Source organism: Enterococcus sp. DIV0574, assembly GCF_051711125.1.
Taxonomy (GTDB): Bacteria; Bacillota; Bacilli; order Lactobacillales; family Enterococcaceae; genus Enterococcus_D; species Enterococcus_D gallinarum.
The window spans coordinates 1-54,974 of record NZ_JBIOMA010000002.1 but is presented as its reverse complement, the minus strand read 5'-3'; the positions used below and the strand labels follow the sequence as shown (position 1 = coordinate 54,974).

Sequence of the window (54,974 nt, the reverse complement as noted above, 5' to 3'; positions counted from 1 at the left end):
ACGACTAAATAACCCATCGTTTTATTTCCTGCATCAATAGAACGAACAACTAGATTTTCTTCTGTATACTTTTTACCATCAATCGCTAAGCAATCAACGTCCTTTGAATACGTTTCCGAATTTGCTGAAATAGACTTTAAAAACCTTTTTTCAAAAATTTCAAACGATTCTGGATTGTTTTTAAAGGAGCTCTCCACAATCTTCAGCTGATCACTGACTACGAGAATATCCATATGAGTCAGCCGAGAAACATAAGACACTAAATCTTTAATATCCGCCCCACTAAGCAGTAAGTTCTGAAGTTTATTGGATATAGTTTCTCTGAATTCCAGTTCTTTCGTTTTCATTCCAAGCAGCTTAGTCAAAATTTCATTGGTCAACAAAGAAAAGTTTGCAGTCGTTGGCAGAAGTAATATCGGAAAGGATAATTCTTCAGCTTGATCAATCATATAACGCGGTATGCTATCTATATATCTTCCCAATTTAATCGCTACACCCGCTAGCCCATTTTTACTTAATTCTGGTATGAAATTTTTCATTGCTTCCTTATTGTCTATGATCGGAAAAAGAGTAGTAAACAGGAGTCCGTCTCTATCGATATAAGAGGCAATATCAGGTACTTCCATTACATAGATATTTTCGACAGCTTTTGATAATCCCTTTGATCCAGCAACTACATCAACTTCATGAAAACTGTCTAATTCTAATACTTCAAATAATTTTACTTTCATCTTCTACCTTCTTTCTTTGAATTTTTTTGAGAATTTATTGATTATACTATAGCCTGAATAATTCATAGTTTTTCAAAAACGCTTCAAAAACCTTGTTATAACAGTCTATTTTATTTCGTTTATTCGCACCCTTTGGGTGTACAAAAAGAACCCCAATCTGCTATGGTTAAAGTGACTAAACCGGTTCTGTTGCGAAGTTTGAAAATCAAACGCGCCCTCTCTGAACTCCAAATATCTTAGGCTGTTATTCCCATTAATACCTTGATTTCAGTAGACACCGAAAAGCCGAAGAGCGTTCCATTTCTTCGGTTCTTTTTATATATTCCTCGAATGGTCTCCATGCCCTTAATCGTGGAAGAGGCTGTACGGAGACTTTGATAAAATTTATTCCGTCGTTTAATAGGTCGATGGTCTTGTTCTATTAAATTGTTAAGATACTTCACAGTTCGGTGCTCTGTCTTAGTATATAAACCCACACTCTGTAACTTTCTAAAGGCGGAGCCAAGAGAAGGTGCTTTATCGGTCACAATTGCTTTCGGCTCACCAAACTGTTTATGGAGTCGTTTTAAGAAAGCATAGGCTGCTTGCGTATCCCGTTTCTTTCGTAACCAGATATCTAAGGTTAAGCCGTCCGCATCAATTGCACGATAAAGATAATGCCAACGTCCCTTAATTTTGATATAGGTTTCGTCCATTTTCCATGAATAGAAGGATTGTCTATTTTTCTTCTTCCAAAGATAATAGAGGACTTTGCTGTACTCTTGCACCCAACGATAAATCGTAGTATGACAAACATTTATTCCACGATCATATAACAATTCCTGAACTTCACGATAGCTTAGATTGTAACGCAGGTAGTAACCAACAGCGACAATAATGACGTCTTTTTTGAATTGTTTGCCTTTAAAATGATTCATTACTCTGTCCTCTCTGTTTTTTTTCTCAATTTTACACTAAAATAGATTTTTTGGAAAACTTTGCAACAGAACCGCTGATTTCAAACATACTGATTATTTCAATTATTTTGGTAATTAAAGTACGCTCACGAAGTAAAGAAATGCTGCTGAATTAATAAAAAACCATAGAAAAAGTCGGACTAAATTATTGTCCGACTTTTTTTTATGAAATTATACTTCTACAACGCTCAATTCTGTCATATCTTCAGATAGATATTTACGAGCGAACTCAAGATCCGTTATCCAGTCTTTTATATGGCTACTGGGAATAATCAGTGGCATACGATCATGTATTGGTGCTACTGTTTCGTTGGGTTTTGTTGTCATAATGATTGATTCTGTTTCAAATCCGGCGCCAGTTTTATGGATTCTGTAAAAGCCGGCAACATACAAGGTTTTACTGTCTTCAGGTGAGAATAATAGCTTTTGCTTATTCTGATCCCACTCATAGAATCCGGTCATTGGAAAGACACAGCGAGTTTCTCTGAAGGCTTTTGAGAAAGTTTTCTTTTCTTCTACTGTCTCCGCACGTGCATTGATCATGAGCTGTCCTTTTTTAAAGCCTTGGAATCCCCACTTGGTAACGCCAGGGACAATTTCCGATTCCTGATTAACTGCTAGGGTTACAACATGATTGGAAGGGAAAATTTCGTTGTATCCAACTCGAATTTGCTTGCTTGCAGCGTTTGGAATTACTTGATCATAATAGTTTTTCAGTTCTGAGGATGCTATATCAAAAAAATATCGGCCACACATGTTCTTTCCTCCTAATTGAATAATTCTTGAAAAAAATAGGTGATCAGAGAGCAATTCTAAGGCGATTTTGGACTGGTTCAATGCATAGTTACCTTGAATCGTCCTCTAGAAACGGCTGGTAATATTCATTTTTGACCATTTCTATCTCATTTTCTATTTTACTCTCTTTTTGAATCTTGCTGTTGTTTGAAGAATCTGAATTGGAAAAGTAATCGATATTAAACCACTTTTTTTCCTTTTTAATTTCGATATGTCGGACGTCCGGCCAAAATATTTGTTGATCATTCAGTACAAAATAATCTTCATAGGCTTCTCCAACAAACTGTCCTTCGATAGGATCTAAAAAGCGGCCAAATTCGTCTTTAGTGTTTAGTTGGATAGAAACCGGCTTGTGGTAAAGAAATGATTCTGAGAGAATAACGTCAATTTCTTCTCGATTCATTAACTCGAGTGCAGCGACTTCTTTCGTTGCCCAGGCTTCATTTTCTCTGATTCCTTTGACCAACTATACCGATAGGTAAGCCTTTGAAGTTATCTCTAGCTTTTCCCCCGGTCCACACCGTACGTGCAACTTTCATTGCATACGGCGTTCCAACTTATTCTTAACTCAGTGAATAGCAGTCAAATTACAGTGTTGTCGGTACTGATTTAGCTTCTCCAACTGTTTTCCATCTAATTGAAGAATAGTTAAATACTCTTTAATCGTTTTTTCTTTTGTTGCATGGATTAGAAGATGTACCCATTCGTGAATGATAACCAAGTTATCAAAAGAATCAGATCCACCTAGTTCTTTGGGGATGATATGGTGGCAGTGTGCAAATTCCGATTTTAAAAATTCTTTGGTAATCGCACATTTCCCATGCTGCATTGAGTACTTGGAAATGCGATTGTCAGAAAATTCTAGGTTTCCTCTTATGTTTTCTGACAAACACATTTTCCTTATTTCTGAAGAAATATCAGGCTTTAATCGCTTGAATTTGCATGAACGACCTTCTTCAGTATAGTCATTGATTTTAGGGTTATAGAATTCTAACTTTTTCCACTTCACATCTTGCAATGGATAAAGGTAAATTCCTTTAACTTTAAAAGTACGTTGTGTTGTACTATAGAAATGCTTATATCCTATAGGTGGACTTCTGGGTACTTCATACCTGGCAATATTCTTTAGACGATTATAAAAGGTTGGTAAACATGAGGAATATAAGTCTCCGAAGTCAAGACTGACTCTGGTAGCCTTTTGGTAGTAATTATGGATCCCACGGATGTAAAGATTATAATGAGTGATATTCTTTATTGTTGGGGCTTCCCTAATCTTTTTGATTTTCTTCCTAATTTCTTGTTTTATTTTGACTTTAGCCTTACTAGATACTCTAGAAATGGTTATAAACTCGTTTTTCTTTTGTTTTTCGACCTTAAGGTCGAACCCAAGAAACTCTGAATAATTTCTTCTAAGATTTGTAATTTTGGATTTTTCAGTAGATATTTCGAGTCCTAATTGATTTTCGATAAATCCTTTAGTAGCGTGGAGTAGTTTACTTGCTTCCTGATATGATTTTGTAAATAGCTTGAAATCATCTGCGTAGCGTATAATGTGTACTTCTTTTAAGTTTGTTTTCTTAAGAGCTCGGTACTTATCATAATCATTTTGATAGTTATGCCTGCTTGGAAAGGTCTCCCATTGGTTGGCAATCCACCAATCTAGATCATTTAGAACGATATTCGAAAGGATAGGGGATAAGATTCCTCCTTGAGGAACCCCAGATTTAGGAACTCCTTCTCCACGAATTGGTGCCTTTATCATTTTAGAAAGAATAGCTAGAACCCTTTTGTCTTTAATACCAATATTATATGCTTGCTTAATCAGTTTTCCATGATGAACATTATCGAAAAACCCCTTTATATCTACGTCCACAACATAGTGACATTTAGAAGTGTAGGCCATTCTTTTACATCTTGATAGAGCATGTTCTGCAGAACGGTTTGGCCGAAATCCATAGGAATGTTTGAAGAATCGCGCCTCACATATAGGTTCTAAGACTTGTTTAAACATTTGCTGAATTAGTCTATCTCGCATAGTAGGAATGCCTAGAGGACGTTTTTCTCCGTTTGGTTTTGGGATTAATATCCGTCTAACTGGTTGTGGAACGTAGTTTTCTAAAGTTTTTTGTATTTCTTCAATGAAATTATCTTGAGATTTTATCTTGAAATCTTTGATTGTTAGGTTATCTGTTCCAGCTGTGTTTGATCCAGTGTTAGATTTTATTATCCTATATGCCAAAAGAATATTTTGCTTGGAAGTAATTATTTCATACAGGTTAATTCCTTTAGTACACTGATTAAAACTTCTTTCATATAACCAGTCAAAGCTTTCTTGCATATTGTAATACTCGTTGTATCGCAATTCTGTACTCATTGATGGATTGTTTCTCCTAATTGATTATTAGTCCCATCATCTTACTCGACCTGATGAGTTTCATTTGACTGTATTCACTTTTCAAAGAACAAGTCTTGGGACTATCCCTCCACGTTGATTAGACGCTTCATTGGTACTGTGTCCCTACTCTCACGAGAATTAAGGAATTTCGATTTTAATATCTTATATCCAACACTCCGATTGCAGTCGTTATTAAGTGTTTCTCGCTTTCCACGTTCCGATTATTTTAGCTTTACATCTATCTTTAGGTGCTTACTATAAGCCTGAACATTTATAAGGTCTTTGTTCCTTATCCCGAATTTCATATGGACGACTTTTACTTTTCGGTAATGTTCGTTGCATATTGCAACCCGATTATCTTTCAATAACGTCGCTATCTAGACCCGTACATTCGCAAGTTCGTCAGTTTCTATTGAAACATTCTCACCATAGATAGTTTATAGCGTCCCGGCATATCCGCAACCATATCAATATGAATTGACTTAGGTATTGTTCTGCCGACTTCACCTGGCTATCAAACGATTAAACTCTGCATTGTTTAATCGCATGCAGGAGTATCAGACCAGCTGTTTCAGCCAACATGACGGCTTTCATTCCAACTGTCAAATAATCAGTTATTGCTATCTTATTTTAGATAGCATTCCTATTTCGTGCTAAAGCACTTGTAAGGAAACGTGTCACACCGTCCATAGCGTAAGCCGTTCCCCACTTTAAGCCGAACGGGCGATCACGAAATTCGTTATAGTCTAAAAAGGTTTTTTTAGTTCGCTTTACCATGGCTTCCACCTTCGAGACCGGCCATACCACCAGCATGGCCACCAACTAATGATGATCGAGCAATTGCACGTCCGCCTTCCAGGAGACTATTCGCATGAACAATTGATTTAAAACCATACTTCTTCCTGATAGTGTCAACCACATAATCAATTTTCAAGTCTTTCACTTGCTCGTCAGGATCAGCAAAGAGGTCTAATTGTAAAGCGTTCGAAAAAACTAATTTGGAACAGTTAACACCAACATGCCTAATATCTTGGTACTTGTAGTGACGATTAAATATCTGAAGTAGATAGCTAGCGATTTGCTTACTGCTGTTGGTAGCAGGAACCTTCATTTGCTGACTGAAGCCACGGTTGCCGCCACGATCGACGTATCCCAGGGAAAAACCGATCCAAAGTGACACAACTTCAGTTTTAGCTCCTGATCGACGTAACCTGGTGGCTACTTGATCGGCCATTTCCTTTATCACTATTTCGATTTCATTTCTCCTAGTATAATCTCGGTTTAGAACTTGACTGTTGCCTATCGATTTGGATTTAGGTGAATATTTTTGTCCCAGAAAGGAGCGATCAATTCCCCATGAATTCGCAAATAATTGCGTACCTAAAACGCCAAACTTTTCCTTGAGCTTGTAGTAATTCGCATGAGCAAGATCATACATGTTGAAAATACCCATACGATATAGTTTGACAGCTGTCTTGCGTCCTATTCCCCAAACGTCGGTTAAATTGTCAATTGCCCAAAGCTTTTCACGGACGTCCTCATAACGCCACTCTGCTCTCATGTGAGGATTTTTTTTACTTTCGAGATCCAGAGCAAACTTGGCTAATAAAGGGTTGTCTCCTATTCCGACTGTCGTATAGATTCCAGTACGCTGATAAACGTCAATTTGGATCATTCTAGCCAGCTCATTTGCGTCTTTAGCACCAAACAATCGTAATGAATCTGTTACGTCTAAAAAGCTCTCGTCGATACTATAGACCGCATGATTTTGTTCGTCTGCATACTCTTTATAGATATTGTTGATTTCCATATTTTTACGCATGTACAACGCCATTCTAGGTGGAGCGATTATTAAATCTTCCGGATACGGAAACGGTAAATCCCTTGCCCTACTCACGTTAGAAATGCGGTAGGCTGCCTTTGCAGCCGGAGTTGCAGCCAGGATTAAACCACTCCCCCTTAAGAGCGGATCGTCTGATGGATAGGACATGACAACTAGCTTTGCTTGTAATGGATTGAGTCCACGCTCAACACATTCAACCGAGCCATAAAAACTTTTGCAGTCGATACAAAGAATATCGCGTGAGGGTTCCTTCGAATAGTCGAAGGTAGGATTCACACCAAACTGCATGACCATAATAAATCCCCTTTTCAAAATAACGATACGTTTTATATACATATTAGAACACGTGTTCGCTTTTGGTGTCAAGAGAACTACTCGGTCTTTTTATTTATAGTATTATTAAATTATAGGGTTTTCAGTAAAAATGTAGTTATAAAGCACAGCACGTAGATAGTAATATATAAAGTAATATAATATATTACTTTATGAAAGGTGATTGTATAAGCGCTTATAGTATGAATATTATTTGTAATATAGATAGTAATATTTAAAGTAATATAAATAGTAATATTATGGTAATACACATAGTAATATATATCGTAATATTGTGGTAATACAAATAGTGATATAAAAATTTCGCCCTATAAAAAAAGAAATAGCGATAAGCTACTTCTTTTCATAATTATCGAAGTTAAGTGGATACTTACTATAGCTGTTTAGATGTTTTTGAACTTCTTCTTCAGTGGCAAGTCCCAGCTGTAATAAATGTTGCCAAATTGCATTGTCCATAAAATCTGAAATAAATCCCTTAGTCCCAGGAATTTTTTTAGAATGTCTTTGGTCTTTGTACACTAAACTTTCAACTCGCTGTATAGTTTCTTTTTTATATTTAAATGTACGTGCAACTAGTTCAGAACTTGTAGATTTCGAAGTTTTGCTTAAGCCAAATCTGTTTGCTTCATTAAAGTTTTCGGTAATTGTTTCTTTATCTGAGGGAAAACTATTGCTAACAGTTACCTCAGTCTCAGGTATGCTATCGATAGTGTCATTAGGTGTTTCTAGTTCTTCCAGCTCCTCATCGAATACAGACTCAAAATCTCCTGTTGGTTTTTTTCTGTTTATTCTTGGCATTATTCTTCACCGTCACTTTCAACATATAACTTATGAGGAATTTCTAGTTCTTTACCATTTTTAGAAAGTAAACCTAACTTGTTCATTTCGATAATCAGCTTATAAAAATGCTGAGCAAATTTGTTTTCAGGTGAACTCATTGTTATCGGCATTCCGTTTCGAACTAATTTATCAGCAAAGGTAATTGATCTTGGGAGTTCAGAATCAAAATAATGATAATTGTTTCTATTAGTATATTTCATCATTGCGTTAATCATTTTTGCATGTAGATTTGTATTATAGACTTTGTTGGCAAGTACGCCTCCAATGCGTAAATTTGGATTGTATTTTTCTTTCAATGTGTTCACACGAGATATTAAGTGTGTAACTCCATCAACCCCATTTAAATCAGGTTCATAAGGGACGATAACTACGTCTGCAATTGAAAGAACAGATGAGGTAACTTGTTTTAACTCTGGTGGTGTATCGAAAATGATGTAATCGTATTTATCACTCACATTATCAAATTTACCATCAAGAGCATTAAAATAGTTCGCGCTGGGATCAATAATATTATTCATTTTTTTCTTTAATCCTGAAACAGTCATGATTTCAGTTAAGTTATCCTTAAATTTTTTAAGTAAAGATACAAACCATTCTAATATGGTATCACGAAATTGTTCCATTTTATCAAACTCTAAATAGTTGTTATCAGAATTCGCAGGAAGAACGTCTATATGATCGTCATATGTTTGAACAATAGTTTCTTCAACTGTTGCATTATCCATGAAGACATCATAAATCGTATTTTGATCCTTAGCTACTTTCACACGAAAAGACTTTGTACTATTTCCTTGAGCGTCAGTATCAACGACAAGAATTTTTGCTTCAGGAAAACTCCTACGGATAGCTCCTGCGAGATTGATTGTAATAAGAGTTTTACCAACGCCACCCTTGTTTGCTGCAACAGTCAAAACTACTGCCATTTTTCAATTCCTCCCTAAATAATATAATAGTAATATTTTTGGTAATAGATAAGTAATATAGATAGTAATATATAAAGTAATATTTTGTTAATCGTAACAATATGAGAAAGTAATATACTATATTACTTTCTTATATTAGCATAATACGTTGTCGAAATCAACAATAAATCAAAAAATAAAACAGCAGATTTTATATTATGTTACTATTGATAATAGTAACATAATAGTAAGGTAATATATTATATTACTATTATGTTACCTTTTAAACACTGATAGATAGGGAATTTGAAGAATTATATTAAAAAAAGGATTGTATATAAATTTTTTTGATGGTAATATTATAAACGAGGATGTTGCTATAATTAACAACGAAGAGGTAAGATTTCATGAAAAAAAACTCTAAAGAGTTTAGAAACGAATATGACAGATTCGTTCTTAAGTTTTTGATTGATAATTATTATATAAGCCGAATTGATCTATCTAAAGCTATTGGATTAGCTCCTAGTTATGTGCGAGAATTTTATAATGGATCTCGTAGCTTTGGAAATGAGGCATTAGAAAAACTAGAATCAACAATTTTTAACTTATATAAACCTTTGCTAGAGAATCATTCATTTGAATTAAATCAAGTACAGGAAATGATAGAATCAATTGATTCTGAAGAGGAACTTGAGTTGTTCAGACTTAAGGGAGCTAACGTATTAGACATTTAGATAATTTCTACTTGATTTGGTAAATTATATTTACAACTTTCAACAGATTCGGTAAGATAAAAAAAATATATAAAAAAGAGACGGATAAACAAGTGAATTGGACCTCACTCATTTATCTGAATCACATAAAGCAACTATGTGTTCTCGCTCGTCTCAAGGAAATTATGTAAGTGGTAGCCAACCACTTATGTGATTTGAATAAATCTGTTCGGACTACCAATCCGAACCTGTAGGTTTATTTTACCATTTTTAGACGGGCAACTCAATAGATAAACGCTTATTTGTCATGCTTTCTTTAGATTGTTTTGATATTTCTAGCGATTGAGAGAACACAGATCGAACGATTATTTGTGTTCTCTTTTTGTTTAGAAAGGATAAGTAGGCATGACAGCTTCTTTAGACGTCGTTTATTCAACGATCTTACAAAATGGTATCCGTAAATTTAAATATAAAAATAGCCGCCTTAAACCGGTCTCTTTTAGCGAACAGACGGGGAAAGGGGCTATTTTTGCGTACCGTTCAAAAGAGCATATGGTTGAGGGAATAGGCTTAGTGATCACGTCTGAAGAGGGCATTATCGAGAATAACAATGCGTTTAGTCACTGGACCCCAAACGTCTACCGCTATGGCACGTATACTGATGAAGGCAGAATGTTTACAAAAGGGCATTCTGAGGACAATTTACGGCAAATCAACACTTTCTTTGTTGATTTTGACACCTTAGACCCAAATTTTGATTATGGAGAGATTTTGTTGGCAAGCCATGAGCTAGGATTTATGCCAACAATGGTTTTGCGGACTCCCCATGGTTACCAAGCGTTTTATGTACTGGATCAGCCAGCTTTTGTGACAAAGAAATCCAATTTTAAAGTGATCAATGTGGCCAAAATGATTTCTAACAACTTGCGAAAGACATTAGCCAAAGATTTTCCTGTAGACGTCAATGCCAATCATTTTGGAATCACTCGTATGCCAAATGAAGACAATACCTTATTCTTTGAGCCCCAATATCGTTATAGCTTTGCGGACTGGATCAACTGGTCAATGCGTGTCGATGCGGATAAAGCAGTAACCTACAGAAACGTTTTTGAATTACCGTCAAATCAGGATTTTCGCCAAGTGGACGAACCCTGGTTCCGTCTATTGATGCGTAGTGAAAAGATTAAGGGAGAGAAGGGAAGATATGGTCGAAATAACGTCATATTTACCCTGTCTTTAGCATACTTTTCTTCCGGATACGAAATCGAAGAGTGCGAGTTGGCCATGTTAGAGTTCAACGATCGATTAGCCTATCCTCTTACTGATCGGGAACTGACACGAATTATCCGATCGGCTTATTCAGGAAAGTACCAGGCAGCGCACAGAGAAAAAATTATTCTATTATGCCAGGAATGGATCGATGAAAATTTATCTGAAGAACAGCTGTTTAATAAGAAAAAAGGCTGGTGGAAATTCAAAAAAGAGCGTAAAGTGCGCAAGTATTCGCACAGCCATGAGTGGGCGCAAGATCTCTTAGCTTATTTGAACCAACAATCATACACTTATAAACCTTATATCGTTTCAACCAAGAAAGAGTTAAGAGAAGAGCTTAAAATTCCTGAACGCTCCTTGGATAAAGTATTGAAACAGCTGAAAAATGAAAATAAGATCTACTATCGTGTTCGTTCCGGTCGCAATGGGGGGATAACTTTGGCTTCAGTGCATGGCTTGATGCGATCGATCATTCGAGTGAAGAAGGAAGTCCAAGAGGCGTATTTTAGTGCTATTTCAGAGGCTTTTGGATTGGCACGTACATTTATCTACTCAACGCTGGAACAACTCATAGAGGCACCTAAAAAGGCTGAACAAATGGAATTGTTTGAAGTGGATACCGGATAAAAATAAAACCCGCAAATTGCCTTTTACATTATATCTTTGATACGCTCTCCGAGTCAGAGGTTTTACAGGTCTTAGGGAATTCCCTTGATTGCAATGTTTGGATAAGTGAGGTACTATTATCGCATATGTGATTATATTTCTTAGGGGGTTACCGTCCATGGGAGTGAATACTTTTGTTTATCCTTATCCTGTCAGTGTTTTCATTATCCAGCGTTTAGGTATGACTGTGGAGGAATTTTGTGAGTTACATGGTTATAGGCAAAGTACCGTAGCAACTTGGGCTTATCGGAATAGGCCTGTAAAAGTCTTACCCTGTGATTTTCTGTATTGTTTGAGCTTGGCTTCTGGTTTGTCAATGGATAAGGTTTATCAGGATTTATTACTGTTGGAGGAGAAATTTTTACAAAGTTTGGATCCTAAAAAGGAGAAAAAATCGATTTAAAGTTTAGTAAGTTTGAAAGGAAGAGGGGGATAAGGTTCTGTTGCAAAGTTCCATAATGAACAATACTAGTCTAACACTAGCTATAGTTTATGCAGGTATTCCTAATAATATCTTCATTTCCGTGCAGACTGAAAACCTGAAGAGAGTGCCTTCTTTTCGGTTCTTCTTATATAATCCTCGAATGGCTTCCATGCCTTTAATCGTGGTTGAGGCTGTTCGTAAGCTTCGATAAAATTTGTTTCGTCTCTTGATGGGACGATGATCTTGTTCAATGAGGTTATTTAGATATTTCACCGTGCGATGTTCTGTTCGCTGGTAAAACCCGTGTGCCTGTAATTTTTTGAAGGCACTGGCAATAGAGGGAGCTTTATTGGTCACCAGAACCCTTGGTTCATCGAACTGTTTAACTAATCTCTTGAGAAAGGCGTAAGCTGCTTGTGTATCTCGCTTTTTCCGTAACCATATATCCAGAGTGAGACCATCTGCATCAATGGCGCGATAAAGATAATGCCATTTTCCTTTGATTTTAATATAGGTCTCGTCCATTTTCCACGAATAAATGGACTGTTTGTTTTTCCTCTTCCAAATGTTGTAAAGTAGTTTCCCATATTCCTGTACCCAACGATAGACAGTGGTGTGAGACACGTTAATACCACGGTTGTACAGAATTTCTTGGACGTCACGATAACTCAGGTTGTACCGAAGATAGTAGCCTACAGCGACAATAATCACATCTTTCTGAAATTGTTTGCCTTTAAAATGGTTCATCTTCGTTACTCCTCCTAGTTCCTATTAAACTCAGTTTACCCTATAATGGATCTGAGGGGAAACTTTGCAACAGAACCCTTTGCAAAGCTTGGGTATCAAGTGATTTAACCAGTAAAGATTTATTTGTCCGTCAAGGGTGGTTTAAATTCAAGAAAAAAAGAAGTGAACGTCAACGTGTTCATTTGTCAGAATGGAAAGAAGATTTAATGGCTTATATTAGCGAAAAAAGCGATGTATACAACCCTTATTTAGTGACGACTAAAAAAGAGATTAGAGAAGCGCTAGGCATTCCTGAACGGACATTAGATAAATTGCTGAAGGTACTGAAGGCGAACCAGGAAATTTTCTTTAAGATTAAATCAGGAAGAAATGGTGGTATTCAACTTGCTAGTGTAAAATCATTGTTGCTATCGATCATTAAAGAAAAAAAAGAAGAAAAAGAAAGCTACATAAAGGCGCTGACAGAGTCTTTTGACTTAGAGCATACATTCATTCAAGAAACTTTAAACAAGCTAGCAGAACGCCCAAAAACAGACACACAACTCGATTTGTTTAGCTATGATACAGGCTGAAAATAAAACCCGCACTATGCCCTTACATTTATATCTATGATACGTATTTATTTTTTTGTGCTTTCTAGTGAGTGATTAGTAGAAAGATAACTAATTATAAATATTATTTAGTAATTTTGTGTGATAATAAATTCATCTTAGATCAACGAGAGTGTAAAATATTTTGTGTAAATAGAAAAAAGGAAGTCCCTTCTGTAGAATAGAGTTACCACAACACATTCACAGAAGAGAGGACTTCCCTATGAACGATTTTACTACAGAAATTCTAAAGACTCTAGCGAACAAAGGCGATTTGAATGAATTATTCCGTGTCCATTTGGAGAAAGCAGTCAATACGCTTCTCAAAACGGAGTTAACGGCTTTCCTAGATTACGAAAAGTATGATCGCATTGGTTTTAACACGGGTAATTCTCGTAACGGCTCCTATGACCGTACGGTCAAGACCGAGTATGGGGAACTTCATCTCCAGATTCCGCGCGACCGCAATGGTGAGTTCAAGCAACAGACTGTTCCTGCTTATAGACGGACGAATGACACGTTAGAGGAGACCGTCATTCACCTCTTCCGAAAAGGTATTACCATGTCGGAAATCGCAGACTTGATTGAGAAAATGTATGGGCATCACTACACGCCCCAAACCATGTCCAATATAACAAAATCATTTACAGAAGAGGTAACGGCGTTTAAAGGGCGGGAGCTTCATGACCGTTATGCTGCTATTTATATGGACGCAACGTATATTCCGTTAAAGCGGAAAACCGTCGCCAAGGAAGCTATTCATATCGCAGTTGGCATTCGCCCGGACGGATCAAAGGAAGTATTGAGCTATGCGATTGCACCGACTGAATCCATCACGATTTGGGAGGAAATTTTATTGGACCTTCAAGAGCGCGGTTTGAAAAATGTCCTCCTGTTCATCACGGATGGCTTAAAGGGGATGGTAGGAGCGATTAGTCGGTTCTATCCCAAAGCTCGTTTTCAACATTGTTGTGTACACGTTTCCCGTAATATCAGTCACAAAGTGCGTGTCGATGATCGTAAGGAAGTCTGTGATGATTTTAAAATGGTGTATCAAGCCTCATCTAAAGAGGTGGCGTTGGAAGCACGTGGTGCTTTTGCGGAAAAATGGAAAACCAGCTATCCAAAAGTGGTTGAATCGATTCTTTCGAACGCTCACTTGCTCACTTTCTATGATTTCCCCTTGGCCATACGCAAGAGTATTTATTCTACGAACTTGATTGAATCCTTTAATAAGCAAATCAAGAAATACAGCCACCGCAAGGAACAGTTCCAAAACGAAGAGTCGATGGAACGTTTCTTAGTCTCGTCTTTTGATACTTACAACCAAAAATTCCTAGGTCGCAGTCATAAAGGCTTTCAACAGGCCGAAGGCGAACTTGAACAAATGCTAAGCCAACTGATTGAGAATTAGAAACAATCTGCAGTAGGGAAGAATCATTTACACAAAATTATTGACGCTCCCTCTTATAAATTAGACAAGAGAAAATAAATATTCCATATCTACTTTATTGGATCCATAACATGACTAAATTCTGAATACTTTTTAAAGCTTATCATTTGGTAAAACTGAATATAAGTTAATTATATAGACTGAAAATTTAGTCAAGTCCATAAAATTGTGTAAAATACGGTTCTGTTGCAAAGTTTTAAATAAAGAATAAAATCCCTTACGGTATCTATGATTTAAGCTGGGATTCCCAATAATACCTTGATTTCAGTACAGACCGAAAACCCGAAGAGAGTGCCTTCTTTTCGGGTTTTCTTATATAATCCTCGAATGGCTTCCATGCCTTTAATCGTGGTAGAGGCAGTGCGTAAACTTCGATAGAATTTATTGCGTCTCTTTACTGGACGATGGTCTTGTTCAATCAAATTATTCAGGTATTTAATGGTACGATGTTCTGTCCCTTGATAAAAGCCGTATTCTTTTAGTTTCTTAAAGGCACTTGTAATAGAGGGGGCTTTATCTGTGACTACAACCTTCGGTTCATCAAACTGCTTCACTAACCGCTTAAGAAAAGCATAGGCTGCTTGTGTGTCCCGTTTTTTACGTAACCAAATATCCAAGGTTAAACCATCTGCATCGATGGCTCGATACAAATAATGCCATTTTCCTTTAATTTTGATGTACGTTTCATCCATTTTCCATGAATAAAAGGATTTTTTATTTTTCTTTTTCCAAATTTGATAGAGTAGTTTGCCATATTCTTGCACCCAACGATAAATCGTCGTATGAGAAACGTTAATGCCACGATCATATAAGATTTCTTGAACTTCACGATAGCTAAGGTTATAACGAAAATAGTAGCCCACGGCTACAATAATCACATCCTGCTGAAATTGCTTTCCTTTAAAATGACTCATCGTCATTCCTCCTGCTATCTTTTTCTATTATTCTACCTTATCTGATAGTAGATTTAAAACTTTGCAACAGAACCGATCAATTTCACCTAAATTTTTTTGATAACTTTTAGGGATATCCATTAATTCAATAAAATCTTCTTTAGAAAATTCAACCCATCCTTGTGTACGAAATTGTTTTAGCAAACGAAAAGCTGTTTTAGCATAACCACTTTTTAAATCACGAAATTCTGTTAAAGAATAACGAACCCAAGTATCTAGGTTGTTGAGCAGTGGTAATGCCATTTCATGTACTTGTACATCTACATAAGGATTAGGATCATCTCCATTAATATCAAACTGAGTAAACATTACGAACATTTGTCTGCGTTTACCAGATTTAGATACTTTGCTAAATGCTAAACCTAGTAATTTTTCATAGGTATGTTGAATATCATCTAAAAAGCGTTTGTTAGCCGTAGGTTTGTAGTTGCTTAGCTCTTTCAACTGTTCAAATGAAAAGCGAACTATTTGATCTTCTTTGTCCCTCATTCTAGAAACAATGGAAAAAAACAAATTCATTTCTACTGGAGAAAAATGTTTGAGAGGAATTGTATTTAATTCAGCATCATATTTGATTAATTCATTAGCCATTTGATCACCTCTGAATCAATAATAATATAAACTATGGACTTTTTCAATGTAGTACATAATAAAAAGTCCATAGATAAACAGACAATTCTCCATAGATAAACAGACAATTCTCCATAGATAAACAGACAATTCTCCATAGATTAATCTTTGTACTCCTTGGGAGAGTAAGGATACAGCCGACGGTAAAGAGGTTTAAAAAGAGGTTTAAAAGAGATTATAAAAGAGGGGGGGGCAAAATTTCCCGCCTAAAAAATACTTCTTTTTTCTCCAAACAGGTTCGCGAATTTTACTAAATTGGAAAAGTTGCTCCCTATGGTCGCTAAAAAGGTGTGATCGTTTCACTCTCACATTTTACTTGCAGCAGTCGCTCTGCTCCTTCGCTAAAACCAAAACCCATTGTTCAAAAAATCCTCTGTGAGGCTCTAGGATCTCGTCTAAGCCGTTTTAAGACACTCTTAAGTCCCAAAACCTTATCTTGTTCTCAAAGCGCCTTACAGGCGGTCAGGGCAAGCCCTAACAACCCTAAAGCAAATATGATATACTCAAATCCGGCAACTTGCCCCTGACTGGGGGTGTTATTCATGAAAGATCTTATCTCATTGGTTATCGCACCAATTTTTGTTGGACTAGTTATTGAACTGGTTTCTCACTGGTTAGACGAGAAAGACGATAACTAAGCAAGTTGTCTCTAACCCACACGTTCGTAGTCGCAACGAACGTAAAAAAAAGCCAACCCTACTCGCAATAGGGTTGGCTTTCGTGTTATTCATATAGACCTTATCTCACTTCGCACCTTGATTATATCATAATTTATCCGCAGGATTCAAGCGCTCTGCCTGTTTTCGTGCTTGATAGTCAATAAACGACTGAATCGCTGAACGATAATGTTTATTCGCTAACACTGGTTCCCACGATCGTTTATGTTTGCTGGCACATAAAAAGGCTTCAAAGCTGGTGATTTGCTTGGATTCCACTAAATCAATCATTTCAGCCAGACAGTCCATATCTCTCATTTTTTCTTTCTCCCGAGTGTAAAACAAACGAGAATAGTCCTCGTTCGCAAATTTTGGCACCTTAGAGGCGTTTTAAGGCGTTTTAGGTATAAAACTATTCCGGAAGGATAAAACACCTTAAAACACCAATTAGGCCTGTTTCCTGACGTATCTCCTTGTGAGTTGATTAATTTCTTGCTTATGGGTCAAATAATATCGCCGTTCTTCCCAGTACTGGGCTTTCTTCGCCCATTTCCCCCCTCGTTGCTTCAATGTTTCAATCCGTTCCTCACAAAACCGGATTTGGTACAGGAGACTTTTTGGATTATTTACTTGTTCGTTGTAGGTTTCTTTAATGACAATATTAACGATTTTCCCATTCTCATCTGTTATTTTAATCGCTGTGCGGCTGGTGAGATTTTCTGGACGCAAGCCATAGCCCCCCAGCTCTTTTGGTCGAGAAATTTGGCTGTAGGAACTGTTTACACGCTCTGGGTAAACGATTCCTTTGGATTTGCTGAAAATATTCATTCCAAGCGGATAATAGCGCATACGACCGCCTTTGATTACTCGTTTTTCAGGATTTGTTTTGGTTTGGAAAATGCCTTTCACCCCAGGGCCTTTGACAGAAAAGTCATATTTTACTTCCGGTTCGGGGTCTTCTTCCAGGACAATATTTGTTAAGTACGCACACACATATGCGCCTAAGTCGTCAATGTTTTTTGCTCGTTGAATGTTCACAAATCCTTGCTTCCATAAGGATTTGAGCACGTCATTTTCTATGTAAATGCTTTTTTGTTTTGGAAATTTCAGTAACATATGATAATGCCAAGCGCCACGCTCTTGCGGCTCTTTTATAGCTATGTATTCAAAGGTTCCTTTGGCTTCCCCATAGGTTTTCTGACAAAAATAGGTCAATCGCTGCATGAATTGTTTAAAATCTTTGGCGACGATTTTAAGATCTTGTTCGTTTTTTGCGTACGTTAAGGTAATCCAGAGCTCGTTTCGTTTTCCGGAAAAATTGTTATTTATTAAATACCGTAATTTTTTGAAGGTTTGGCGGAGGGAATTGAGATTTTCTCCGCGATTCTCTGAATGATTAAAATCACAAATTTCTCCCGTTTTTCGATTAATATATTGGTCTTTGGAAATTTTTCGAATGAAGGGGTCGTGATTTTCTTTTGCGATATATTGTACTTCATGGATCTCGCCCATCTCTGTGATTGTCACAGGTGCTGTTGACGGGATCCAGCGATCGGTCTTTTCAATTATCAATGGTCGACACTCCTTTTGAGAGTAGGTTTTGCTAATCGTTTGCCAATGGAACGTTTTTGTTTAAGGGGCTCGTTATGCCATCTATGCTATTTTCGTCTAATGTTTAACCTGAGTCAAGTTAATTAGATAGTCCATCGACCGGGAGTGGACACATGCCTTGCTTAAGCTCACTCAGCTGGCTTTGACTGGCTTCGCCAGCCAAGCCGAGCGAGCGCAAGCGCGGACAATGTGCCACTCCCTAAATGGTTTCGTTTTGGCTCTCTGCTTCTTGCAGTCCCTTCCATCCTAAACTCGGGACTTCGTCCCTTGTTTTTCGCTAACGCTCAAAACGCATGCATCCGTCGCCCACGTGCCACCATCGGCGGCTTCGCTTCGCAGCCGGCGACGGTGGCCGTTTGGCTCCTGCACGCACGGGTGTTCAGGGAATCGAGCCAACCCAAACGCAACCATTTTCGCTGATTTTGTTAGTATAATTATAGCAAAAAAAGTGGGATAAAAGCTATTCCTATGCTATAATGTGGCTTACATAAATTCATAGAATTGACCTCAAAACAAAAAGACTCTAAAATGGTTTTTTCACTGTTTTAGAGTCTTTCTGTTTTCTATCGTATTTATTTAACTAATCAAAGGATCTCCAACTGCACGTATATCTTTTAAAGCTTCAGATTGAAAGAATTTGACAAAATTATTCCAATAAAACTTTCTCCTTTTAAGGAACATGACCTCCTAGAGCTCCTGTAATTCCTGAATTTATCGTATCTTTTTGATTTTGGGAGAAACAGATTTTTTATCTCTTTCTTTTAATTTACTTGCAATTACTATTACTGGAATTGAAAGATAAGCGATTGCGCGAAAAGGAAAAGTTTTTGTAAATCCAAGGATCAGCAGAGTGATAATTAAACAGATATAAAACTTTGTGTATCTCGGATATTTATTTATAAGTATATGAGAAGTCTGAATTATACGTGTGACTTGTTGTTTGACTAATGTGTGCAACATAAGTTAATTCAACTCCTTTATTTTGCTCTGCGGCCGCATTAAAAATCGCCATAGCTGACGTAGCAGAATCAAATGCCATTGTAGCGACTCCCGTTGTAAAATTAGCTAATCCCAAAAAGCTAACAATAGCAGAGATACTGGTAAGTTCTTTTTGTTGTTTAGACATTTCTTTTACTTTTTCTGGTGTGACATACGAAGTAATTTTATAACTATCATAACCTACTGGTCCATCAACTTTCACACTTTCTGCTTTTACATTGACATAGCCTAAAAGAGGAGTTGGACCTAATGCAGCTGAACCAATCAACATTCCCAAAAACAGAACTGTGACAACAGAAAACACTTTCTTTTTCATCAACTTCAACGTCCTTTCCTAATAGATTATAATTAAATGCTATCAAGAATGCGTTTTCTTTGTCAAAAGAAATGATCGTTCATTTTTTGGTTGTGTTAATATAAAATAAGTTTTTATTGAAACTATGATAAATAAAATTTATTACATAGAAATAGAATATAAAAAGAGGTGAAAAAATGGAGATATTTTGGGAATCTTTTAAAGAGAAAAAGATACTTCTTTTTTTATTATTTTTAGGTTTTCTTTTATTTTTATTTATAGTATTTACTGGAACAAAAATTATAAAACAAAATAAATTAGGCGGCGTTCTTCTTCTTTTTTTAGGAAGTATTTTCAGTTTGCTCATGCTATTTTTGTTATATGCTGTTTTTATGTTTGGTATCAATTTCTAAATTAAGAAAAAGACGCCTGTAATTTTTAGGCGTCTTTTTTAACAAAAAAATATTAATCTTTTTGATACCATTTTTTATGCGTTTTTTTCTTTTTATCCTCGGAATGAGCAACTTTATCAACTGTTTTCTGCAGCTCTTTTGTTTGTCTTAAAATACTATCCATATGTGACGCATTCTCTTTGGGCAACTCTATCCTATTCATCACATCACTAGTAACAGATTGTGGCATATTAACAATTTCAGGCATAAGAATTCACTCCAAACATTAATTGAGTAACGAAGTTATTGTACCTCTTATCGCTTTAGATTGCCTCCATAAACACATTCCCAACCTAATGGAACCGTTTTTTTAGAAAGTAATTTTAGTTTACCAGTATATCGTTGTCCATATTGTTTTACAGCCCATTGTTTTGTTTTAGGTGGTCCATAGGGATAATTGGTTTTAAAAGCTAAAACGGTATATTCTTTATAAATTGTTTTTGGAACAGTAGGGCCAATAAAACTTCTAAACATTGCAAACGAGTCTTGATTTATTTCCATTGTTTCACCATCAGGAGTAAGAATTGGTAAGTTATTATAATCATAGTTCCCACTTTTATTCGTTTCAACATCCATAATTTCTCCAGCTGGGGTTAGAACCGGCAATTTCTCGGTATTGTTATTAAAAGTATCTGCTTCAGCCGACATAGTTCCAAAAAATAAACTAGGACTTAATACAACAGCAATTAGAAATAAACGTTTCAACATCTGATAACCTCCAAACATTTTATAAAGTAATTCTAATTATTTACGAAATAAAGCGTTTTCTTCGTTATTGTAATATATCTTTATTAAGGCGTAAAGGATATTATCTAATTAGACAAGATTTTTCATGCTTTGTGTCTGTAAGTGTGATTTCAAATCCAGCAATCACGTTTTAGGGGCTTTTCCCTTCGTAAATTTATTGACAAACTAAAAAAACAATTCTAAATTTTGTTTAAAAATTTTCTCCTTTTCGAATTTTCTTACCTTTTCGATTGTTATGTTATAGGAGTTTCTTTTAACAAGTTATTGTATATGAACAACCTTAATCTGCTTCAAATATGAAATACTTCGTGTTAGATATTTCATATTTGAGATTTTTTGAATCCGTAAATAGAATAAACAAAAAAGATACAAGGTATAATTATTAAAGGTGTTTTTAGTAATAAATATGGATCAAGGACACCATTTATAAGATCTTGCTTAACTAAAAGATAATTAGTATAACTTAATAATTGTAGTTGAAATAGTAAAATTAACCCTATAAATAAGCTGTAAATATATTTATTTTTCATAAATTTTTTCCTCACTAAAGATTTTTATATGAGTAATCCCAATGACTAAAACTTTTTACAACTAGTCAATATACTAGTTATTTTTTTTCAAATTCTTTTTTCTGCATATCTCGTGTCTCCTTTTAAAATGATAATATCCATAAAAAGAAAATGTTGTCAATATAGCGATATATATATGTGCAGCATTATTTATTTCCTAATAGTTAATACAATGTAAACAAATAAGATACAAATACAAGCCCATGTAAACTATTCGTTTCTCATGTTTTAAGCAGAAATTATAGATAATATACTAAAAGTTCGTATTAAAACATCAAAAAAATGGAGGTCATATGTTATGAAAAAAGTTCTTTTAGTGGGATTAATGTTTGTTACTTTTTTTGGGTGGAAGGATATTGTATCGGCTGATAGTGTTACCGAAGAAAATTCAATTGTTAGTGAAATAAAAGAACTTGAACAAAACGGTAAATACGATTTTGAATTAGTACCTGCTGAAGAAATTGATCCGCAAAATATTATTAAATTAGATAGTGTGGAAGAATTAGAAAAAATACTAGAAGAGTTTAAAAATAGCAGTAAAACAGAGTTTATAATTAATGAGACTCCTATGCAAACCAGAGCTGCTGGAAGTAAAACAATCTCTAAATGGGCTCCATTTAGCGGATATGGAATGACTGGACTTCCTACTTGGAGAAATGTATCTTTCAATTATGAATACAAGAAAGTAAATGGTAAAAATCAATTTACTAAGGTTTCAGGAATAAAATCTTATTATTCAGGGTTACAAATTGCTGTTACTTGGAATCAGACCAGTGCATCTTCAAATTTTGTAAAGACACACAATACTAAAGATACAGTAAAAATAAAAGTAAACGGTTATTCATTATTAGGATTTCAAGTAAAGGGATTTACGATTGGGGCAAAAATCAATGACACTTGGAATTTTTCACATAAAATTTAAATCTATTATTTAGGGGAAGATCATAATGAAAAAAAGTTTAAATATTAAATGGTTTATTATTAGTCTGATAATTCCTCTGATAAGCGCTTTTGTGTTGAATCCTAGGGAAAAGACCTCAGATGGTATGACAAGTTACTTAATGGGCTTTCCAGTTCCGTTTATTACCTATCGCAGTTATGAGGGGTTTCTTGAGAATAGATTCTTAATTTTGTTACCTAGCATGTGGAAGAAAATACAAATTGATTTAGCGGTTTATTTCATATCTGTTCTGATCGTATACATCATAATTGCACTTTTTTTCCGAGTGATAAGAATGCAACAAACTAACTTAAAACAACGATAAATTTAGTTTTAATCGTTATTTAAACAACTAGTTAACATAATGTGCAGTATACTAAGTAGCCCCTGTACCAACTGTTACAGGGGGCTACTTTGTGATTTTCAATTGGTCTAGCTAGGTTTGATCACTAAAATACTGGTAAATCAAGCTTCTTTTCTTTGAGGCGTTTGTGAAGAAACCGGGGGGGGCGAGTAAAGACGGTGTTATGTTCCACGCTTAATTTGTTACAACGTCTTTTTTCTATTCTTATTTTCTCCACCTAAACAACATAAACAAGTGAAAATAGCTTAATCTTAAGCTAATTTTCTTTTTGATTTTTAGGAAAAATATAAAAATAGAATACAGACCCAATAATAATCGCAGGTGGAATGGATATGCTTAAAATTTTAAGTATAGTTGTTCCGAGTAATTCTAATTTTTTTGAAGTAGTTAATTCTAAAATAGGACTGTGATCTTGAGTAAAAGAAAAAATAACCATTGTAACGAAAAATATAAAACAGAAGCTTATTACACCATATTTAATACTTAATTCTAACTCACTGGTCCCATCAGCTTGTTCTTCTAATAATAAAGTTTCTAAAGAAACACCTAAAGTTTCGGATAGTTTAAGCATATTTCTTTTACTCGGGTAAGTTTCTCCTAATTCCCATTTGGAAATTGTTTTATCACTCACATCTAATTTTTCTGCTAAGTCACTTTGAGTTAAGTTATTATTTGTTCTATATTCTTTTAATTTGATTGCTAAAATAGTCTCTTTCATTTTTAAAACTCCTTTTCTCTGTTTATGAATCTATTTTGTCAGTTTTTTATTTATTTTTAAAGGAAGTTTAAAAAAAGGGAGTTAAATATACTAAAATATATTTAGAAAATAATATAAGTTAACATAAGAGCATTTCTAAAAACTAAGTGATATTTATATCGATTCCTATTCCTGTTTTTTATAAATACCGTTTTCCAATCTTTTCAAGAGCTTTTCCTAGTTGTCTTACTTGACGTACTTCGGGTGCGTCATCAGGTAAATTTCTAAAATTAGGCGTTCCTTCCATGATCTCAAGAATTTTTCTTCGAAGAAGTTTTTTCTGTTCTTTGATTACTTTTTTATCCATATTCGTTCACCTTGAAAGAATTTAAGTACTTATACCTTGATTAAGGGAAGAAAATACTTTCTAAAGAAATGTTTTAATCAATTTATTTCTAGTTCTTTTGTGTGTTCTACAATTTGATCACAAATCGTAATCACATGCTTATCACATAAAGAGTATAGAATTTCTTTCCCTTCTCGTATTGATTTTACTAAGTGATAATTTTTTAATGTCTTTAATTGGTGTGATACGCCTGATTGAGAAATACTTACATGATCGACAATTTGGGAAACATTTGCTTGTTTTTGTTCAAATAAGAAAAATAAAATTGCTAATCGTGTTGGACTACTTAAACAAGAAAAAAGAGAGCTTATCTTTTCTTGTTGTTTTTTTGAAATCATTTTAATCCATTCCTCCCGATATATTCACACTTTCTCATTTGTTTGATAATATAATTATACAAAAATTTATCTCAAAGAAAAAGGAGACGATCAAATGGAACATCATACACATGAAGATCATCAGCATCAACATTCTTTAGGGTGTGGCCACACGAAAATATTACATGAAGATCATGTTGATTATGTGCACAACGGTCATTTGCATCATTCTCATGAAGATCATTGGGACGAATGTAAGTTAGAAGTAAACGAAAAAAATCCGGATAATTGTAATCATGTCGAAGCAGTTTGTCAGCATACACCGGATTGTGGCCATGAACAAGTGCCACATGGAGATCACACCGATTACTTAGTCAATGGCCGGTTGCAACATGTCCACGGTGATCATATTGACGATCATGGACCGGTTGAAGTGCTTTGATTGATTAGAAACTATTGACGAAAGAAACGTCATGTTGTTATAGTAGCAGTAAGCTTACCGCCGTTAGATTTCGTTGAAATTTAACCCCTTAAAAAGGACCGGGAAATTATTTCTGGTTCTTTTTTTAATTTAAAAAATTATTTTTCTTTTGCGTTACCTTGATAAACAATTAAATGTTGAGGTAATACCTTTATTTTTATTGGCAAGGAATCTCCTTCATCTCCGTCTACATTTGTTGTTAAATGTTCCTCATGTTCAATCGAGATAGTTCCTTCAGAAAAAGTAGAATAGGCGACATTTTCCGTTGAATTGTCAACACCTTTTAATAAAGCAGGTACTGCTTTAACTGTGTCCCATAGAGATTGATCTTTGATATAAATTAAGTGGAGTTTTCCATCATTTACTTCGGCTTCTGGTAAGAGTGATTCAAATCCACCAATAGAATTAGTTAATCCAATTAAGAGTGTACTACTTTCTATAGTTTCTTTTTTGCCATCTAAATTTAATTGGAATGAATACGACTGTGTATTCGCTAATTCTTTTACAGCAGAAACAAAATAAGCCAATTTTCCTAGTTTTGTTTTATCTTCTACATCAACGTTGTTAACAGCTTCAGGAATTGTCCCAATTGCCACAACATTCATAAAATAGCTATCGTTTATTTTTCCGATATCTAAAGTTGTTGTTTGATTATAGTCAAATTGTTCAATTGCTTCTTCTGGATCCAAGGGGATATTTAATGCTCTTGCTAAATCATTTACTGTTCCCAAAGGGAAAAAACCAAATTTAGGACGATACTCTTGTTCAGCTAAACCGCTAATTCCTTCGTTAACAGTCCCATCTCCTCCCATAACAAAAACACTATCTAATTTTTGTTTAGTAGCTTCGCGAGCAAATTGTTCCGCATCTCCTTGTTTTTCTGTTTCTTTTACAATGACTTGATCAAAAAAAGTACTTAACTTTTGTTCTGCTAACTTTTTAAATTCTTTTGCTTTTTCACCACCAGAACTAGGATTGACAATTAATAATGCCTGTTTCATTAAAATCAACCTTTCAAATTAGTAAAATAGAGTCAAAATCTTTTTATGATTTTGATTCTATTTTTTCATATTTTTGTTTAATTGACTATCTTTTTTTGTCATAGAACCTTACGAACGAAGTGAGTTTTTTGACACGCTTGACGGCACTACTCAATTGAGCGGTGCAGCACGACGAAGTAAAACCACCTTTGGTGGGTGTAAGTGCGCACTAGTGATTTTCAGGGGGATTGATTTGTATTTTCAATTGAAATGTGGTCAAAAATTTTGGTGAAAGAAGTTCATTGCCTTTTTCTTCTTTTACCAATTTTTTCTTTCTCTTTTTGTTCTCTTGAAATTGTCAGATAATTTATTACAAAAAAATTTTTTGCTTAGTTTTGTTTTCTGTGGAAGTTAAGAGAAGTTCAGTTGAGTTTTGGAAAGAACGAAAAAGAGTAAAAACTTTTTCCGTTTTTTGTTCAACGCAAAAAGTCAACGAACTAAAACAAGTGAGAAAATTTAGTCAATCTAATTAAAGTAATTCGATTGAAATATTTTATTTTTCACCAGTGCGCACTTATACGCACCAAACGTTGTTCTGATTCGTTGTGCTACCTCAATAAACTTTATTGAGCTCGTCAAGCGTGTTAAAAATTCGTTTTGCTCATGTTCCGTTCAATTCTAAATGAAAGTCAATAGAACTTCTAATCGAGAAATATAGAATCCGTTTGGCAAAAAAAGAGACCATCCTCTAACGATCACTAGAGGACGGATCACTTAATTTTTCCAAATTTGCCACCACGGTCTCTTAGTTGGTGGTATGTCGTTCATTAAGTCCTTTTCTTCAGAAAAAGCAGTTGATTCGTTTTCTGGAGATTCTTCAGTGTAAGTTAATTGTAACGGTTCTGTTGCAAAGTTTTAAATAAAGAATAAAATCCCTTACGGTATCTATGATTTAAGCTGGGATTCCCAATAATACCTTGATTTCAGTACAGACCGAAAACCCGAAGAGAGTGCCTTCTTTTCGGGTTTTCTTATATAATCCTCGAATGGCTTCCATGCCTTTAATCGTGGTAGAGGCAGTGCGTAAACTTCGATAGAATTTATTGCGTCTCTTTACTGGACGATGGTCTTGTTCAATCAAATTATTCAGGTATTTAATGGTACGATGTTCTGTCCCTTGATAAAAGCCGTATTCTTTTAGTTTCTTAAAGGCACTTGTAATAGAGGGGGCTTTATCTGTGACTACAACCTTCGGTTCATCAAACTGCTTCACTAACCGCTTAAGAAAAGCATAGGCTGCTTGTGTGTCCCGTTTTTTACGTAACCAAATATCCAAGGTTAAACCATCTGCATCGATGGCTCGATACAAATAATGCCATTTTCCTTTAATTTTGATGTACGTTTCATCCATTTTCCATGAATAAAAGGATTTTTTATTTTTCTTTTTCCAAATTTGATAGAGTAGTTTGCCATATTCTTGCACCCAACGATAAATCGTCGTATGAGAAACGTTAATGCCACGATCATATAAGATTTCTTGAACTTCACGATAGCTAAGGTTATAACGAAGATAGTAGCCCACGGCTACAATAATCACATCCTGCTGAAATTGCTTTCCTTTAAAATGACTCATCGTCATTCCTCCTGCTATCTTTTTCTATTATTCTACCTTATCTGATAGTAGATTTAAAACTTTGCAACAAAACCTTTTAATGATAGTTGTGATAGCCTCATAATCAGAAAAATCTTCTAACTTAATATCAATTCCTAAGTCTGACCATTTGTATTCCAAAATATGATGTGTTTCATCCTTACTAAGGTTATCAAATTCATGCGCAAATCCTATGCGAGAGTAAAGTTGCGGATAACGAGACAACCTTTTTTCAATACCAGGCATACCGATAAGAACCATTGCCAGATCATTTCTATCATAAATATCTCTTAACTGTTCTAAATGCTGAAGCTTTAAACGATCAATTTCATCGACAATAATTAAATCAATTGCCTCATAGGTTTTAGGCACAGAAGGATCTTCTTGATTGTATTTTAGTACCATATGCATTGCTTTAGTCAGACCTATTCTACTAGTTATTGTGTTAATATCAGAACTGACACGAGACATCTTTTCAGCTGGTGCAGTATAAAAAACTTTATTTACACCTAATATTTCATCTGTTGCATTTTTTCCAATATCATCAGCACGATGATAGGCAATTTGCTTTTCTATATTATCCCAGTTACAGTAATACCTTGAAGATAATGTTTTACCTACGCCAGGAGCACCATAGCAAATTCCAATATACTTATATTTAATACATGCGTCACAAAATTCAGCAAATCGTTTATATTCTTTTGTTTCAATAAAGGTTTTATTCATTATAGTACCTCTTTAAAGCTGATTTCTTAGGTGGGGTAGTTATTTCTTCATACTTTTTCTCTTCAATTAATAATTCTACAGAACTTGGTACTTGTATTTTTTGTTTTAATAATTTTTTTCGTTTATTTCTAGCGAAAATTAAATCATCCATATTAATTTCATAATTTGAAATATCTGGAGAAATGGCATTACAAAGAAACTGATTCTTATAAAATACTCTAATTTCTGCCAAATCATTTGGCGTATAACGGATTAAAACAGGTTCTCCAACAAACGCAGATAAATTAGGATTAGTATATCGTAATCCTTGGAAATGAATTCCATCAGAGTGGACTTTTCGAGTTTTTGGAATTTCTAATAACAATAAATCTAACTCTTCTAAACTATTAGGCATATTCGGTAAAAATAATTGCTCACTCCATTTTTTTATCGGACTTACTTTAATAGAAGAATGATTTGTTTGATTATATTCATTGATAAGAAAACAGTGTAATTTCTCTTTAAATTCTTGAATAGTTAATAATTTTTCGTTGCAGTTATTTTCAATATAACCTGGTAATCCTTCTAAAAGCATTTGGTTAATTGTCTGGAAAAAACGCTCAATTTTCCCACGCCCTCTTGGAATTCCTATGGCAGAAAAAATGAGATTTATTCTTAAATCAACAGCGACTTGTTCCATAAAATTTGAAGTAAAATCACTTCCGTGATCCGTATAAAAATTTTCAGGAATACCACATATAGGCCACGAAGAATCTTTTTTTGTCCAAATAGCTTGATGTAAGGTTAATGCGGTATTGATTGCTGAAGGGGCAGAAAAACTCAAATAATAACCAGCAACTGCTCGACTATAATCATCTAATATAATGGTCAACCAGGGACGATTAATATTTCCTTTTTCATCAAGCAAATTGATATCTAATAAGGTATGATCTGCTTGCCAAATTTCATTCGGACGTGTTGCTCCCCTTATAGCAACCAAATCATAATTCTCTTTATATGTTTTCTCTCCCTCATGGGCTAACTGAATGAGACTTTTGGGAATACTTTTCCGTAATTTATAAATTTGAGAATAACTTGGTATATCCAGTTTGTTTTCTTTACAATAGGAAGCAATTTTTCGTGATAATGTCTTAGTACTTATTTTTTTGTATCTCAATACCAATTCTTCTATTTTTTGTCGAACTTCTTCTGAAATCCTAATTTGCTCAAAATCTGTTCGAGTCTTTCTAATTAAACCAACTAGACCATCATGTTCATATTTTTGTACCCACCGATAGAGTGTACGAGTAGACACTTTATTTTTAATAGCTATTTCTTTTATCGTTTCTTGTTTATTAAGATAAGGCTCAATAATTTTATATTTTTTCATAGCAGCTATTCTATGCTGTTCTGAAAAACTAGTGAGCGTTTGTCTTTCCATCTTTTTCCTCCATTTTATCTAAATAACGGTAAATCGTTGTTCGAGAAACATTCCAACGTTCGGCAATCGTTTTAATAGGTGTTCCACTATCAACTAGAGTCTTTAATAATTCTAAGTCTTGGGTTTTTAATTTTTCAGGACGACCTCCAAAGCGCCCTCTTGCTCGAGCCGCTGCTCGTCCTGCTGCAGATCGTTCCAATATTAAGTTGCGTTCAAATTCTGCAAATGCAGCAAATAAATGAAACATGAGCTGACCAGTCGAACTAGATTTATCCATCGTAATGTTTTCTTGAAGACTATGAAAACTAACACCTCGCTCATTCAGTCGATTGACGATTGAAATCAAATCTTCCATATTTCTACCTAAACGATCTAAGCGCCAAACAACAAGTGTATCGCCAGAGCGAACAAAATCAATCGCCATTTCTAATCCTGGTCGATTACTTTTTGCTCCACTTATATGATCGGTAAAAATTTTTTCACAACCAAATTTATTTAGGCTGTCTTCTTGTAAATCCAAATTTTGTAAACCAGTAGATACCCGGGCGTATCCTATTTTCAAAAAAAATCACTCCTTCATTAATTTTATTGTAACATAACTTTATACCAACGGTATAAATGAACATAGATTTTGATATGGGTTTGTGAACATATAATAGAATCAAAATTATAGAAATAAGATAAAAAAATAGAGTGTTCAGAAACGCCTCATTTTATGAACATTCAAACATTCACTTGAATATAGATGGATGTTCTGATACAATACATTCAAACTAACATTTGAATGTAAAGGAATGATCGTATGAATAATGAAATTTGTGAAATAACTTGTATTCATGAAGACAAAGTTAATCGTGCTAAATCTAAACTAGCAAACTTTGATACTCCGTCAGTAAGTGGTTTCTTTAAAATATTGTCAGATGAAAATCGACTTAAAATTGTACATGCTTTAGTTCATGAAGATGAGCTATGTGTTTGTGATATTGCTAATATCATTGATGCTTCGGTCGCAACAACTTCACACCATCTGAACTCCTTAAAAAAATTGGGAGTAGTTGATAGTCACAAGGATGGTAAGTTAGTCTACTATTTTATTAAAAATATCAAAATCTTAAATCTTATGGAGCTTGGCGTAAATTTTAAAGAAGAGGTGCTAGCATGAGTGAGAAAATGACCGAAAAAACCTATCGAATAGAAGGATTAAGCTGTACAAATTGTGCAGGTAAATTTGAAAAAAATGTAAAGCAGTTGCCAGGAGTTACGAGTGCAACAGTAAACTTTGGTGCAAGTAAGATTTCAGTAGAAGGCCAAACAACAATTGAAGAACTCGAAGAAGCGGGAGCCTTCGAAAATCTTATCATTCGTGATGATCAAGAAAATGATGAACAAGTTAGATCAAAAGAGTCTTTTATTAAACGGAATATCGCTTTAATCATCTCTCTTGGTTTTATACTTGTTGCTGTTATTTCCCAACTATCATTGGGCGAAGATCATTTATTAACGAAAGCTCTTTATATATTGGCAATAATAATTGGTGGATTTGATTTATTTAAAGAAGGGTTCTCTGATTTGATCAAATTGGACTTCTCCATGGAATCTTTAATGACTATTGCAATTATTGGGGCCGCATTTATTGGAGAATGGGCCGAAGGTTCTATTGTAGTAATACTATTTGCTATTAGCGAAGCTTTGGAACGATTTTCAATGGATAAAGCAAGACAGTCGATTCGTTCTCTTATGGATATAGCTCCCAAAGAAGCTCTTATCAGGAGAAACAATGTAGAGCAATTAGTCAGTGTCGATAAAATCGATATCGACGATATTATGATCATTAAACCCGGACAAAAAATAGCCATGGATGGGCTTGTTATCAACGGTCATTCTTCAGTAAATCAAGCAGCAATAACAGGAGAATCGGTTCCTGTTGAAAAACAGTTAGATGATGAAGTGTTTGCAGGAACACTAAATGAAGAAGGTGTTCTTGAAGTCAAAGTAACAAAAAAAGTAACGGATACAACGATTGCCAAAATCATTCACTTAGTTGAAGAAGCGCAAGGAGAACGAGCTCCTGCACAAGCCTTTGTAGATAAATTTGCAAAATACTATACGCCATTCATAATTATTATGGCCCTTTTGATAGTGGTTGTTCCTCCGCTATTCTTTGGTGGTGACTGGAATAAATGGCTTTACCAAGGGTTATCCATTTTAGTTGTCGGATGTCCTTGTTCATTAGTGATCTCAACACCTGTTTCAATTGTTTCGGCTATTGGTAATGCAGCAAAAAATGGTGTTTTAGTAAAAGGCGGAGTCTATCTGGAAGAAATTGGTCATTTGAGAGCAATTGCTTTCGATAAGACTGGAACCTTAACAAAAGGAAAGCCTGTCGTAACGGATTTCATTGCAACCAGTTCTGAAACTGATATAAATTATCTATCGATTATTTCATCGTTGGAATCTCTTTCTCAACACCCATTAGCTTCTGCTATTTTAAACGAAGCGGATAAAACTAATGTGGATTACAAGTCAATACAAATCGAGGATTTCCAATCTATCACAGGTAAAGGACTTACAGGTATACATCAAAACATACGTTACTATATTGGAAGCCCTAAACTGTTTTCTGCATCAGTAATCGAAGAAACAGCGGTCAAAGTACAATACAGACAATTTCAAGAACAAGGGAAAACCGCCATGTATTTCGGTACTGACGAACAAATTTTAGGAGTAATTGCTGTCGCGGATGAAGTAAGAGATTCAAGTGCTGCCGTTATTTCTGAACTCCACAAGTTGTCAATTGAACACACTATTATGCTTACTGGTGATAATACTAAAACCGCTGAATCTATTGGTAAGCAATTAGGTGTGACTGAAATAAAAGGAGATCTAATGCCTCAAGAAAAATTAGATTCGATTAAAGCGTTGCGGACAACTTATAATAAAGTAGCAATGGTGGGCGACGGCATTAATGATGCACCAGCATTAGCTGCATCGACGGTTGGTATTGCAATGGGCGGTGCAGGAACAGATACGGCTCTCGAAACTGCTGATGTTGCTCTAATGGGCGACGATTTACAAAAATTACCATTCATTGTTAGACTTAGCCGCCAAACTCTAAAAGTAATTAAGCAAAATATCACCTTCTCATTAGGTATAAAACTATTAGCTCTACTACTAGTCATACCAGGTTGGCTAACACTATGGATTGCTATTGTAGCAGATATGGGAGCAACGCTTTTAGTAACATTAAACGGATTACGATTGATGAAAGTTAAATAACACAACAAATAAAAGAAGGCATGTTTATAAGCGTGCCTTCTTTTTATGATACATTTTTAGTTTTTTTGAACGCTAGTTATGAAGCAAACTATGCGCCATTTAAATATTAAAATGACATCTAGCGTTCTGACGTATGATTAGGGTGTATTTTAAATGCTTAAGAAAAGTAGGAAATAAATTTGAAAATTGCTTATATTCGAGTTTCATCCATCGATCAAAATGAACAACGCCAAATTGAAGAAATGGAAAAGTTTGGCGCTGAAAAAATTTTTATAGAAAAGCAATCTGGAGCAACTATCAGTCATCGGCCAATTTTTCAGGAAGCTTTAGATTTTGTCAGAGAGCAAGATATTTTTATTGTAGAAGCCATTGATCGACTTGGACGAAATTATGACGAAATTATCGATTCAGTTAATTATCTAAAGAAGAAGAATGTGCGACTTATTATCACCAGTTTACCAATCATGGCTGAAGCAATCGGAAATCCTCTCCTGGATAAATTCATCAAAGACTTAATCATTCAAATCTTAGCCATGATTGCCGAACAAGAGCGTACTGAATCTAAACGACGCCAGGCACAAGGAATTAAGATTGCTAAAGCAAACGGCGTCTATAAAGGTCGTCCTAAGTTATACAGTGCAGAAACAAAAGATCCTCAGCGACGCCTTGTTTATAAAAGCATCGTTCAGGATCTGGAGAATGGAGTTGCTATCTCAAAGATTGCAAAAGACTATAATGTGACTAGGCAAACAGTTTACCGAATAAAAAAAGAAATGGATCAACTAATTGTATGATTTCTTTTTTAAATCACGTAATTATGAATAGCTTTGTTATCAAGATAGCCAATCAAGTAAAATTCATCTAGCTAAGTTGATTATATTTATGATAACGAGAAATTAGTTGACATAAATATAATCAACACAATAATCATGCTGATTTAAAGCTATTTATCACCGATAACTTTGCATAATGTATCTTATGTAAACTAAAAAAATCAAGAAGATAATTAGGTATAAAGAATTATCTTCTTGGAGCCCCTATAAATTTTCACTCTAAATCCTCTTTGATTTCTACTGCTTCGTTTAACTCAGAAACTATGTCTGTCATATTTGGATTTTCTTGAACTTCCAACATCATTTTTTTATAGGCTATTTTATCTCCTAAAATTTCAAATTCTAGTCTGTCACCTTTTCCTATTGAATCTTTTTCATGGTCATGAATATATTTTGAGGTCTTATATACAAACTGCTCAATTAAATCAATTCTTTCATTAAGTAAAACAATTTCAGGTTGAGTATAACCGAGCATAGCAAACTTATCATCTTTGAAAATATTTTCTCTGGTACTTTCGTTTGCAGTTACCCAATATTTATCGATTTTCTCGTTTTCGTAATAATACTTATCTAAAACAATTGAGGCATATACTTTTTGTAAATTTACCACATCTAAGTAAGTTATAGTTTTAGTAATGTCAAAATTTATATTTGTATTATATGGACTTGCATTTAATTTTGACTCAATTTCGTATAATTTCATGTAAAATCCTAATATTTTATTTACATCTTTCAGTTCTTCATCACTGAACAAATCCGCTGGAGAACCAAAGATGTCGATTTTTCCAGTTGCAAAATTGAGCAACATTTCCTTTTTTTCATATAAATACTTCAAACTTTTAGCCTTCATGAAATTATATGTCAATGAGATTTCCATTTTTTGCTTTGTTTTATTTGCAGTTAGTTTTAAATAAAAGATATCATCTTCAGTCGATTCAAAAACTACTTTTTCTAAGCTTGGATATGGCTTTTGTTCTATTTCAAATTCATACATCTCACCATTAAAATATAAAGGTACTTTAAACGGAGGAGAAAACTTTCTTGGAATCATGAAATATTTATTTTGTTCATGTATAATTTCTGTACCAAAACTCTTTACAAGCTGATTTACTTCTATAGATCTTTCACCTATCTTAACTTCAGGCATCTGCATTTCTATAGGCTTTTGATATCTATATATCAACGTTTGAAAATCATTGGCGTTCTTAATTTTTATATCTTTTAGTTCATCCGGCAATATTACTTTAACCTTAAAATTGATACCTAACTCATTATCATCAGGAACAAGTTGGTAAGTATTTCCATTATATTCGTAATGGGTTCCTTCTGGTGCATTTTCATTGATGTAAAGGGCCACGATAAAATGTAGGAAAAGGGCCATCAAAAATGTAGGTTAGATTTAAAATCTGATATTCTTTTTCATGAAACCATTCAAGGAGAGTGACTCATGCGAAAAGATGTCTTAGAAGGAGTCTTACGACACATTATGAACGATATTCAACCTAACTATGCAGCCATGGCCAAGCAATATAATTGTGATTACCGAACAGTCAAGCGTTACTATGAAGCTGGAACTAAAGGGGAAGTAGAACAGATCAAAAAGAGACAATCTTCTGCTCCTCTTTTATTAAGCGGTTTTGAAGAAATTATTAAAGATAAAATGGAGTTAAGCTGTTCCGCTTCTTCAATTTATTATTTTATTAAGAAAAAAGGATATCAAGGTGGCTATACCACCGTCAAACGATATTGTCGGAACTATCGAGAAAAGCGTGTAAAAAAAGCAACCATTCGAATTGAAACGACGCCAGGTCTTTCTGCTCAAGTCGATTGGAAAGAAAATATTAAGATGGTGAGTAAACATGGTGAAGTCTTTTACTTCAATCTTTTTCTATATATTCTAGGCTATTCTCGCATGAAATACTTAGAGGTAACCTTTGATCGAACCCAAGCGAATGTCTTCAATTGTTTGGTCAATGCGTTTGAGTACTGCGGGAATGGTGTTCCTCAAGAAATTTGGTTTGACAATATGAAAACAGTTGTTGATAGAAGTAAAAGCCAATTTAGTCAAACCGTTTTTAACGAAAAATTTCGTCAATTTGCTAAAGATGCTGGATTCAATCCGATTGCTTGTCGCCCTTTTCGTCCACAAACCAAAGGCAAAGTTGAAGCTTTAGCTCGTACTGTTAACCGCTTAATGGTCTTTAACTACGAGTTTGAAAATGAGCAGGAGCTAAAACGAATCGTCTATGAGTTTATGAATGACTTAAATAATGAACGTTCTCAAGCAGTGAATAATCATCCCTCTAAGCTTCTTATAGATGAACAATCGGTGTTGCGTCCTTTCAATCGTTTAGAATTAGTCAGATATGTTTCTAGAACCCAACACGTAATTAGAAAAGTTTCCATTGAATCCATGGTCCAATATCAAAACTCAAAGTATTCTGTTCCCGTGAAATATATTGGTAAAGAGGTAACTTTAGATGTCCGTAAGGACAGTCTATTCATTTGGTATGGCCATCAATGTATTCGCTCGCACCCATTAAGCAAAAAAACCTTAAATTATCAACGTGATGACTCTCTTGAGATTCTTCGATCTGATGTCTTCAAATACTTAGAAGACGAAGAGTTGGAGCGCTTTGTAGAAGAAAATTTAGATGCTTACGATGAATTATAAGGAGGCTCATATGTCAAATTACCATCAGTTATTAAATCAATTATCAGATTTAAATCTTACCTGTATCAAAGAAATTTTACCTGCCCATTTAGATGAAGTAGCTAAAAATGAACAATCTCTAGTTGATTCTTTATTTGAATTAACACATCAAGAAATTAGCTATCGTAGAAAGGAGACCCAAAGAAAAATTTTAAAACGGGCAATGTTTCCCTATCATAAACGCCTTCATGATTTTAACTTTGATTTTCAACCCAAAATCAAAAAAAGTGAAATTCAAGATTTAGTGACATTACGCTTTTTAGACACGTATGACAACCTTTTATTCATTGGAAATAGCGGTGTTGGAAAAACCCATTTAGCCGTTTCAATTGGTTTAGAGTGTATTGATAGAGGACAGAGCTGTTTATTTATCACTAGTACAGAACTGGTTAATCGACTTATCCGGGCACATAAACGTGGGACAAGTGATACCATGCTCAAAAAATATGCGAGCTATTCTGTATTAATTATTGATGAAGTCGGGTATCTCCCCTTCTCAAAAGAAGGATCTAACTTACTGTTTCAACTAATTAATATGCGATACGAAAGAAAATCAACGATTATTACAACGAATATTCCTCTGTCTCAATGGTCCGAAATTTTTGGTAATAAGAAATTGACTAATGCTTTATTGGACCGATTGGTCCATCATTCTAAAATTATTCAAATTACAGGACCTTCCTATCGAATGAAAAGTTATAGTGAAACGAAAGGAAAAGAAACGAAACGATAAAGAGAAAACTACCTACAATTTCAATGGCCCAAAACCAACATTTTATTATGGCCCTTGACACCTTGATCGATCCGAAAAGCTTCATCACCGATTTTGATCAAGGTCGTCTGTCCGTCTACTACGCTGATCATCGTTTCTCCTGTCGGGGTAAAACCCGCCATTTTTTCCGGATAAGAAATGGTTTTTGTTTCATAAAAACCATTCAGTTACGTTTCACGATTAGTAGCGAAAAAATCATAATAGGCCTCTTCCAAATTCCCCCGCACCCCAATAAATCCGTTTCCATTGAATAAGATACTTTCCGCTTTTTCCAGTTCTTCTTTTGTGTAATCATTTAAAGAAATCTTCATGCATATTCTCCTTTTGATGTGAGATCAGTTTATGTGTGAACCTAAGTCAGTATATCGGAAAAGAGAATCTCGATCCTACTTTTAGGATACTGGGAGATTCTCTTTTCTGCTAGTATAATTCTAACTTCTTTGGATATAAATTAATTCATACAAAGCATTTCGTAGATCTTCGTTTTCAATCTGCTGTAAGAAAGCTGTCAGCTTGAAGCCGTCAGTAGTTTCTTTGAAATAGCACCAGATCCGTTCCTTTTCGGAAAATGGAATTTCTGCCTTATTTAGGAGATCAAAAAATTTATCGCGAATAACCTGTGTTTGAACTGGCTGAAACCCTTCTACGTTAATTGTTATAGCATTAGAAAAAGCTGCGTCGATCAAGAAACTTCTTTCAGATAACTTTAAATCAAAAGGTAAAGTCTGTCCCAAATCACCTTTTGGTTCAAACATCTCAGTTCCGCAAAAAGTCAATAAATGTTCTCTTTCAGAAGGCAGAACCTGATTTGGATCTTCTACCATAATTGTAACGACTTTTTGTTCATAATCCAAGCGTATCGTTGTAACTGCTCGGTTTCCATCTTTTTCTTCAATCAGCTCAAAGTGATTGCTTTTTCCGGGAAAAATCTTCCACTGTAAACGTAGTGGCAACTCTTCACTGTTAGTTTTTTTGAGATCTCCGTCAAAAGGAATGATTCCACCCGCCTTTACAAAAACAGGGATCGAATCTAAGGAGCGATAAACAGACAATTCAACATTTCCGGAATAGCGCAAATTTGTAAAAAGATCATACCAATCCCCTTCAGGAAGATACAGGCGATTTTCTGATAAATGAAGTTTTTTATTTTCAGGTTTTATAATAGGACTGACTAATAACTCTGATCCAAAAAAGTATTCGTCTTTGTAAGTGTACGCATTGTCTTCTTCAGGATAATCATAGTAAAGCGGACGAACAAGTGGCAGTCCCTTCTCGGCAGTCAAAACATTCATTGTGTAAAGATATGGGATTAACTCATGACGCAGCTGTAAAAATCGGATCATGTTCTTCTCGATATCCATTCCATAGATCCAGGGTTCTTTACTGAAGAAAGGACTGCTGGAACTGTGAAGCCGATTGATCGGACTGAACACCCCAAATTGGACCCAGCGCAATGCCAGCTCTTCATCTTTGTAACCGTGCATGTGTCCACCTATATCATGGCTCCACCAAGTATAGCCGATATTACTTGCGGTCGCAGTCATATAAGGTTGAAAGGCCAATGAGCGCCAGGTCACGATTGAATCGCCAGAAAATCCAATTGGATAACGATGACTTCCTGGTCCAGCGAAACGGGACAAAATCACTGGATCTTTCCCCCGTTTCTTCATATCTAAAATATGATAGTGATTCAATGTCCACAATGGATCAAGACCAGGAATACTGCTCTGTTCTCCTTGCTGCCAATCCAGCCACCAAAAATCGACTCCAATTTTTTCCAATGGATGGTTGATTTCTTCAAAATAAACCTTTCTGAATTCCGGATTATTGAAATCGAACTTTGCCGGCTCTTGAATCTCCGAAGCCAAATTCAGTCTTTTAGCAACAATTGGATATTGTTCTTCAAACCCTCTGATTCCATCAGCTGGATGTACATTTAAAGTTACAGCCAATCCCCGTTGATGAAGCCAATTCAAAAATTCTTCTGGATCTGGAAAAAGCTCACGATTCCATGTATATCCTGTCCAACCACTGCCATATTTTTCCGGAATATCAGTCAGATGCCAGTCCATATCCAGTACTGCCACAGAAAGTGGAATCTCTTTTTTTTCAAAACGTGTGATCAAGTCCCGATATTCCGATTCAGTATATTTCCAATACCTGCTCCACCAATTCCCCAATGCATATCTAGGCAACTTTGGAGGATGACCCGTCAAATGAAAATAGTCCTTCAGCGCTTCTTGGTAATCATGCCCATAGGCGAATACATAGACATCTTTTCCCGAATCACTCCTTGGATGAGGATCACCGTTTTTATCTACTAATAAGGATGCCGAGTCATCCAAAATGCTAAATCCATTTCGACTAAGAATCCCATCCTCTAACGGAACAGCACCGTCAATTTCATCCACTGTCCTAATCGTTCCCTTTAAATTTTCTGCTTCTTCCCCAAAGCGCCACTGATTATGGTACTCAGTAAAGTTGTAAGAAAAATCGATCGTCAAACTTTTATTATTAAATTCCTGATTCTTATGATAATGGAGATGATAGCTGGTGGTGATGATCTCGATCATATCTTCTCTTTCAACAAGCTGATAGGGGACCTCTTCAAAATCTCTGTTTATAACGACTTGAGTCTGGCTATCTGTAAAAATGCCTTTTTCAGAATACTCCAGTCGTAAAAGCTTTTCTGTTAATAGCGAAAAGCGATATTTTTCTCCTTGAACAATTGTTTGAACCATTTAAAACACCTCATCTTGATATCTTTATTTCAACACGATATTCTTGGTTATCACCACAGAAGAGAACTCGCAAGCTTTGCGGTTTAACGTTAAACTAAATTCTTTTAAATAAATCCCTAGCATTCAATTATGAAGCAGGGATCGGTAATTTTAATAAACGATTGTCATAATGTTTTCTGGCTGTTTTGTTAGTTTTCTAAGCAGATACACATTAGACGAATCATTATTTGATTTTTTTTACAGTTTCTCTAATTTTTAATTTCCCTGATAGATTCGTCAACTGTGCTACTTCCTTCTTATGATCAATGATATCAACTAACATCTGCATCGCCATCATACCTTTTCGTAGTTGATCCAGCTTCACTGTCGTTAATGGCGGATCCGTGAACTCTGCGTATTTTATATCATCAAAACCAATCAGCGACAGTTTTTCTGCAGAATAAGCTTGATGCTTTCTTAAAAAATATAGAAAACGGATTGCCAGATAGTCAGCGGTAACCAGCACAGCAGAATAATGGTCTTTATCTGTCAACATATCTTCAAAGTCATTGTGGGTATACGCCAAATCATTTTTGACAGATAATTTTGCTTTCTTCAGCGCATCCAGATAGCCGAGATAGCGTTGTTGTACAACGCTAGTTTGGTGAATATCAAAGCCATAAGAAAGAAAAGCAATATCTTTATGTCCGTTTGCGATCAGATACTCTGTGGCCATTAGCGCAGCATGAGAGTCATCAGTATTTAGAAAATAGCGGTTAGGATATACTTCAAGTCGGGAATATATTTTTTCATCCAAATGAGTATCAACAAAAATAATAGGGACATGGATACTTTTATTGACCTCTTCAAAAAGCGGCTGGCTGAAGCCGACAGCAATAAAGCCGTCAAAACGCCAGTTTTTTTGAATCATTTCAATATCCTTTTGTGAAGTTACTTTATGGACCAACGTAAAAAATCCATTAGGTTTTGTAATCCGCTCGATTCCTTCTAATACTTCGGCAACAAAAGGATCAGTAAAATCCAATCGAGGAGTTTGTGAGAAATACAACAGACCAATCAAGCGAGAGGATGATTGAACCAAAGCACGTGCATTCATATTTGGTGAATAATTATATTTTTTGATAATCGATTCGATAAGTTCACGTTTATCATCTGAAACGCGATGAGCTTTGTTATTGATAACGTTAGAAACCGTAGTTACACTAACGCCTGCTTCTTCAGCAATTTTTTTTATCGTAATTTTCATTCTCATCGTCCTTTCAGGTGGTGCTAAAGTAATTATATCTGATTATCCAAAATGTTCAATTACTTAATCGAACCGCTAGCCACACCGGCAATGAACCGTTTTTGGAAAGCAATATAGATCACGATAACAGGAATGATGGAGATAGATGTGGCAGCAAAAAGACCACCATAATCTGTTCCATACTGTCCATTAAACAAACGCAACCCTACAGAAAGCAGTTGTTTCGATTGATCATCAATCATCAAATATGGCCACAAGAAGTCTTCCCAACTCCAAAGAAATTGAAAAATCGCCAAACTGGAGATAGCATTTCTGGACATCGGCAAGATGATTCGATGAAAGATATAAAAATCGGAGGCTCCGTCCACTCGTGCCGCTTCTAATAATTCATCAGAAATTTGTGAGATAGACTGTCGAAACATAAATATTCCGAATCCACTGACCATCGAGGGTATAATCAGTGATTTATAGGTATTCAACCAACCAAAGTCCACCATCATTTCGTATTTAGGAATGATCGTCACTGCCCATGGCAGCATCATCGTACTCAAGACAACACCAAATAAAAGATTCTTCCCTTTAAAATGAAATTTTGAAAAAACGAACCCCATCAAAGCACTAGTGTAAATAATGATTGCAGTCGTTAAAACAGCAACGAACAAGCTGTTAAAGAACATCCTCATAAAATCGAATTTTTCCTGAACGCCGGTAAAGTTTGCCAAAGTCGAAGGTGTAGGAAATAATCCTCCGCCTATTTTTACGATCTCACTGTTAGGCGCAAAAGCGGAAAGCAGCATCCAGATAAAAGGAATGATCGTGATCAATGCCAATACTAATAAAAATATATTCAACACCAGAGATTTCACTTTTTCCATTATGCTTCATTCCTTTCACCTGTGACTTTAAACATGATGATCGTTAAAATCCCGATAATAACAAACAAAATAATCGCCATCGCTGAAGCTGTCCCAAAATTGTATTTTACAAAGGCCTCATCAAAAATCAAATACGAAATAACATATGTAGATGTTCCGGGGCCTCCATTTGTCATGATTAAGATCTGGATATATGCTTGCAAATAAGTGATCAGCGATGTAATAACAACAAAAAGCGTTGTCGGTTTCAAAAGCGGTAACGTAATCCGCCAAAAAGTCTGCCAGCTAGTAGCCCCATCGATTTTAGAAGCTTCAAAAACATCTTCTGGAAGGCCCATTAAACCACCTAAAAATAAAACCGTTGCATAACCGAAATCTTTCCAAATTGTCATGATAATGATTGCCGGTAATGCCCATTGAGAATCCTTCAGCCAGTTGATATCCAAATTGAATACTTTATTTATCAAACCAAATTGTGGATCGAACATCCACATCCAAACAAAGGAAACTGCCACTAATGGTGTAATGGTCGGCATATAAAATAAGCCTTGAAAAAGGGTTTTGACTTTTGTTAACCTTGAAGATAAAAGCAGTGCTAAGCCTAAACCAAAAACGATCCGAAAAACTACTGCGAAAAAAGCAAACACCATTGTATTTCCCATTGACTTCCAAAAAAGTCCGCTTGTCAGCACCTTTTTAAAATTTTCCAATCCTACGAAGTTATATTTATCAATCAGAGGATTCCAGTCATGTAAGCTCCCCGCAAATGCTTTATAGATGGGATAAACCAAAAAAATAGCAAAATACACAACTAATAACAAGACCGCGATATTCTTCAAATTGATAAAAGAGCGTTTAGGTTTTATTGTTTCCATAGTGACTCACCCCTCTTTTTTATTAGGGATTGCGACATGAGCTTTCCTATCGTCGAAGCTCAACGATAGATTACTTTGTCATGCCGCATCCCTGAAATTACCGATTAATTTGCTTCATCAATAAATTTATAAGTATTTTCCAGTGAAACAAAATCCGTATCCCGCATATCTTTTTCCATTTGTTGCTGACCGGATTTTAACGCACCATCTAAATCTTTTCCGTTAAATAAAACATCTTCCATGGTCTTTGTACCTGTAGTTTCAATTGTTGCTGGAAATGGACCAGGCCAAATCAAGCGATCTACTCGCGGTGCGATTACCTTCAATATTGGATTATCCAGAATTTCAGCATTATCCGCTAAAGATTTCTTGGTTGGGAAAGAAGCAAGAGATAGCGCGCCCGCTTTTGAATATTCATCATTAGCCAGACAGTATCTTAGAAAATCTTGTGCTACCGCTTGCTGTTCTTCTGTTTGATTCTTATTGATTCCTGGTGTGCTTTCACCATTGTAACGGTCATAAGCCATTGGCACCGATTCATCCGGAGTTGGTGTTGCAAATACACCAAATTCGATATCAGGATAATTAGTATTCAATTCATTTAAATAGAATCCCCATTTATAAACCATCGCAGATTGACCATTGCCAAAACTTTGGGAAGAGTCTGCTCCAAAATCTTTTGAGCCGACTTGGTCTTTTTCATACAAATCAAGTAAAAATTGCAAGTTTTCTTTGGTAGTGTCATTATCGTAGTTTGCGACTTTGCCATCATCTTTGAAAAGCAACTCACCTTTTTGATAATTCAAGCCTTGATAGATCGCACTGTAAGTTTCACCATTCCAGTTGAATCCGGCTTGTGTGATTTTATCGCCATCTTTTTTCGTTAGTTTTTTAGCAACTTCCCGGAATTGATCCCATGTTTTAGGGATATCCTGATCAGTTAACCCAGCTTCTGCCCATAATTTTTTGTTGTAGTAAATGTTACCCGTGTTGATCATGCTGTCGATATAGTAAACTTTGTCATCGATCACGTGAGGATCTACCGACGTAAAGTCTGCCTTTAAATCTTCTAAATCGATATCATATGGTTGTAAATAAGGGATCAATAAATCATGTTGAGAATTGTGGATATTGAAAACCGCAGGGCCATTTTTTCCTTTCAAAGCCAAAGGTAACTTAGTCCAATAATCCTCCCACGGATGGTTCACGACTTTAATAGAGACATTAGGATAAATTTTTTCATATTCTTTTGCCATTGCAATCGCTGGATCGCCTTCATTCCATGTCCAATATTCAATATCAATCGGTTTTCCGTCGTTTACTAACTTATTGGGATCGAATTTTACTTGATCACCAAGAACTTCCATTCCCTTATCTTCTTTTGTATCTGTCGTACCTCCAGCACTTCCGCCCTGACTACCATTTCCACATGCCGCTAATCCCCCAGCCATCAAAAATGTTGCTAACATCACTAACATCTTGCTTTTCTTCATGAAGCTTTCCTCCCTTTAGTTTAACATTCAACTTCATCAGTAGTTTAACGTTAAACTAAATAGTTGTCAACGCTTTCAATGAATTTTTTATTTAATAATTGTCGTAATCGGTTTTGTTGCAAAGTTTTAAATCTACTATCAGATAAGGTAGAATAATAGAAAAAGATAGCAGGAGGAATGACGATGAGTCATTTTAAAGGAAAGCAATTTCAGCAGGATGTGATTATTGTAGCCGTGGGCTACTATCTTCGTTATAACCTTAGCTATCGTGAAGTTCAAGAAATCTTATATGATCGTGGCATTAACGTTTCTCATACGACGATTTATCGTTGGGTGCAAGAATATGGCAAACTACTCTATCAAATTTGGAAAAAGAAAAATAAAAAATCCTTTTATTCATGGAAAATGGATGAAACGTACATCAAAATTAAAGGAAAATGGCATTATTTGTATCGAGCCATCGATGCAGATGGTTTAACCTTGGATATTTGGTTACGTAAAAAACGGGACACACAAGCAGCCTATGCTTTTCTTAAGCGGTTAGTGAAGCAGTTTGATGAACCGAAGGTTGTAGTCACAGATAAAGCCCCCTCTATTACAAGTGCCTTTAAGAAACTAAAAGAATACGGCTTTTATCAAGGGACAGAACATCGTACCATTAAATACCTGAATAATTTGATTGAACAAGACCATCGTCCAGTAAAGAGACGCAATAAATTCTATCGAAGTTTACGCACTGCCTCTACCACGATTAAAGGCATGGAAGCCATTCGAGGATTATATAAGAAAACCCGAAAAGAAGGCACTCTCTTCGGGTTTTCGGTCTGTACTGAAATCAAGGTATTATTGGGAATCCCAGCTTAAATCATAGATACCGTAAGGGATTTTATTCTTTATTTAAAACTTTGCAACAGAACCACTATGAAGAACTGTCCCCGTTTTCCCTAAAACAGCCTCTTTAGCTTTTTCCAGGGACGAAATAATTGCTTTTCTACCCGGTTTTGATTCAACGAATTTAATAGCAGCCTCTACTTTAGGTAGCATACTTCCAGCCGGAAAATGACCTTCTTTTATATATCTTCTTGCTTGTTCGACACTCAAGTCTTCTAATTCTTTTTGGTTTGATCTACCAAAATTTATAGCTACTCTTTCTACTGCAGTTAAAATAAAGAAGAAGTCTACATCTAATTCTTCAGCTAGTTTTTCACTAGCTTTGTCTTTATCAATAACTGCTTCTATACCAATCAATTCATTTTGTTCTTCAACGACAGGAATACCACCACCGCCTGCTCCAATAACAATATGTCCATTGTTCACGAGCTCTTTCATCATGTTGGACTCTACTACTTTAATTGGCTCTGGAGAAGGAATAACTTTTCTATATCCCCTGCCTGAATCTTCGATATATTGATCACCGGAAAAGTCTGAAAGTTTCTTTGCTTCTTCTTTTGAGTAAAAAGGACCAATCGGCTTTGTAGGGTTCTTAAATGCTTCATCTTTCTTATCCACTACAACTTGTGTAACTAATGACACAACTGATTTTTCAATACCTCTATTTAATAATTCCGTTCTCAATGCATTTTGTAAATGATAACCAATATATCCTTGGCTCATTGCCCCGGATTCTGGGAATGGCATACTATAGGCCAAGTCTCCTTTTGATTTTGCATAGTCTTTAAATGCTAAGTTAATCGCACCCACTTGAGGACCATTACCATGAGATAGAGTCACTTCATGACCTTGTTCAATCATGTCGACAATGGCTACAGCTGCATTCTTAGCTAGACTTTTTTGTTCCTCTGCATTGTTTCCCAAAGCATTACCACCTAGGGCAATAAGGATTTTACTCATTATTGCCCCTCCTTGTACATATCAACAAACGCAGTAATAGCTTTTTCAAAACATTCAAAAGGAGGATGAACTATACCTGCTCCAATTTGACCAATACCAGCTTTTTTATGAGCCATACCGGTATTAATTACTGGAAGAATACTTGTTTCAATAACTTTCCTAATATCAATACCGTAAGCTCCCCCTCGGAAGTTTAATGTCGGTATTGAGTAATTGCTGTTTTCTCCTATTGTGATTTCATACATTTGCTCGCTGTAATTAATAGCGTCCTGAACTTCTCCTCCAACAAACTGCACAATAGCTGGTGAAGCTCCCATTGCAAATCCACCAATACCCATTGTTTCTGTAATAGCACTGTCTCCTAAGTCCGGATTTGCATCCTCTTCAGTATAACCTGGAAAGAACATGCCTTTAACAAAGTTGGCAGGTGCTGTAAACCATTGATCTTTATCCAAACCACTGATACGAATCCCAAATTCAACACCATTTCTGGCCATAGTTGTAACGACAGTAGAATATTTCACACCATGTGCAGCATCCAATGCCGATTTGCTGGCAGGCATAGATAAGTTCAAGAAGTAGTGTTCATTTTCACGGATGAATTTAGTGACACCTCTTAATTCTTCCTTACTTAAATCAGTCTGCAGGAAATAGTCAATAATTTCACGATAGAACAAGCTGGTAGAAGCTTTATTTCTATTGTGGCATTCGTCTCCCATATGAAGAGCCTGAGACGTGATTGATTTCAAATCAATACCGTCTGTTAAAGCTAGTGCTTTTTTAAGAGCTGGTGCAAAAGTCTCTTCAATCCATTTCAATCGATTGATAACTTCTTCAGAATTCGCTCCAAAACGCAACACTTTTCCTAAACCTTCATTAACCGTACAGAAGGCTTTGTTTCCGTGTGTCCTGTTTTCAACCACGTGAACTGGCATAGAAGGCGAAATAATGCCTGCCATAGGTCCTACTGCATCATGTTTGTGGGCAGGAGCAAATTCAATTTCTCCTGATTCTGCTAGTTCGTTAGCCTCTTCTTGATTAGAAGCCAACCCTTCATACATTAGCGCACCAATAATTGCGCCTTTTACCGGTTCAGCCATTTCTTTCCATTCAATTGGAGGGCCAGAGTGTAATATTAACTTTTTGTGCATACCAGGAATGATATTAATAGCTTGATCAATGTCTACTAAAAATGGATGAGCATCTTTTATCAATTGAATAGTTTTTTGATTTGCTTCGTTTATTTCTTCTTTGTTTTGTAAAAAATCAAGCGCATCAAGTAACTTTGAATTTCCTCCAGCAGGTGGTCTCCAATCAAATTGAACAGATTCTACATTTTGTAAATCTAAATCTTGTTTGAATTTAGGTGTCCCAATATTAATAACACGTAAATCTCCGTTTAATATTTCTTTGTTGTTACTCACTTAATTGACCTCCTTATTTGCAATCATACCCGCTGTTTTACTTGCCATTTCATTACTGTTTGCGATAAAAACACCAATTTCTCTTAGTTTATTCTCTTGTTCTGCCAAACCTTGTTTATCATTATCAGTACCACAGACATAAGCAACAATAGGGAGGTAACGATTATTTTCCTCAGCAATCTTTTTGGCTTTAATAAGTGTTTCCAGAGATTCACCAACTGGATTTTCATGAGAACCGTATCCAATTTCAAAGTCTAGTAATAGAACGGCAGTATTCGGATTTTCAGCCTCTTTAATGATACGTTCATTTCTTAAGTTTGGTTCAATCATTGGATGTGGTTTTCCTTTAGTAAATTCATCATCACCCATATCAAGTAGCATGTGACTTTCGCTTACTGAAGTATCTGTAAGTTTTTCATCCTCATGTTTAGCCACATTACTTTTAATTCCCTGAACTTCTTCTCGTAAGATGGACAGAGCTTCTGCAGTCAGTGTTCCTCCACAGAATAATCCTTTTACAAAAGATTGAGAATCATTCAATTTCTCAAATTCTCGTTTAATTTCTTCTCGTTCTTCTACACTTAAGTCCGTATTGAATACTGCACTGTCATCTAATGCTAAAACAGACTGACGAGCAGCTTCGATTAAGGTTGGAGTAAATGTTGCTCCTGATTCTTCAACAGCTTCTCTATCTCCATCTAAGAAACAGACAACAACGGGTTTTGATACTTCTTGAACTTTCTTTAAAATTTTGTCTTGTACCGATTTTGCAGGTGGTTTAGATATTAAGGTGATGACTTTTGTGTTTTCATCTTCATCTAAGAGTCTTAATCCTTCAAGCATCATTATGCCACCGATTTTCTCATGTAAGTCTCTTCCGCCCGTACCAATTGCCTGAGTAATGCCATAACCCATACGATCAATTTGAACAGCTACTTCCTGTAAACCCGTTCCAGAGGCAGCTACGAGACCAATCCCACCTTGTTTAACTTCATTTGCGAAACATAAGCCTATTTGATTTATGATTGCAGTTCCACAATCGGGTCCCATAACAAGTAAATTCTTTTCGGTACCCAGTTCTTTTAATTCTCTTTCTTCTTCAATCGTTACATTGTCACTAAACAGCATAACGTTGAGACCTTGGTTAAGTGCTTGTCTGGCTTCTCTCGCGGCGTATTCTCCTGGAACAGAGATAACTGCCATATTGGCTTCAGGTAATGCATTCAACGCTGCATTAAATGTAGTAACAGCTTCATTACCTTTTTTATTCTTAGACGTTTTTTTGGAGTTTAGCTGCTCATCCGCATAACTTAAAGTATCATTTAAAATCTCTTCGTTTTCTGTCTTAACAGCTATTATCAGGTCATTCTCAGTTGCAGACTTTGCTTCTTCTGTCATCATACCTACGTTTTCCAGTAAATCTTTATTCATTTCAGTAGCCATAGAAACAACTGCGTCAACTACGCCTTCTTGCTGCAAAATTTTTCCCGAGAGTGACATTAATGTAACTGAATCATGATAGGCATTTTTCTCAATTAAAACTTTAATTTCCACTTCGTTCTCCCCTTTTACTTTTTTTGTAAATATCTCAACCCAAAACAGACGCCAACTAACATATCTGTTCCTGATGTCGATCCGATTTCCAATACACTATCAGCAGATTGTTTGTGTACAAAGCTGTCCTCGTGATTAAACAATAAATAATCACGTAAAGCAGCATTGACTCTACCTTGTAGGATATGCCTAATCATATAAAAACTGATTGTAGTTGTCTTACTTTGGAAGTCATTCATCTTGAATGAATGGAAGATTTTTTTCACTTCCAGACTTTCCGGCGCATAACAATATAAAACTGCGAGTAAACCTGTTATAAAGTCATCTCCGGATGGAGTCAGACCTACTCCCAGTCCCATAAACTGTTTTATATTTTCATAAGATAGTTCATTATCAAGTTTATATAACAATTCCATGAAAAAATTATCATATGCCGTTTCAATTTGAGTATTATTTATTTTTTCTTCCAAAAATAAATAAGCATTTCGTATTCCTTTAGGTTTTCCATAATCAGTCAAATAATCTTTCAAAAAGCAATAGTTATTATTTATATATTGGTGATCTCTGCGTACTTCTGGTAAATGACTATTCCATCTACGAGCCTGTGTATAGATCAGTTCGAAATTGCCAATAATTAATGTGTGATCGGCTTTAAGATAAACATTATCTCCTATGTTCACAGAATCTCTTATGTCTATAAACGATTGAACATTATTTGTTTTCATCATGTAAGGAGATGATATGACGCTGTCCAAAGCGAACGCAACCAAGAAGTGGGGATAAGTAAATTCGATGTTTATGACTCTTTCGAATTTACTTATTACTTTGCCCCTCATCTTTACAGCTTTAGAAGAATACAGATACTCCCAAAGATTATTATCCATCTGATTGATTACTATTGTCATCAACTCACCTGTCTAACTATCTAAATCCAACTCTTCTTTTTCATCAGCATGTCTATAGAAATGGAATACTAATAAACCTATTGCCATTGTCAAATAACCTAAAGCAGCACTCAATCCTGTCCCAAGACCGATTTCCCCTACATGAATAAATCCAAAGTAAGATAAAACAGCTGTTACTAATGCGTAAATTGCAGCTAGTTTGAAATTGCGTTCGATTAAGTAGATAACAATAGTAATAAGCATCATAGACACCAAAATGTCTGAAGATCCCAAGGTGTTCCAACCTTCATAATATACACCATTATCTTGTAAAACACTTAATCCAATTTCTCCTGCACTTGTACCTGCAGCTGTTAAAGCATTATCAACCTGCAAGATAACAAAGCTTGCGATAAACGGCATTAAACCGAGTATCATTGCTGGCAGATGCTTTGCCTTCGCTGTAGAATATGCTTGCGTTCCGATTGACATAGCAATATAAACTAAGATTGGCAGTAAAGCTACTAACGGAATAATCGACATTACAAGGGGCATTAAACCAATAAATGCTAGCAATAAAACACCTACTCCTGTGGCAAGTGAATAACCCACTCTCGCGCCAGTTGCTTTCCAGCCAGGGTGTCCGATATATATAATTGTCGGGAAAACACTTCCTAAGAATGAACCCAAAATTGTCAATAATCCAGGGACAAGTAATGACAGACCAGTTGGATATTTATCTCCTCCAACTTCTGCACTTTCAATATTATCTAAGCTTTCAAGGAAGTCATAAATAGCTAATGGAATAGCCGCTGCCAAGAATGGTGATAAATAGGCGAATCCTTGTGCTAACTGAGAAAATGCAAAGGATGGTAAGGAAATTGAAAATCCACTTGCAGCTTCTTGTACTGCATTTATGTCCATATATCCTGTTGCCCATGCCAACAACATTCCGATAATAATAGCAAGCAACCCTGCAGGAATATTACCTGGTAATTTTTTATGCGCTACCCATCCACCTAAAACAATAACTAAGGTAAGTAATCCAATATACGGAGCACTGAATATTTCACCCATAGGATTCATGGCAATATACGTTAATGCCAGTCCAGCTAATGAACCTAACAAAGCACTTCTAGGAATGTACTTTTGAATAAATGGTCCCACTACTGCGCCCAAAGTCATTATGATTCCTTGTATGAAATTCCATGTAACCCCTGTTGACCAGGCTGCTACCCAATCTCCAGTTTGTGCATAGACAGGCAGCATCACTCCAAATGCAACGATAAAATAATGAGGAACACTCAGCCCATACGGCATTGCTGTTACATTTGAGTTATTTCGTTGAATTGACGCTCTCCTTGCTTGGATTGCAAATATAATTCCTCCGAGCCCAATAGAAACAGCAGCCCCAGGTACAATACTTCCATATACAATGTCAGTTGGCATATTAATAGCTGCTAACAACCCAATTGCTGCTAAAAAGTTTGTTATTACATTACTGAATAATCCAAAAAATCCATTGATATCCCCTTTAACAAACCAAGGGGTCCCTTGATTATTATTTTCCATAATTTTCTCTCCTATACTACAATTTCATTAATTGTTTAATGCTTCTAATAAACTAGTAGATGGCGCCGTCCACCCGAAAATTCCACCTTGTTGGTTAAGCATACGAATTGAGTCTTCATGGTCTTTTGGATCAAAGGCTGCACAGCAGTCCTCCAACATTAAGCACTCATATCCTCTGTCGTTGGCTTCTCTAATAGTAGACTGAACGCATACATGTGTTGTTACACCTGTCACGATAAGCGTTTTAATATTTCGGTTTCTTAAAATAGATTCCAAATCCGTTTGGTAGAAAGCGCCTTTACCAGGTTTATCTAAAACGACTTCGTTTTCTTTTGGTTGCAGTTCATCAACAATATCGTGTCCGTATTCGCCTCTGATTAAGATTCTTCCCATCGGACCTTCTTCTCCGATTCCACCGCCTCTTTTTGATTTGCTAGCTGGAACATCGGTAAGGTCTGGTCTGTGTCCTTCTCTCGTATGAATCACAAGCATATCTCTTTCTCTTGCTTCTTCCAACACACGTTGAACATTAGGAATGATTTTATTTGTAGCTGAGACATCATTTCCTAGTTTTTCTCCGAAACCTCCTGAATATAAGAAGTCTCTTTGCATATCAATAATCATTAAAGCAGTTGTTTCAATATCAAATTCAAATTGGTAAGGTTTTGCTTGTACTTTATAAGTTGCCATGGTTAGTTCCTCCATTATTTTTTATTTTTTATAAAATTTGCTAACAAAATGATTATACCTACAAATGCGTAACTAAGTGTCATATCACCTCCCACATTAAATCCAACTATTGGAGAATGGATAATGCCAAAAAATGAAAAGACAGCACCTAAAACTGCCACGACAGCAGCTTTATTAAAGTTTCTGTCAATTATAAAAGATAATAAGCTGGCCCAAAGCATAGATATAATTATTGCTCCAGAACCGAGAACAAGCATTCCACTGAATTCAACACCAGCATCACTGATAACTTCATAACCTACTGAAAGCGGATCCGTGCCAGCAGCTGTCAAGGCATTTTCAATCATTGTTCTCCCCCAGTCAGCAAGCCAAGGAATAAGTGCAAGAATGACTGCAGGTACATATTTACTCTCAGTTTCTTGAAATGCCTGAGCACCTATCACCAAACCGATATAAATAAGTATTGGAAGAATTGCTTCTATAGGAATAATGCTCAGCAGCAGGGAAATAAGGCCGAACCAAGTAATTGCCAGCAGACCTATTCCTGTTGCTAATGTATAACCAATACGTGCACCCACTTCCTTCCAACCTGGATGTCCAATAAAAACTGCTGTAGGAAACGGACTACCAAATAAACTAGCCAGAATACTGGTCGCGCCATCTGCACTCATCGTCCAGAATGTGCTATATTTATCGCCAGCAGCTTCAGCGCTTTCTAAATTGTCGATTGTCTCAAACATATTATAAATACCTAAGGGGATAGCTGAAACTAAGAACGGCGTAGCTTCAGATAATCCGCTTACAATCCTGTTAATAGAAAAGCTTGGTAACGATATCTCGATTGAATTGAAGGAAACAGCAAGCAGTTCGAAGTTCATCTTTCCTGAAACCCATCCGATAAGTGTCCCGATTATTATGGCGACTAAGCCGACTGGTATTCTAAATGGAAAGTTTACCTTTCCAAACCAACCCATCAAGATAATGGCAAGAGAGACCAGACCAATATAAGGCAAGTCAAATGTTTGCATAGCCGGAGTCATCGCAATAAAGGTAATAGATGCTCCTGCAAGGGAACCTAGCATAGCAGCTCTTGGAATGATTTTTCTTAGTCTTTCTCCAAATAAAGCGCCAAGCATTTCAATAACACCTTCAATAAATCCCCAAGCTAAACTGGCATACCAGGCAGCATACGGATTACCGGTCGCTTGATAAACAGGTCCCATAATAAGATAAACAATCAAAAACATATGAGTGACACTTGTACCCGAAGGCAGTGCCGTTACATCATTTCTGTTTTCTCTTACAGCCAGTCTATAAGCCATAATTGAATAAATCACACTGCTTGCAAAAATTGATAAACCAACAGCTGGAAGGATTGTTCCCAGAGCAATCTCTGGAGGCATCCCAACTGTTAATAACAGCCCTGCCATAACCAAGAGATTAGTCAGGTTATTAGTAAACAGGCCGAAAAATCCATCAATATCAGAACGCTGCCATGTTTTTATATCTATCCCTTTAGTAGTCAATGCATTTTACCCTCTCAAAATCAATATTTTTTCAAGCAAGTCCATCGTTCTTTGATTCTAAGTTAATGATAACAGCCTCACAAACTAATGTCATTGTAAATAAATGATATAAAAACGCTTTCATTTTGTCACTTTTATACAAACCTACTAAGAATCTAAATTTCCTTACTAGGTTTCTCCTATATTTTGTAATTTAAATACTTCAGCAGTTGTAAAGCCACTGCTATTTCTGTCGTTTTACTACCGTTTGATAATTCAACACCTAACTCATTTAACTTACTTACTCGATATCTTAGGGAATTATAATGAATATATAAGTCCTCTGAGCTTTTTTTCATGTTCATATTGTTAGTGATTAATGACTGCAAAGTATCAATTAAATTCATATCATTTTTTTGATCATTCCGGATAACAGCGCCTAATATTTCTTCTATATACTGGTTTAAATATTCCTTGTCTTCAATTAAATGAAAGAGCTTAAAGATTCCCAAATCTTTATAAATCTCGATAAATTGCTGTTCGGAATAAACATCTTTATAAATATTTTGAACCAGAAGCGCCTCTTTGTATGCTTGAGAAATTTCTACCATATTAAAAAATTTTCCAGATATACTTACACTGACCGGTCCAAATTTTTTCAGATATTTGACAAAAATTTCGCTTGCTCTTTTTAATTTAGTTGGTAGATCGATTATCAGCGCAACACTAACAAAGCATATGATTTGATTGTTATATAATGCAGTTTTTATATTTTCGTGAGGTATTTCGCATACGTTGGCAATCGTTTCGGTAATCGCTCCTGAATCTAACGCTTTATAGTAATTACTTAATCTAGTTTTTTCGTTACTATTCTTAATATCAATAAGCAAAATAACACTTGGAAAATGAATATCCCATTTGAAAACTTTTGCTTTTTGAATAAGCTCCGTTTGAGAAGTATATTGTGTATGAATCATTGAACTAATAAAACTATCTAAATAATTTCTCTCTGTTTGTATGAGCGACTGACGATTTTGTAATAAAAAGGCAAGTAAAATAATTGCTTGTTCAATGACAATATTTAAATAAGAAATTTTGTCTTTTTTATTTTTTAAG

At 35.5% G+C, this 54,974-nt stretch carries 53 protein-coding genes and 1 pseudogene; 15 read left to right on the top strand and 39 right to left on the bottom strand.

Going from position 1 to position 54,974, the window contains the following annotated elements:
• The 8 genes from IGJ45_RS16915 to IGJ45_RS16880 form a co-directional block, all read right to left on the bottom strand.
• Positions 1–731: PucR family transcriptional regulator ligand-binding domain-containing protein (locus IGJ45_RS16915; protein ID WP_438768795.1), on the bottom strand; the 731-nt coding region annotated here is incomplete at its 3' end.
• A 236-nt stretch (positions 732–967) separates the two neighbouring features.
• Positions 968–1,648 (bottom strand): IS6-like element ISS1N family transposase, encoded by a 681-nt coding sequence (locus IGJ45_RS16910; protein WP_002319817.1) that lies wholly within the window; start codon positions 1,646–1,648, stop codon positions 968–970.
• Positions 1,649–1,858: 210 nt separating this feature from the next.
• Positions 1,859–2,443, bottom strand: coding sequence for an SOS response-associated peptidase (locus IGJ45_RS16905; RefSeq protein WP_438768797.1), 585 nt, complete (start codon positions 2,441–2,443; stop codon positions 1,859–1,861).
• Between the two features lie 88 nt (positions 2,444–2,531).
• Complete coding sequence (locus IGJ45_RS16900) at positions 2,532–2,948, bottom strand: hypothetical protein (RefSeq protein WP_438768793.1); 417 nt, start codon at positions 2,946–2,948, stop codon at positions 2,532–2,534.
• A gap of 102 nt (positions 2,949–3,050) precedes the next feature.
• Positions 3,051–4,856: a group II intron reverse transcriptase/maturase gene (ltrA, locus tag IGJ45_RS16895; RefSeq protein ID WP_438768791.1), complete on the bottom strand. Its 1,806-nt coding sequence runs from the start codon at positions 4,854–4,856 to the stop codon at positions 3,051–3,053.
• A 781-nt stretch (positions 4,857–5,637) separates the two neighbouring features.
• Entirely contained in the window at positions 5,638–7,014 is a 1,377-nt protein-coding gene (locus IGJ45_RS16890; RefSeq protein ID WP_438768789.1) for a Y-family DNA polymerase, read from the bottom strand.
• Between the two features lie 372 nt (positions 7,015–7,386).
• Complete coding sequence (locus IGJ45_RS16885) at positions 7,387–7,851, bottom strand: hypothetical protein (protein WP_029486099.1); 465 nt, start codon at positions 7,849–7,851, stop codon at positions 7,387–7,389.
• On the bottom strand, positions 7,851–8,816 hold the full coding sequence (locus IGJ45_RS16880) for a ParA family protein (protein ID WP_002300091.1): 966 nt from the start codon (positions 8,814–8,816) through the stop codon (positions 7,851–7,853). Before IGJ45_RS16880 ends, IGJ45_RS16885 begins: the two co-directional genes overlap by 1 nt.
• A 386-nt stretch (positions 8,817–9,202) precedes the next feature.
• Between IGJ45_RS16880 and IGJ45_RS16875 the strand changes: the two genes are divergently transcribed.
• From IGJ45_RS16875 to IGJ45_RS16865, 3 genes are all read left to right on the top strand, one after another.
• Positions 9,203–9,529, top strand: coding sequence for a hypothetical protein (locus IGJ45_RS16875; RefSeq protein WP_002300090.1), 327 nt, complete (start codon positions 9,203–9,205; stop codon positions 9,527–9,529).
• 384 nt (positions 9,530–9,913) lie between these two features.
• The gene (locus IGJ45_RS16870; RefSeq protein WP_438768786.1) at positions 9,914–11,407 is read left to right on the top strand and encodes a primase C-terminal domain-containing protein; all 1,494 of its coding nucleotides are present in this window, start codon (positions 9,914–9,916) and stop codon (positions 11,405–11,407) included.
• Positions 11,408–11,564: 157 nt separating this feature from the next.
• Entirely contained in the window at positions 11,565–11,849 is a 285-nt protein-coding gene (locus IGJ45_RS16865; RefSeq protein WP_002300088.1) for a hypothetical protein, read from the top strand.
• A gap of 87 nt (positions 11,850–11,936) precedes the next feature.
• On the opposite strand, the gene IGJ45_RS16860 is transcribed toward IGJ45_RS16865, so the two are convergent.
• The gene (locus IGJ45_RS16860; RefSeq protein ID WP_438768784.1) at positions 11,937–12,617 is read right to left on the bottom strand and encodes an IS6 family transposase; all 681 of its coding nucleotides are present in this window, start codon (positions 12,615–12,617) and stop codon (positions 11,937–11,939) included.
• Between the two features lie 206 nt (positions 12,618–12,823).
• Between IGJ45_RS16860 and IGJ45_RS16855 the strand changes: the two genes are divergently transcribed.
• Both IGJ45_RS16855 and IGJ45_RS16850 read left to right on the top strand, forming a co-directional pair.
• Positions 12,824–13,189 (top strand): hypothetical protein, encoded by a 366-nt coding sequence (locus tag IGJ45_RS16855; protein ID WP_438768782.1) that lies wholly within the window; start codon positions 12,824–12,826, stop codon positions 13,187–13,189.
• A gap of 241 nt (positions 13,190–13,430) precedes the next feature.
• Positions 13,431–14,621 carry an IS256-like element ISLgar5 family transposase gene (locus tag IGJ45_RS16850; RefSeq protein ID WP_202546025.1) on the top strand — a complete coding sequence of 397 codons (1,191 nt, stop codon included), beginning with the start codon at positions 13,431–13,433 and terminating at the stop codon, positions 14,619–14,621.
• A 272-nt stretch (positions 14,622–14,893) separates the two neighbouring features.
• Here the strand turns inward: IGJ45_RS16850 and IGJ45_RS16845 are convergent, their stop codons facing one another.
• Together IGJ45_RS16845 and IGJ45_RS16840 are read right to left on the bottom strand one after the other, a co-directional pair.
• Positions 14,894–15,574, bottom strand: a complete 681-nt coding sequence (locus IGJ45_RS16845) for an IS6-like element IS1216 family transposase (RefSeq protein WP_438768780.1) — start codon at positions 15,572–15,574, stop codon at positions 14,894–14,896.
• A gap of 60 nt (positions 15,575–15,634) precedes the next feature.
• A pseudogene (locus IGJ45_RS16840) lies at positions 15,635–16,204 on the bottom strand (replication initiation protein); the annotation flags it as partial.
• A 581-nt stretch (positions 16,205–16,785) separates the two neighbouring features.
• Between IGJ45_RS16840 and IGJ45_RS16835 the strand changes: the two are divergent.
• Entirely contained in the window at positions 16,786–16,881 is a 96-nt protein-coding gene (locus tag IGJ45_RS16835; RefSeq protein ID WP_115241677.1) for a type I toxin-antitoxin system Fst family toxin, read from the top strand.
• 126 nt (positions 16,882–17,007) lie between these two features.
• Here IGJ45_RS16835 and IGJ45_RS16830 read toward each other — a convergent pair whose 3' ends face one another.
• The 3 genes from IGJ45_RS16830 to IGJ45_RS16820 all read right to left on the bottom strand — a co-directional run bounded on the left by IGJ45_RS16830 (position 17,008) and on the right by IGJ45_RS16820 (position 19,825).
• On the bottom strand, positions 17,008–17,217 hold the full coding sequence (locus IGJ45_RS16830) for a hypothetical protein (protein ID WP_101710845.1): 210 nt from the start codon (positions 17,215–17,217) through the stop codon (positions 17,008–17,010).
• Positions 17,218–17,346: 129 nt separating this feature from the next.
• Positions 17,347–18,471: a rolling circle replication-associated protein gene (locus IGJ45_RS16825; RefSeq protein WP_202275629.1), complete on the bottom strand. Its 1,125-nt coding sequence runs from the start codon at positions 18,469–18,471 to the stop codon at positions 17,347–17,349.
• Positions 18,472–19,402: 931 nt separating this feature from the next.
• A complete protein-coding gene (locus IGJ45_RS16820) occupies positions 19,403–19,825 on the bottom strand; it encodes a hypothetical protein (RefSeq protein WP_423118887.1) in 423 nt (140 codons plus the stop codon).
• A 176-nt stretch (positions 19,826–20,001) separates the two neighbouring features.
• Between IGJ45_RS16820 and IGJ45_RS16815 the strand changes: the two genes are divergently transcribed.
• The gene (locus tag IGJ45_RS16815; RefSeq protein ID WP_438768778.1) at positions 20,002–20,217 is read left to right on the top strand and encodes a hypothetical protein; all 216 of its coding nucleotides are present in this window, start codon (positions 20,002–20,004) and stop codon (positions 20,215–20,217) included.
• Between the two features lie 52 nt (positions 20,218–20,269).
• On the opposite strand, the gene IGJ45_RS16810 is transcribed toward IGJ45_RS16815, so the two are convergent.
• Positions 20,270–20,464, bottom strand: coding sequence for a hypothetical protein (locus IGJ45_RS16810; RefSeq protein WP_270309350.1), 195 nt, complete (start codon positions 20,462–20,464; stop codon positions 20,270–20,272).
• Positions 20,465–20,511: 47 nt separating this feature from the next.
• A complete protein-coding gene (locus tag IGJ45_RS16805; protein WP_423118892.1) occupies positions 20,512–20,964 on the bottom strand; it encodes a hypothetical protein in 453 nt (150 codons plus the stop codon).
• A 906-nt stretch (positions 20,965–21,870) separates the two neighbouring features.
• Between IGJ45_RS16805 and IGJ45_RS16800 the strand changes: the two genes are divergently transcribed.
• Positions 21,871–22,494 (top strand): hypothetical protein, encoded by a 624-nt coding sequence (locus tag IGJ45_RS16800; RefSeq protein WP_060815227.1) that lies wholly within the window; start codon positions 21,871–21,873, stop codon positions 22,492–22,494.
• Between the two features lie 638 nt (positions 22,495–23,132).
• On the opposite strand, the gene IGJ45_RS16795 is transcribed toward IGJ45_RS16800, so the two are convergent.
• The 3 genes from IGJ45_RS16795 to IGJ45_RS16785 all read right to left on the bottom strand — a co-directional run bounded on the left by IGJ45_RS16795 (position 23,133) and on the right by IGJ45_RS16785 (position 24,317).
• Positions 23,133–23,594, bottom strand: coding sequence for a helix-turn-helix transcriptional regulator (locus tag IGJ45_RS16795; RefSeq protein WP_060815229.1), 462 nt, complete (start codon positions 23,592–23,594; stop codon positions 23,133–23,135).
• Between the two features lie 178 nt (positions 23,595–23,772).
• Positions 23,773–23,940: a hypothetical protein gene (locus IGJ45_RS16790; RefSeq protein ID WP_156424247.1), complete on the bottom strand. Its 168-nt coding sequence runs from the start codon at positions 23,938–23,940 to the stop codon at positions 23,773–23,775.
• Between the two features lie 77 nt (positions 23,941–24,017).
• Positions 24,018–24,317 carry an ArsR/SmtB family transcription factor gene (locus IGJ45_RS16785; RefSeq protein ID WP_060815230.1) on the bottom strand — a complete coding sequence of 100 codons (300 nt, stop codon included), beginning with the start codon at positions 24,315–24,317 and terminating at the stop codon, positions 24,018–24,020.
• 94 nt (positions 24,318–24,411) lie between these two features.
• Between IGJ45_RS16785 and IGJ45_RS16780 the strand changes: the two genes are divergently transcribed.
• Entirely contained in the window at positions 24,412–24,738 is a 327-nt protein-coding gene (locus tag IGJ45_RS16780) for a hypothetical protein (protein ID WP_060815231.1), read from the top strand.
• Between the two features lie 137 nt (positions 24,739–24,875).
• Here the strand turns inward: IGJ45_RS16780 and IGJ45_RS16775 are convergent, their stop codons facing one another.
• The 5 genes from IGJ45_RS16775 to IGJ45_RS16755 form a co-directional block, all read right to left on the bottom strand.
• On the bottom strand, positions 24,876–25,778 hold the full coding sequence (locus IGJ45_RS16775) for a diacylglycerol/lipid kinase family protein (protein WP_202275631.1): 903 nt from the start codon (positions 25,776–25,778) through the stop codon (positions 24,876–24,878).
• 931 nt (positions 25,779–26,709) lie between these two features.
• Positions 26,710–27,390, bottom strand: coding sequence for an IS6-like element IS1216 family transposase (locus IGJ45_RS16770; RefSeq protein ID WP_002331383.1), 681 nt, complete (start codon positions 27,388–27,390; stop codon positions 26,710–26,712).
• A gap of 27 nt (positions 27,391–27,417) precedes the next feature.
• A complete protein-coding gene (locus tag IGJ45_RS16765) occupies positions 27,418–28,134 on the bottom strand; it encodes an AAA family ATPase (protein WP_438768777.1) in 717 nt (238 codons plus the stop codon).
• Positions 28,127–29,554 (bottom strand): Mu transposase C-terminal domain-containing protein, encoded by a 1,428-nt coding sequence (locus IGJ45_RS16760; protein WP_016612515.1) that lies wholly within the window; start codon positions 29,552–29,554, stop codon positions 28,127–28,129. Before IGJ45_RS16760 ends, IGJ45_RS16765 begins: the two co-directional genes overlap by 8 nt.
• Complete coding sequence (locus tag IGJ45_RS16755) at positions 29,532–30,116, bottom strand: recombinase family protein (RefSeq protein ID WP_016612514.1); 585 nt, start codon at positions 30,114–30,116, stop codon at positions 29,532–29,534. The genes IGJ45_RS16760 and IGJ45_RS16755 overlap by 23 nt, the downstream gene beginning before the upstream one ends.
• Positions 30,117–30,356: 240 nt before the next feature.
• Here IGJ45_RS16755 and IGJ45_RS16750 point away from each other — a divergent pair, with 240 nt between their 5' ends.
• The 3 genes from IGJ45_RS16750 to IGJ45_RS16740 all read left to right on the top strand — a co-directional run bounded on the left by IGJ45_RS16750 (position 30,357) and on the right by IGJ45_RS16740 (position 33,624).
• Positions 30,357–30,716, top strand: a complete 360-nt coding sequence (locus IGJ45_RS16750; protein WP_003726380.1) for an ArsR/SmtB family transcription factor — start codon at positions 30,357–30,359, stop codon at positions 30,714–30,716.
• Entirely contained in the window at positions 30,713–32,830 is a 2,118-nt protein-coding gene (locus tag IGJ45_RS16745) for a heavy metal translocating P-type ATPase (RefSeq protein ID WP_001291323.1), read from the top strand. The genes IGJ45_RS16750 and IGJ45_RS16745 overlap by 4 nt, the downstream gene beginning before the upstream one ends.
• Before the next feature lie 179 nt (positions 32,831–33,009).
• Positions 33,010–33,624, top strand: a complete 615-nt coding sequence (locus tag IGJ45_RS16740) for a recombinase family protein (protein WP_002345745.1) — start codon at positions 33,010–33,012, stop codon at positions 33,622–33,624.
• Between the two features lie 253 nt (positions 33,625–33,877).
• Here the strand turns inward: IGJ45_RS16740 and IGJ45_RS16735 are convergent, their stop codons facing one another.
• Positions 33,878–35,020, bottom strand: a complete 1,143-nt coding sequence (locus IGJ45_RS16735) for an abortive infection system toxin AbiGii family protein (protein ID WP_438768776.1) — start codon at positions 35,018–35,020, stop codon at positions 33,878–33,880.
• A 90-nt stretch (positions 35,021–35,110) separates the two neighbouring features.
• Between IGJ45_RS16735 and istA the strand changes: the two genes are divergently transcribed.
• Together istA and istB are read left to right on the top strand one after the other, a co-directional pair.
• Positions 35,111–36,337 carry an IS21 family transposase gene (gene istA, locus IGJ45_RS16730; protein WP_005237732.1) on the top strand — a complete coding sequence of 409 codons (1,227 nt, stop codon included), beginning with the start codon at positions 35,111–35,113 and terminating at the stop codon, positions 36,335–36,337.
• A gap of 10 nt (positions 36,338–36,347) precedes the next feature.
• Entirely contained in the window at positions 36,348–37,109 is a 762-nt protein-coding gene (gene istB, locus IGJ45_RS16725) for an IS21-like element helper ATPase IstB (protein ID WP_003129321.1), read from the top strand.
• Between the two features lie 206 nt (positions 37,110–37,315).
• On the opposite strand, the gene IGJ45_RS16720 is transcribed toward istB, so the two are convergent.
• The 6 genes from IGJ45_RS16720 to IGJ45_RS16695 all read right to left on the bottom strand — a co-directional run bounded on the left by IGJ45_RS16720 (position 37,316) and on the right by IGJ45_RS16695 (position 44,378).
• The gene (locus tag IGJ45_RS16720; RefSeq protein ID WP_171918278.1) at positions 37,316–37,459 is read right to left on the bottom strand and encodes a hypothetical protein; all 144 of its coding nucleotides are present in this window, start codon (positions 37,457–37,459) and stop codon (positions 37,316–37,318) included.
• Between the two features lie 120 nt (positions 37,460–37,579).
• The gene (locus IGJ45_RS16715) at positions 37,580–39,889 is read right to left on the bottom strand and encodes a glycoside hydrolase family 31 protein (RefSeq protein ID WP_171918277.1); all 2,310 of its coding nucleotides are present in this window, start codon (positions 39,887–39,889) and stop codon (positions 37,580–37,582) included.
• A 223-nt stretch (positions 39,890–40,112) separates the two neighbouring features.
• Positions 40,113–41,135, bottom strand: a complete 1,023-nt coding sequence (locus IGJ45_RS16710; RefSeq protein WP_171918276.1) for a LacI family DNA-binding transcriptional regulator — start codon at positions 41,133–41,135, stop codon at positions 40,113–40,115.
• A gap of 59 nt (positions 41,136–41,194) precedes the next feature.
• Positions 41,195–42,010 carry a carbohydrate ABC transporter permease gene (locus IGJ45_RS16705; RefSeq protein WP_122647275.1) on the bottom strand — a complete coding sequence of 272 codons (816 nt, stop codon included), beginning with the start codon at positions 42,008–42,010 and terminating at the stop codon, positions 41,195–41,197.
• On the bottom strand, positions 42,010–42,885 hold the full coding sequence (locus IGJ45_RS16700; protein WP_142972104.1) for a carbohydrate ABC transporter permease: 876 nt from the start codon (positions 42,883–42,885) through the stop codon (positions 42,010–42,012). Before IGJ45_RS16700 ends, IGJ45_RS16705 begins: the two co-directional genes overlap by 1 nt.
• A gap of 104 nt (positions 42,886–42,989) precedes the next feature.
• Positions 42,990–44,378: an extracellular solute-binding protein gene (locus IGJ45_RS16695; protein WP_142972103.1), complete on the bottom strand. Its 1,389-nt coding sequence runs from the start codon at positions 44,376–44,378 to the stop codon at positions 42,990–42,992.
• A gap of 183 nt (positions 44,379–44,561) precedes the next feature.
• On the opposite strand from IGJ45_RS16695, the gene IGJ45_RS16690 reads away from it, so the two are divergent.
• The gene (locus tag IGJ45_RS16690; RefSeq protein WP_002331383.1) at positions 44,562–45,242 is read left to right on the top strand and encodes an IS6-like element IS1216 family transposase; all 681 of its coding nucleotides are present in this window, start codon (positions 44,562–44,564) and stop codon (positions 45,240–45,242) included.
• Between the two features lie 33 nt (positions 45,243–45,275).
• On the opposite strand, the gene arcC is transcribed toward IGJ45_RS16690, so the two are convergent.
• From arcC to IGJ45_RS16650, 8 genes are all read right to left on the bottom strand, one after another.
• Complete coding sequence (gene arcC, locus IGJ45_RS16685; RefSeq protein ID WP_438768775.1) at positions 45,276–46,229, bottom strand: carbamate kinase; 954 nt, start codon at positions 46,227–46,229, stop codon at positions 45,276–45,278.
• Positions 46,229–47,653 carry an oxamate carbamoyltransferase subunit AllG family protein gene (locus IGJ45_RS16680; RefSeq protein WP_428208024.1) on the bottom strand — a complete coding sequence of 475 codons (1,425 nt, stop codon included), beginning with the start codon at positions 47,651–47,653 and terminating at the stop codon, positions 46,229–46,231. Before IGJ45_RS16680 ends, arcC begins: the two co-directional genes overlap by 1 nt.
• The gene (fdrA, locus tag IGJ45_RS16675) at positions 47,654–49,207 is read right to left on the bottom strand and encodes an acyl-CoA synthetase FdrA (RefSeq protein WP_171918230.1); all 1,554 of its coding nucleotides are present in this window, start codon (positions 49,205–49,207) and stop codon (positions 47,654–47,656) included.
• A 14-nt stretch (positions 49,208–49,221) separates the two neighbouring features.
• Complete coding sequence (locus tag IGJ45_RS16670) at positions 49,222–50,112, bottom strand: DUF2877 domain-containing protein (protein WP_171918229.1); 891 nt, start codon at positions 50,110–50,112, stop codon at positions 49,222–49,224.
• Positions 50,113–50,124: 12 nt separating this feature from the next.
• Positions 50,125–51,663 carry a xanthine permease gene (locus IGJ45_RS16665; RefSeq protein ID WP_171918228.1) on the bottom strand — a complete coding sequence of 513 codons (1,539 nt, stop codon included), beginning with the start codon at positions 51,661–51,663 and terminating at the stop codon, positions 50,125–50,127.
• 27 nt (positions 51,664–51,690) lie between these two features.
• On the bottom strand, positions 51,691–52,353 hold the full coding sequence (locus tag IGJ45_RS16660) for a cysteine hydrolase family protein (protein WP_171918227.1): 663 nt from the start codon (positions 52,351–52,353) through the stop codon (positions 51,691–51,693).
• A gap of 14 nt (positions 52,354–52,367) precedes the next feature.
• On the bottom strand, positions 52,368–53,879 hold the full coding sequence (locus tag IGJ45_RS16655; protein ID WP_216661570.1) for a hypothetical protein: 1,512 nt from the start codon (positions 53,877–53,879) through the stop codon (positions 52,368–52,370).
• Positions 53,880–54,058: 179 nt separating this feature from the next.
• On the bottom strand, positions 54,059–54,974 hold a 916-nt coding region (locus tag IGJ45_RS16650; protein WP_438768774.1), incomplete at its 5' end, for a PucR family transcriptional regulator.

What these genes read in the sequence shown, in the direction of transcription:
- IGJ45_RS16780 (WP_060815231.1), top strand. Translation starts at nt 24,412, where the DNA reads ATGGAACATCATACACATGAAGATCATCAGCATCAACATTCTTTAGGG.
- IGJ45_RS16700 (WP_142972104.1), bottom strand. Translation starts at nt 42,885, where the DNA reads ATGGAAACAATAAAACCTAAACGCTCTTTTATCAATTTGAAGAATATC.
- IGJ45_RS16905 (WP_438768797.1), bottom strand. Translation starts at nt 2,443, where the DNA reads ATGTGTGGCCGATATTTTTTTGATATAGCATCCTCAGAACTGAAAAAC.
- IGJ45_RS16695 (WP_142972103.1), bottom strand. Translation starts at nt 44,378, where the DNA reads ATGAAGAAAAGCAAGATGTTAGTGATGTTAGCAACATTTTTGATGGCT.
- IGJ45_RS16830 (WP_101710845.1), bottom strand. Translation starts at nt 17,217, where the DNA reads ATGAGAGATATGGACTGTCTGGCTGAAATGATTGATTTAGTGGAATCC.
- IGJ45_RS16850 (WP_202546025.1), top strand. Translation starts at nt 13,431, where the DNA reads ATGAACGATTTTACTACAGAAATTCTAAAGACTCTAGCGAACAAAGGC.
- IGJ45_RS16800 (WP_060815227.1), top strand. Translation starts at nt 21,871, where the DNA reads ATGAAAAAAGTTCTTTTAGTGGGATTAATGTTTGTTACTTTTTTTGGG.
- IGJ45_RS16865 (WP_002300088.1), top strand. Translation starts at nt 11,565, where the DNA reads ATGGGAGTGAATACTTTTGTTTATCCTTATCCTGTCAGTGTTTTCATT.
- IGJ45_RS16835 (WP_115241677.1), top strand. Translation starts at nt 16,786, where the DNA reads ATGAAAGATCTTATCTCATTGGTTATCGCACCAATTTTTGTTGGACTA.
- istB (WP_003129321.1), top strand. Translation starts at nt 36,348, where the DNA reads ATGTCAAATTACCATCAGTTATTAAATCAATTATCAGATTTAAATCTT.
- IGJ45_RS16890 (WP_438768789.1), bottom strand. Translation starts at nt 7,014, where the DNA reads ATGGTCATGCAGTTTGGTGTGAATCCTACCTTCGACTATTCGAAGGAA.
- IGJ45_RS16665 (WP_171918228.1), bottom strand. Translation starts at nt 51,663, where the DNA reads ATGGAAAATAATAATCAAGGGACCCCTTGGTTTGTTAAAGGGGATATC.
- IGJ45_RS16885 (WP_029486099.1), bottom strand. Translation starts at nt 7,851, where the DNA reads ATGCCAAGAATAAACAGAAAAAAACCAACAGGAGATTTTGAGTCTGTA.
- IGJ45_RS16790 (WP_156424247.1), bottom strand. Translation starts at nt 23,940, where the DNA reads ATGGATAAAAAAGTAATCAAAGAACAGAAAAAACTTCTTCGAAGAAAA.
- IGJ45_RS16870 (WP_438768786.1), top strand. Translation starts at nt 9,914, where the DNA reads ATGACAGCTTCTTTAGACGTCGTTTATTCAACGATCTTACAAAATGGT.
- IGJ45_RS16705 (WP_122647275.1), bottom strand. Translation starts at nt 42,010, where the DNA reads ATGGAAAAAGTGAAATCTCTGGTGTTGAATATATTTTTATTAGTATTG.
- IGJ45_RS16765 (WP_438768777.1), bottom strand. Translation starts at nt 28,134, where the DNA reads ATGAATAAAACCTTTATTGAAACAAAAGAATATAAACGATTTGCTGAA.
- IGJ45_RS16795 (WP_060815229.1), bottom strand. Translation starts at nt 23,594, where the DNA reads ATGAAAGAGACTATTTTAGCAATCAAATTAAAAGAATATAGAACAAAT.
- IGJ45_RS16720 (WP_171918278.1), bottom strand. Translation starts at nt 37,459, where the DNA reads ATGAAGATTTCTTTAAATGATTACACAAAAGAAGAACTGGAAAAAGCG.
- IGJ45_RS16875 (WP_002300090.1), top strand. Translation starts at nt 9,203, where the DNA reads ATGAAAAAAAACTCTAAAGAGTTTAGAAACGAATATGACAGATTCGTT.
- IGJ45_RS16880 (WP_002300091.1), bottom strand. Translation starts at nt 8,816, where the DNA reads ATGGCAGTAGTTTTGACTGTTGCAGCAAACAAGGGTGGCGTTGGTAAA.
- IGJ45_RS16775 (WP_202275631.1), bottom strand. Translation starts at nt 25,778, where the DNA reads ATGAAACAGGCATTATTAATTGTCAATCCTAGTTCTGGTGGTGAAAAA.
- IGJ45_RS16910 (WP_002319817.1), bottom strand. Translation starts at nt 1,648, where the DNA reads ATGAATCATTTTAAAGGCAAACAATTCAAAAAAGACGTCATTATTGTC.
- IGJ45_RS16710 (WP_171918276.1), bottom strand. Translation starts at nt 41,135, where the DNA reads ATGAAAATTACGATAAAAAAAATTGCTGAAGAAGCAGGCGTTAGTGTA.
- IGJ45_RS16855 (WP_438768782.1), top strand. Translation starts at nt 12,824, where the DNA reads ATGGCTTATATTAGCGAAAAAAGCGATGTATACAACCCTTATTTAGTG.
- IGJ45_RS16670 (WP_171918229.1), bottom strand. Translation starts at nt 50,112, where the DNA reads ATGACAATAGTAATCAATCAGATGGATAATAATCTTTGGGAGTATCTG.
- IGJ45_RS16715 (WP_171918277.1), bottom strand. Translation starts at nt 39,889, where the DNA reads ATGGTTCAAACAATTGTTCAAGGAGAAAAATATCGCTTTTCGCTATTA.
- IGJ45_RS16845 (WP_438768780.1), bottom strand. Translation starts at nt 15,574, where the DNA reads ATGAGTCATTTTAAAGGAAAGCAATTTCAGCAGGATGTGATTATTGTA.
- ltrA (WP_438768791.1), bottom strand. Translation starts at nt 4,856, where the DNA reads ATGAGTACAGAATTGCGATACAACGAGTATTACAATATGCAAGAAAGC.
- IGJ45_RS16820 (WP_423118887.1), bottom strand. Translation starts at nt 19,825, where the DNA reads ATGAAAAAGAAAGTGTTTTCTGTTGTCACAGTTCTGTTTTTGGGAATG.
- IGJ45_RS16805 (WP_423118892.1), bottom strand. Translation starts at nt 20,964, where the DNA reads ATGTTGAAACGTTTATTTCTAATTGCTGTTGTATTAAGTCCTAGTTTA.
- IGJ45_RS16770 (WP_002331383.1), bottom strand. Translation starts at nt 27,390, where the DNA reads ATGAGTCATTTTAAAGGAAAGCAATTTCAGCAGGATGTGATTATTGTA.
- IGJ45_RS16660 (WP_171918227.1), bottom strand. Translation starts at nt 52,353, where the DNA reads ATGGCAACTTATAAAGTACAAGCAAAACCTTACCAATTTGAATTTGAT.
- IGJ45_RS16745 (WP_001291323.1), top strand. Translation starts at nt 30,713, where the DNA reads ATGAGTGAGAAAATGACCGAAAAAACCTATCGAATAGAAGGATTAAGC.
- IGJ45_RS16690 (WP_002331383.1), top strand. Translation starts at nt 44,562, where the DNA reads ATGAGTCATTTTAAAGGAAAGCAATTTCAGCAGGATGTGATTATTGTA.
- istA (WP_005237732.1), top strand. Translation starts at nt 35,111, where the DNA reads ATGCGAAAAGATGTCTTAGAAGGAGTCTTACGACACATTATGAACGAT.
- IGJ45_RS16810 (WP_270309350.1), bottom strand. Translation starts at nt 20,464, where the DNA reads ATGCCTGAAATTGTTAATATGCCACAATCTGTTACTAGTGATGTGATG.
- IGJ45_RS16760 (WP_016612515.1), bottom strand. Translation starts at nt 29,554, where the DNA reads ATGGAAAGACAAACGCTCACTAGTTTTTCAGAACAGCATAGAATAGCT.
- IGJ45_RS16815 (WP_438768778.1), top strand. Translation starts at nt 20,002, where the DNA reads ATGGAGATATTTTGGGAATCTTTTAAAGAGAAAAAGATACTTCTTTTT.
- IGJ45_RS16750 (WP_003726380.1), top strand. Translation starts at nt 30,357, where the DNA reads ATGAATAATGAAATTTGTGAAATAACTTGTATTCATGAAGACAAAGTT.
- arcC (WP_438768775.1), bottom strand. Translation starts at nt 46,229, where the DNA reads ATGAGTAAAATCCTTATTGCCCTAGGTGGTAATGCTTTGGGAAACAAT.
- IGJ45_RS16785 (WP_060815230.1), bottom strand. Translation starts at nt 24,317, where the DNA reads ATGATTTCAAAAAAACAACAAGAAAAGATAAGCTCTCTTTTTTCTTGT.
- IGJ45_RS16860 (WP_438768784.1), bottom strand. Translation starts at nt 12,617, where the DNA reads ATGAACCATTTTAAAGGCAAACAATTTCAGAAAGATGTGATTATTGTC.